The sequence below is a fragment of the Zoogloea sp. genome (assembly GCF_028693495.1).
In the GTDB taxonomy this organism is placed as follows: Bacteria; Pseudomonadota; Gammaproteobacteria; order Burkholderiales; family Rhodocyclaceae; genus Zoogloea.
In genome coordinates, this window is record NZ_JAQUVG010000001.1 from 1 (window position 1) to 57,671 (window position 57,671).

Genomic DNA, 57,671 nt, shown 5'->3' on the forward strand with positions numbered 1-57,671 from the left:
CACCCGGCCGCCGATGTCGCACAGCTCACGCCTCGGCTGTGGAAGCAGCACTTCGAAAAGGCTCCGCTGCGCTCGGATATCTCAAGACGCGTGGCGTAGCAACTACGCCGCGGGCTGAACGCTTACCGATAGCCCAGCTGCTGCAGTCCATCGAGTACTGCTCTACGGCGGGCATCGGCAACGTCTGCGGCGTGTAACTCCGCCAATCTCTGCTCGCCGGCGGTAACCGCTGCCTGGAGTTCGGAGACCGTGCCACGGGTCGCGGCTTGCAGCGTCTGTAGCGCCTCCATGCCCTCTCGGTAACGAGCAAGCTCGGCTCCGAGAAAGGCGGCTTTCCGGCGCAGCTTTTCGAGTCCGACGGCGTCTTCTTTGGCCTTTTTGAGCGAAATCACAAGGGAGTCGAGACGCATCTCCCGAACTGCATCTTCAGGAATCGAAGCCACACTCAACATCTGCTGATGCAGCTCCGCAGCGCGTCCGGCTTGTCCGAGCAACTCCAACGCCAGGATGTGTCCAAAGATAGCTTCCAGCCTCGATGGCGAAATCACCTGCCTCCGGCGCCAAACCTCCAAGTCTTCGGTCTTCTCGCCACCTGCCAGGCGAGCTGCCAAGGCTTGTTGGTTGGCGCCAAGCTGAGCTGCGGCAGGCTGAAACAGTGCCTGCTGCGCACGCGCGAGCACTGCATCCAGATCCTTCAGACCGAGCTCTCCTGCTGCCGCACGCTCCAATTCGCCCCATTCAGCTGTCCCAGGAGCAGCCTGCCGCAGCAGCGTCTTTGCCAGCTCTTTGCCGCTGTGCAGACGGGCACGTTCCTGAGCACGAGCTTGGGAGGCTCTCTCGCGACGGCCACTTGCGTCAGCTTCCAAGAAGTTAATCTCCCTTGCGACCGCCTGGCCGAACTCTCCAAACCGGTCCGCTCGGAGCATCTGCTCCAAGGCGTTTCGTCTTGCTTTCGATACCATCTGGTCGGCAGGGCTCACCCCGAGCGTGGTACACGCCCGCTCCCATTCCGCGAGCGCGGCATCCCGTTTTCGCAGGAGAGACTCGCCCGTTGCGACCAGTTCCTCGCGAGTGATGACTTTTACGACTTTGGGTCCGCTCATGTTGCTTCCTCCGCGCCGAGGGACTTCTTGATGGCATTGAGAAGTCGGAAGCGCTCTTGTTCACCGTTGTGGTACCAATCGTGGCAGGACACCCGATGGAGGACCGGCAGCGAGCGCCCCAGCACTTGCGGGCGCCAGACCTCCCGTGCCCGCGCATGCTGCAGCAATGGATGGCGAGGCGCATCGCACTCGATTCCAATCGCAAGCAAGCCGGTCTGTGGATGCTCTATGGCATAGTCGAGCCCAAATGCGTCGGCATCCTCCGTCGCCTTAACTGGGTGCCCAAGCGAGCGAAGGAAGTCGCCTACGGCTCGGTAGAAGGCATCCCCGCTCGCGCCGCCGGTATGCAACGCCGCTCTTGCGACCTCGCGCCGGGGTGTAATACGCGACATGAGCGATTGGGCCGCAGAGAACTCGCCCGACGAGATCAGGCGGGCGTACTCCATGTAGCCCTGCAGGAAATCACGAGGCGTAGTAGGTGCCCTTCTTGTGCTCAGGAGGTCACTGATTTCAGGAATCGGCATGGAGGTCACCATATAGACCTTCTTCCGCGAACGCGTTATGGCCACGTTCAAGCGACGCTCACCACCCTGCTGTCCCAGAACACCGAAAAATCGGAGGAAGGCGCCCTGGGCATTACGGCCAAAAGTGGATGAGAACACGATGATGTCCCGTTCGTCGCCCTGCACGTTCTCGACGTTCTTGACGAAGACACTCATGTCTTCGCCGTCTTCGTAGCGTTCAGATTCCTGACTAAAGGCAGCTCTGAAGGCGGTGTCCGCTTCGGCACGCTCCTCCAACAAATCCTTGATGAGGTCGGCTTGCTTGCGGTTGAACGTAACGATGCCAACGGAGGGCCGCTGTTCTGCCGGCACGGTCCAGAGCTGTGTAAGGATGTGGACGACTCGCTGTGCTTCTTCTGGATTGGTCTGCTCCCTGTAGACACCATCGACTCGCACCATCTCAATTGGCCTTGCGGTGCGGACAACATCTTCCGGGTGACGAACAGGGATGCTCAAGTCATTGGCGTAGAAAGCGGCGTTCGAGTACCCAATGAGCTCACGGTACGACGAGCGGTAATGGATCTGCAGCCGTGTGTGCGGCAGGCTGGCTCGGGCTAACTGCAGCAGGTCTGGGCAGTCTTTGATTTCCCTCCGGTTCCATGTCTCTTCGAAAGACTCTATCTCCTCAGGTGTTGCCCCCTCGTCCGGAAGCTCGCCGTCAAAGACGTGCCCTTCATCGCTTTCCACCTTACTGGCAAAGAAGGTTGTCGGCGGCATCTGTTTCTCATCGCCACTGACCACCGAGACCTTGCCGCGAAATAACGTCGGTAGCGCAAACTCAACTGGCATCTGCGATGCTTCGTCGTAGATAATCGTGTCGAACAATCCAGGCTTAAGGGGCAGAATACGGCTTGCTACGTCTGGGTTCATCAGCCACACCGGACGCAGCTTCATCAGGCCCAGACCGGCTCCGAGTTCGATGAACTCCCGCAGGCGTCGGGCGCGCTGCCCAGTCAGTCGCGTGATGTCTTCCCACTCGCGCAAGGGTCGCACTGACGCCATGTCGAAGTTGACCTGCAGCAGTTGCCGGTTGAGAAGCCGCATTTCCTTATCAAGGCCATCGAGAGCAGCGATCTTGTTGGTGAGCTCTTGCCGCTCCATTGAGAGTTCCGGCGTGCCCTGTTCCATCAACTGCTTCCAGGCGAGCCGGGCTTCGCGGCCGAGAATGCGCCTCGCAACATCATCAAGATCACCCGCTGGGATAGCAAACAGCTGATTCTCTTTGCTTCTCAGCACGGCGAGCACTTGCGTGGCCTGCTCCGACATCTGAGCCGCGCGTCCACGGAACAGTTGGTAGGCCGCCAAGGAAGGTAACGCTGACACAATGGGCTGAACACGCTGACCGTTGCCATCGTTCTTGCTGACAGCCTGCTGGCATTCCTGCGTCCAGGTGGTCTGCATCCAGGGCCGCAGGGCTGCAAGCGCAACGAGACTCTCGGTACGCGCCTGGTGGCGAGCGAATGCGGCGTCGAATTCGGTATGGAGTTTCAGGAACGCTGCGCGCGTGCCTGTCAGTGCGGCCTTGTCCATGCGGTCCGGCCACGGTGCGGCTTGGAGATGAGTGGCTTGCAGGGCGACAGTCTGCAGCGCAGACAGCGTCTTTGAAACGGTCGGTAGCATCTCCGGCCCGGCATCCGCGGCTACTCCAGGAAGAGACAAGGAAGAGCACAGTTTCCCTGCAGTTTCGCGTAGTGGCCGCCAGCGTTTCTCCAACTGAACAGCGGCAAGAAGCTTTGCCAGCCGGTCACGAGTTACGTTGTCCCCGATGGACTGAAGGAACTTCGTCACTCTCCCCTTGCGGATCCTCCGAAAGGGGTTCAGCCGCGCAAGGAAACCCAGTGGCTCGGTAGCTTCGGCCGCGAAGGCGCCCAATTGCCCCAGTTTGTCTGGCGGAACACAGCACAGCGCTGGCGAAATTTTCTCATCGTAGTCCTGGCTGCGGCAGGCTGAAAGGCCATCGCGCAAGGTGCGAAGGTCGTCAATATGCTGCAAACCCGTCGGTGCGTTACCCGCAGTGCCTCGGAACATGGGTAGCCACTTCGCCAGACAGTCACGCTGCTCGTCCGACATTTGGAGAAACTCGTTGCCATACGACGAGAGCCAGCGCTGGTGAGGCTGTGGGTCCTCCACTTCAAAGCTGGCGGGCTGCGTGCTCAGAACCTGATGGCGAGCCTCTTCAGACTGGGCGAACTTGTCGAACGCTGCGCGAAACTCATTCAGCGTTGCCAGGTCAGCGGCGAAGGGCTGCAGATAGGCCAAGGAGCTGCCCTCGTATTTTGTAGGCAGCCAGTGCCATACCGCAGGAGCAACTTCTTCCTCCAGGGTCGCGAGCTGACCGATGTTCAAGGGCTGAAGTAGGGCTCGCAATGCAGGCACATCCAACGTCGGCCCCATCTGGTCAAACTCGATCAGCTCTCCAAGGAGCACCCGATAGCTCAGGCCTACGGCTTCATCAACCTGATGCAGAGCGGCATGGTGCTTGTCGAGCGTGGCCTCGTTCGATTCGATGCGCGCCGCGACTGCTTCACGTTTCCGTCTAATGTGCGCGGCGGTGTCGGGAGGGTGGTGCAGCAATTCTTCCAGCTGCTCGCGGACGGCTCGAATGATGGGCTGTCGGTCCTTGTTCACGTCATTGACCATTACGATCCGCGCGCCAAGGTTCTCCGCAACCAGGCGCTTGTGCACCACCTCTAGTGCCGCGTGCTTCTGGCACACGATGAGCACACTTCTGCCTTGACCGATGGCGTCACCGACCATGTTGACGATGGTCTGGCTTTTCCCTGTGCCGGGAGGACCTTCCACCAGCAAGCCTGGCGCAGCCCTGGCCTGAAGGACTGCAGCCTCTTGAGAAGGGTCAGAGAACACCGTGAAATAGCGGTCGACTTCCCTGGGCCTGGCCGGTGCCGGAATGGCGGATGCTTCGTCAGTCTGCAGGCGCAGGGCGGTTTCCAGGCTCGTTCCCGCCGGCGACTGCGATCGCAAGCTGCGGATTTCCTCACCGACAGCTTGGCCCATGAAGCTCATGTGGAACAACACGCCTGCGCACTCGAGCTCCATGCCCGTCGCAGGCACTTCCACCTTAGGCCCCGGCAATGTGACCAATTCACGTGAGCGCGGGGTGGCGAGCGTTCCGAATGCATCGATGACGTCGGCACCACGAAGCGCTGAGCGCCCCAGGAGCTCTTCGGCTACCTTGGCCCATTTTTTGACCGTCTCCTGCCCGACCAAGGTCTCTAGCGCGGGATTGAGGCGAACCTCTTCTCGCTCGTTGTCGAATGAGACCTGGACGTTGCTCCGTGCGCCGACCTCATGGCGCACGCGGACTGGCCAGAGGAGCACCGGCGCAATCCGGGTCCTGGCGCTGGACTTGGCTTCCCTGGTTAGCAGGAATGGGAACCCGAGGTACAGGCCGTCGATGCCCGTATCTCTCTTATAAAGCTCGCTTTGACGGTCTAGTGCCTGCAGCCTGTAGCCAGTGGTGCCAAGCTGGTCGAGTGATGCCGGGTCCAGCACCAAAGGTGTGCCGTTGCGCCTGAGCAGGTGTTCCAGAAGGCCGCCTGCATCCATTCGCCTGGTGTGGAGCTCCTTTAGGTCCACTCGCGAGGTGTTTTTGCCAATGGTCATTCGAACCAGAGGCCCACGCATAACCGCGGCCACCACCTTTTTCTCGAAGAACGACAGCAAATCAGATACATACTGCTGGTGTTGCGGCTCCTGCCACTGCTCCTTCGGCACCGAGAGAAGCACCAGGGCCTGAGCCAAGGGTATCCGTCGCTCGAGCCGGAATCGTTCTGCCCAGTCATTCACCGTCGAATGACCGCAGCGGGCGAAGCCTTCGACACGCTCCGCGGTCGCTTCGAGGATCTCTCCCCGTGGCCAGGTGACCATGTCGGCAGCGGCATGGGCGTCGAATGTGGTCACTCCGCCAGCGACAGCAAGCTGCCGGGCTTCTTCCACGATGGCGTCGCAGGAGCGGAACTGACTGGGTGCGGCGCTAAGGACCACGATGAGGTCCTCTTCGCTCAGACTGCGCCGCTCAAGTAGGCTCAGTAACCCCAGGTGCCCGGAATCCGGGAACACGCGCCGACGGCTGTCCCACTCGGCACTCAGTCGTGCCCTCGATGTACTCAGGAGGTAGACCCGCAGCGTGTCTTCGTCCAGCTCAATGGCCAGGTTGTCTGCCCGCTCACGTACCGCGGCGACCCTCCCTTTTAAGCGCAGCAGCCAGTTGTCCTGGTCCAGTTCGTGAAGCACGTCCGGCACTGGACCACATACGAGGTCGTAGCCCTCAAGCGGGTTCTCCAGAAGCCACTTCGGGCTGACGATGGCGCCCTTCATCACAGGCGGCATGTCCGGGTTCAACACCTTGAGAGCAACGAGCAGTCGCCAGTCGTCCGTGACGGACGCGTCTTTCGTGATTCGCCGGAGGCCCGCAACTTGCTGCGCCGATGCGCCCCTGGCGTGCGCCCAATCCGTGATGACCCCTCGCACCAGCTGGTCTCGAGCTTCTTCCCAGGCATCTGCGCCCGCTGCCGCCAAGGCGTAGGACGACACGCTTTGAAAAGACTTCCCGCCCAGGAGCAGCGCCGGCCCCTCAGCGCCACCGGTATTCTCGACGCCGGCCTCAGGCGCCTCGGGTGACTGCCCGTTCAGCCAGGCCTGGACTTCTGTCCACTTCCAGCGCTTGTGACGGTCGCGCGCCAGCAAGCCGCGCAGGAGCAACACCAGATCCTGCGGCACATCCGGAGGAATCGGTACGCCATTGGCAAGCACGTGAATCAAGAATGCCTGCTGTTCGATGCCTTCGAAGCAACGGCCGCCGGTGACCTGCTCCAGCAAGACGATGCCGAGGCTCCACCAATCGGATGCAGCAGCCACCCCACCCGCGACGGCTTCAGGTGCGGTGTACCTGGTGATCTCAAGGGGCGAGACAATATCCAGGTCGTACTCGGACAAGCGTGCAGAGCCGAAGCCTCCGATGACCAAGTCCACCGGGTCGCGGTTGCGTACCAGGAGCGTTCCTGGCCTGATGTCCCGGTGCCGCAGTCCGACCTCGGCAAGCGCATCAAGGGCCTTGCCGAGCTCGTAGGCGATACGCCGCACGCCGGCGGAGTCTGTCGCCACGACGCCCAAGTCGGCTAACGTTCCGCCGGTCAGCTCCTCCGCAACTTCATATGCACGGTCTTCCCAGCGCCCCGTTGCCAGAATCTGCGGCACATGCTCCAGGGAGACGCGGCGAAGAGCGTCGTAGACGGTGGCGTCTGGCTCCCAGCCATGGTGATACAGGGTGAGCATGCCCTTTTGCTCTCCTGCTTCCTCTTCAACCAAGTACCTGTCACGCCGCTCCGCCGTGGAACTGACTTGCCGCAGCACCCGCCACCCATCGATGACTGTCTCTGACGGAGCAGGGGACGCTGGCGTCCCTCCTTCCGTCGCTTCACTTCTGGCAGCAGCTTCCGCCCCACAGACCGGGCAGAGGAAGTCGCCTGCTTCCAACGCGTGTCCGTTCGTGCAAGCAAGCCCCACTTGCGCAGTCCCGGCCGGTGGCGTCTGTGCAGGAACGACCTCCGTCGGGCGCCAACCTGCGGACGTGATTTGAACATCCAGCAATGGCCAATTGCATGGGTGACCGTCGACGATGCCTTCACACGAGATTTCGTAGACGGCACGTTCCGTGTGGCAACTCGGGCAGTAGCGAACAAGGTCAGTCACGAGCGTGCTTCCGTGGTTCTAAGGTATGTGCCCTGATTTTCGAGAATCAACTGCAAGCGAGATATGTCTCCTCTTCTCGGAATCCCTGCGAGCCACACCTCGCCATTTGCATCGAACATGACGTCGAGCCGGCGGTCATCGTCCGTAGCGTATCGGTCCAAAAAGCCAAACACTTCATGCCCAAGGGCGGTCAGGCAGGTCATCCGCTGGTTGTCGCTGCCTCGCAGGTACTTCGTCTGTCCCATATTCACTTCGAATGGGTCGGAAATAAGACAGTCGACCAAGCCTTGCTTCACGACATCAGAGTTCTCAAGCGCTTCGAGGGATTGTCCGCTGTAGGCCAAGATGCTGACCCCCGACAACTGGCGAATCCCACGGAGAAGCTGCTTGAATGCCTCCGGTTGCTCGAAAGGCTCGCCACCGGAAATCGTGATGCCATCACACTCTTGAAGCCAGGGCTGGATGTTCTCGAGCAGTTCAGCGACATCTACATCCGGAGTCCGTGTCGCCCACGTATCTGACGAGATGCATCCAGGGCAGCGGATGGAACACCCCTGCACCCATATCCCTAACCTCCGCCCAGGGCCCAGCGTTGTTACCGGAAAGTGCACGCGCGAGAGAGCAAGCTTCATCACTCAGTGCCTTTGAGTGAAAGCTGGCCAGCCTGGAGAGCACTGACCGAATACGAATTGCCCGGAGTCGCATCCATATCGAAGAGCGCGCGGGCCAGAGGGTTCAAAAGGTGGGCTTCCACCTTGTTTCTGATGCCGCGTCCACCGTTGGATAAGTCCGATAGGCAGAGCGTCCGTAGGCTCCTCATCGCTTCAGGCGCAAGGAACACTCCGAGCTCCTGCGACTTCAAGTCTTCGAGGGTGTTAGCCACCATCTGCTGGAAAATCTGGTCTGCGATGTCCTCGCGGATAAAGTCGAAAATGATGATGTTCTCGCCCATGCGGTTGAGAATCTCCGGGCGATTCAGCACGAACTTGAAGTGCCGTTCGATTTCAGATGCGACCTTCTGTTTGACTGTCTCGTAGGGTTCCTGTGGACGGACATTAAGTTCGCGCTCACCCGAGTCAGTCATCTTGTAGATGCCCAAATTCGACGTGAACACGATGAGAGCCTCTGAGAAGTACACCCGGTCGCCACGTCCCGAAGTGAGCACGCCGTCGTCCAGAATCTGAAGAAACTTGTCCAGAACCCGGGGATGCGCTTTCTCGATTTCATCGAAGAGGACTACGCTGAACGGCTTCTCGCGAATCGCATTAGTGAGCTCTCCTCCAGCGTCATAGCCGACGTACCCGGGAGGCGCGCCCAGCAGCCTTTGGTCAGAGTGCTCAGCGCTGAATTCAGACATGTCAAAACGGATATAAGCGCTCTCATCCCCAAACAGAAGGCTGGTAATGGTCTTGGCTAACTCAGTCTTGCCGACGCCGGTCGGCCCGGCAAGGAACGCGACCCCGCGGGGTCGTCCCCCACGTCTGCCACCGCCAACACCCGTCACGGCTCTCTTGACGATGTCGAGCATGTGCACAACCGCATCGGGCTGCCCTTTGACGCGCTGCCTGATGAAGGATTCGGCGTTCTTAAGCCTCTCCCGACTGATTTGCAGCCATGGGTCTTCGGTGACTCCGACCTTGTAGCGGCGCACTGCGTCAGCAATCTTGTCGAAAGGGACGCCTTCAACGCGCGCCAAGACTGAAATCGCGTTCACGTCGCCCAGGAGCATTCCCTCTGTGCTGTTGACAAACTCGTCCTGAGCCTTCTTCAGGCTTTCCGGCGCAGCCTGTGCGGCACCTCCGAGTGGCTTGAGAAGCGCAGGTGCCAGTGCGCGCCGCGCTCGATTATCTGGTCGGGGCACTGGAATGTGGCGCAAGCGTGGATTCTCCACGATGAACCAGTCCGGAAGGTCGCCCTCCTTTTCTACAATCCACACGACCGTGTTGAAGAATGGCCGCCGGTCGGCACCCGCAGGCCGAGGAGCCGCCTGCAGGGACAGCACCAGAGCCTGCGTGAACAGTTGGTGCTCCGCTGCTGTGGGGTCTGGGGGCCGGGTAAGAAGGCGGGCAGCAAAATCGACAATCAGTGCGACCGGCTCTCCCTGCCGCCTGACGATTCTGTCGAGTGCTCCTGCCAGCAGCTCGGCCCCAGCCCTGCCTTGGCCGCCTTCAGTAATCAGGCCAAGCTCCTGCAACAAGCCAGCATCTGCACTCGTGGCGTCGCTGGGGCTAGGCACGACACTGAAACCGGCGAGTGGCTGAAACAGGATGGTGTTGGCGTATCCAGTGCGCTTGAGTGCGGCGGCGACGCACTGATTCAAAGATTGAGCGGTTACGACCCCTGGCTGCACTTCAACAACCTGGAGATCCCGCACATTGCCCGATAGAACAAACTGGCTCTTGAGCGGCAGGAAGCGCTCGAAATCACGCAGCCAGCGGCTTGCTTGGTTCTTAGGCTCCACTCTGACTCCTTGTGCAAAGATCGTGTCCCGGGACGTGGTGCAAGAAGCGTCAACATAAGCGTTCAGCGGGTCATCCCATCCCCGGTTTGGCAGGAGCGCATGTCAGGCTGCGACCGCAGGCGGGCCGACCTTGGAATTGTCACCAACTTCGGCGAGCGTTTCCAGTGTCATGTAACGACGGTAGATTGAGGCCTCGTTCGGGAAGCGCTCGCGCAATGGGTCGGCACGCGTGTCCCAGCTGCGGTCGCCGTGGTAGCACATGCACGCAGTGAAAGCGCTAGAGGCGGGGGCCGGACGAGGTTAGCCTGTGTCCGCCGTGAATGCATCGGGAGATGTGCCTGCCCGTTCCAAAAGGGCGCCTGGTGGCGCCTTTGGGGCCGGGGAGAGACGAAGGGGGCGTGCTCCGGGCTCCGAGGCTCAAGGCGTCGAACGTTCAGGTGGTCCGGCGGGAGGCTTCAGCCGGGGAGGGCAGGGGCGGTTTGAGCATCCTCGGAGAGTGGCGTCTCATCGTCCACGAAGCGGATGACGCCGCGGCCTGCGTCCTTGGCCCGATACATGGCAGCGTCGGCCTGGTCGAGGAGTTCTCCGGGGCTGCTGGCCGGGTAGGCGAAGAGGTGGATGCCGATGCTGGCCGAGCAGTGATGGGTGACCTGCAGGGGGTGGCCGTCCACCTGGATATCCAGCACGTAGGGGGCGCTGAGGGCCTGAAGTACCTTCTCGGCCACGTTCAGGGCTTGCTGGCGGGCTTCCTGGGGGGACTCGTGCAGATCCCCCAGCAGGACCACGAACTCGTCGCCACCAAAACGTGCCACCGTGTCGCTTTCGCGGACGGCGCCGCGCAGGCGCTGGGCTACTTCGATCAGCAGCAGGTCCCCCACCTGGTGCCCGTGCTGGTCGTTCAGGCTCTTGAAGTTGTCCAGGTCCATGAACATCAGCCCGATATGCCGGCCGTTGCGCTTGTGGTTGACCACCGCCTGCTGGAGCCGGTCCATGAGCAGGCGGCGGTTGGGCAGCTGGGTCAGGGCATCCTGGTGGGCGAGCAGGCGGGCCTGCTCTTCCATCTCCTTGCGTTCGTGGATGTCGGTGAGGAAGGTGAGGGTGGCCGGCTGCCCTTGCCATTCAAACTGGACGCCGCTGATGCGGAACCAGCGGGGGCCCCCGGGGCGGGTGATGAGGCGGATGTCGTAGGCCTGGTTGTCGGCGACACCATCGAGGCGGGTCTGGTAGTGGCTGAGGGCGATGGAGAGGTCGTCCGGGTGGATCACGTCCGGAATGGATTTGCCCAGGAGCTCGGCCTGGCTGTATCCCAGCAGCTCGCAGGCCCGGGGGTTGGCAAACCGGCAGCGCTGCTCGTTGAGGATGCAGATGCCCTCCTGGGCCGCTTCGATCAGGCGGCGGTACTGATCCTCGCTGCTGAGCAGCTCCTGCTCGGTGCGTTCCTGGACCATCAGGATCATGCCCAGGGCCATCAGCAGGACCGACAGCAGGCTGCAGAAGAACAGCAGGCTCTGGACCGGAGCCGACGTGAAGATATGGGTGACCGGGGTGCCCCCACCCAGCACCGCGACCGTGCGGGCCAGCACTGCGGCCAGGATGACCGCGGCCCCGCAGGCCAGTACATACTGGCCGTGACCTACGGTCTTGCGGCGTTCTGCCCACAGGGGGACCAGGGCCAGGGTCAGCTGGACCATGATATGGACGCCGCTGAGTACCAGACGGCCAGCCATGCTGTCCAGGAGGAGGTGAAAGAGCAGTCCGGTGAGGGGCACCGGCAGCCAGAGTCGCCAGCGTGGCGGTGAGCGCCGGTGGAAGCAGTAGATGCCTTCGCCGAACAGGGCCAGGTTGATGCTGATGGCCAGATTGCCGCCGGTGATGGAGAGCAGGTCACTGATTTGCCCCCGCAGGCCGAGCAGGATGTGGGCCAGGCTGAACAGGAGCAGGGCGCCGGCCCAGATCTGTAGCTCCGGGTGGCGTCGGCGCGCGGTGACCAGCAGGGTGGTGCTCAGCAGTGCGCTGACCGTGATGAGGACCAGGAACAGGGTCTGGACGTGCATGGGAGGCCGCAGCGAGGATGCAGTGGGGATGAAGCTCCGGAAGCGACCTTCCCCCACTGGAGGCCCGCACCCTGGCGGAAGCCGCCTGCAGGAAATGCTCCGGGGCTCAGGTCATTTTGTGGATGAGGTCGTCCCGCAGGCGGCGGAGGCCTTCCGGCATGACCAGGGTATCCCGGTCCCAGCCTTCCAGCTCCAGGACCCGGGTGAGGCATTCTTCCATCACCCGGTGGGCTTCGATGCTGGCTTCGGCGATCACGGAGTGCACCTCTGCGACGCCGCCAGGTTCGGCCAGACAGGCGCGCTGGTAGCGGATCAGCTCCCGCAGGCGACCAATTTCGGAAGCTACCTGGCCGGGGCAGGCGCACATGTAGAGCATCGCCTCTTCGGCGATGTGTTCCAATTCTCGATCAGTATAGATTTGTTGCAGGTCCATGGCTGGATTGTCCTTGCGTGGCCCGTGACTGGCAACTATCGGGACGATAGGGTGTATTCCTCAGTCGTGCAACGTTAACAGAAAGCCCGGAAATCTTCGCGAGAATAATGCCCCAAAGTGGGCGCGAACCTGGCGGTGCCCGGGCTGCCCAAGGGCATGAAGTCCGGTATCGTCGCCGGTGGGCATGGGGAGAAGGGTCAGTATGAGCAAGGATGAGGAAGGGCGCCGTTTCGGCTTGCCGGACGCGGCCAAGGAGGCCCACCTGCAGGCGGTTAAGGCGCGCCTGCAGGTGGGGCCGGAGGGCAGTCCGGGGCGTCGGGACGGGGGCAGCCTGTGGCCGTCCATCCTGTTCTGGACCGCGCTGATCGGTCTGGGTACCTGGGGGGCCAGTCACTGGCTGTCGTCCAGCCGGGGTGCGCGGGATTTCCAGGTGCTGGCCGACGGGGCGCTGGAGCTGCGCCTGGGCCGCGGCGGGCACTATGAGGTGGGAGGTAGCGTGGAGGGCTTGCCAGTGCGTTTCCTGGTGGATACCGGTGCCAGCGTCAGCAGCGTCTCCCGTGCCTTGGGAGAGCGGCTGGGGATCCGTGCCTGTCCGGCCGTTGGATTCGACCTGAGTGCCAGCCACGAGCCGGGCTGCTGCCGGCCTCAGGTATTTTCGACGGCCAACGGGCAGGTGGAGGCCTGCGTGGCTCGGGTACCGTCCCTGCGTTTCGGCCCCTTCGAGGTGCGCCATGCCCGGGTTGCGGTGATGCCCGGGATGGATGATCAGGCGCTGCTCGGGATGGATGTACTGCGCCACTTCCGTCTGGTCCAGCAGGACCGGAGGCTGGTGGTGAGCCGGTCCGGGGAGCCGGGTCGATGAGCGCCCCGGCCTATCCCCTGGCCATCATCGGAGCGGGCGCCCTGGGTCTGCATTTTGCGGCCCGGCTGGCGACCCAGGGGCCGGTGGCGCTGTTGGCCCGCAGTGACGCAGCGGCTGCCCGGCTGCGAGCCGGCATTCAGGTGGGGTCCATCCTGTACCGTCCTGATGCCTTTGGACCGGAGGCAGTTATCCGGGCGGAGTGGGTGATCGTGCTGGTCAAGGCGGGAGACACGGCGGCGGCGGCCCGGCGGTCCCGGAGCCTGGCGCCCCAGGGCGTCGTCTCCCTGCAGAATGGCCTCACCGAACCCCTCTTGCGGGCCAGTTGCGGAGACCTGCCAGCGGGGCAGGGGATCACCACCGAAGGGGCCTGGCGGGATGCTAATGGCATCCATCCGTCCGGGGCTGGTGAAACCCTGCTGCCGCCGGGCTTCGAGGCAGTGGCGGAAGCCCTGGAGGCGGCTGGCTTCCAGGCCCGGGTCGAGCCGGAGATTGCCGCAGCCCGGCTCGCCAAGCTGTTGGTGAATGTGGCGATCAATCCCCTTGCTGCGCTGTTCCGGGTGCCCAATGGGGCCTTGCTGGAAGAGCACTACCGGCGCCTGCTGGATGCCCTGGTGGCCGAGGCCTGGCCGGTGCTGCGGGCAGCAGGCTTGGCTCTGGACGAAGCGGATGCCCTGGCCCGGGTTTACGAGGTGGCGCGGGCCACCGGTGCCAACCGGGCCAGCATGCTGCAGGATGTGGAGGCCGGCCGCCCCACCGAGATTGATGCAATCACCGGCGCTCTGCTGGCCCTGGCCAAGGCGCAGGGGCTTGCGCTGCCCACCCATCAAGCGCTGTACACCCTGATCCGGCAGCTTGCTCCACATTTCTGAAAAATGTTTCTGAAACAAGGCATTAACATGACGAATTGATCCGTGTCATCCAGTATTACCTTTTCTCTTGATCGCGACGGGGAGGGCGCCTAGCCTGGAGGGTGCTGCCCCGTTGGAGGGCTTGGCCGCGATGAGGGGGGAGGGGATGATGTGGGGCGTGCAGACTTGGTGGTCCCTGCTGTGTGCGGTGGCCACGATCAACATCGTGGCGTGGCTTGCGGCGGGGGTGCTGCTGCGCCAGCGCCGGGGCAGCCTGTCCCCTGAAGCTTATGCCTTGCGCCGGGCCCAGTTGCTGCTGTCGGCGGGGTATGTGTTCGGTTGCGCCTTCCGCTCTTTCCTGCCGGTGTTCGACGTTCCACGCCTGGTGCTGGTGGATTCCTGGCTCTCCAGCGTGGTGGTGGGACGCTCGGTGGCCACGCTGGCGGAATTGTGCTTCGTGGCCCAGTGGGCGTTGATCCTCCAGGCCACCTCCCGGGCTACCGACAGCGCCGTGGGCCAGCGCACGGCGCGGGTGCTGGTGCCGCTGATCGTGGTGGCTGAAATCTGTTCCTGGCATGCGGTGCTGACCACCTCCAATCTGGGCCACGTGATCGAGGAAACCCTGTGGGGGACCTGCGCGGCCCTGCTGGTCCTGAGTCTGATCGAGATCTGGCCACGCAGCCCGCGGCGCCTGCAGCCCCTCCTTCTGCTGTGGGGCGGCGCCGGCCTGGCCTATGTGTTCTTCATGTTCCTGGTGGATGTCCCCATGTACTGGTCCCGCTGGCTGGCGGACGAGGCAGCGGGGCGTCATTACCTGAGCCTGGCCCATGGACTGCTGGATGCGTCGAGCCGTTGGGTGGTGTCGCACCGCGTCGAGGACTGGGCCAGCGAGATGACCTGGATGGGGCTCTATTTCAGCGTGGCGGTGTGGTTGAGCATTGCTCTGGTTCATGCCCCATTGCCCCGGGGGAGGCGGTAGCATCGGGGGGTGTTCCCCCGAAAGCCCTCCATGTCTGCCGTTCCGTCGTCCTTGCCTTTTGTGCCGCCCCGCCTGGGGGCCAGCCTGTATCCTGCCGCCCGTCTGTTCCTGGCCCGTAGTGCTCCACGCCATGGCGCGGCGCTGGCCTTTTATGCGGTGTTCTCCCTGGCCCCCCTGTTGGTGGTGATCATGGCCGGGGTGGCCCTGCTGATGGGGACCGGCGAGGCCCAGAAGGCCATCCATACCTATCTGCTGCGGGCCCTGGGGGAGAGCGAGGCCCAGGCCATCATGGCGATGACCGCCCATGCCCTGGCCCGGATCCGGTCTCCCGGGCTGGCTGCCTGGATGGCTATCGGTACGACCCTGGTGGGTGCCAGTGCGGTGTTCATGGAGTTGCAGGCAGCGCTGGCGGCCATCTGGGGCGGGCAGGCTGGGGGATCCGCAGCCCGGCGGATGCTCACGGTCCGCCTGGGGGGGCTGGCGATGGCCCTGGGAGTGGGATGCCTCCTGGCCCTGACCCTTCTGGCCGAGGCGGCCATGCATGCGGCCCTGGCCTGGTTCGGACGGGGGATTCCCGGGCTGGGCGTGCTGGTAGGGGCCGTCGATCTGGTGTTGATGAATGGCCTCAGCGCGGGGCTGTTCGCCGTGCTGCTGGCCCGCCTGGTGCCGGCCCGGGTGCGGTGGATCCAGGCGTTCCCCGCTGCGCTGGTGGTTACTTTGCTGTTCAGTGGAGGACGCTACCTGATTGCCTTCTATCTGGCCAATGCCGGAGTGGCCTCGGCGTATGGCGCGGCCGGCTCCCTTGCTGCCATCCTGGTGTGGTTTTACTGGTCGGCACAGATCTTCCTGTACGGCGCCTGTGTGCTGCGGGTTCAGGCCGAGCCTGTGCCGGAGGAGCAGTGAGCTTTGTCCGGCCGAGGTTTCACGTGAAACCTCGGTTGCCGGGGGTCACTGGGCAGGGGCGGCTTCGGCGACGAAGATCTCGATGCGGCGGTTCCTGGCCCGGCCGGCATCGGTGCTGTTGTCGGCAACAGGTTCGCGAGCCCCACGGCCGGCAATGGTGATGCGGGTCTCGGCCACGCCCCGGTCGGTCAGGAAATCCCGGGCGCTGGTGGCCCGCTGGGTGGACAGGGGGTTGTTGATGGCGTCACTGCCGGTGCTGTCCGTATGGCCGACGATTCGCACATGGGTGGCTGGGTTGTCCTTGAGGGTCTGGGCAAAGCGGCTCAGGATCGGGCGCATCTCGGCCTTGATGTTGGCTTTGCCCACATCGAAGGAAATGTCGCTGGGGATTTCCAGCTTCAGCTGGTTGTCGGCGGTGCGGGTCACGTCCACGCCGGTGCCTTCGGTGGCCTGAGCCATGGCCTGGCGTTGAGCTTCCATGCGCTGGGACCAGACGTAGCCCCCCAGGGCACCCAGTCCGGCACCGATGGCGGCGTCCCGGCCCATGGCGTTGCTGCCGGTGGCCTTGCCGATGATGGCGCCGCCCACCGCGCCACCGAGGGCCCCAAGGCCGGCATTGCGCTGGGTTTCGGTCATGTTGGCGCAGGCGGACAGGGTCAGCACCGCGGACAGGGTGAGGGGGAGGGTGGCGTTGCGGATGTTCATGGACCTTGCTCCTCGGTTCGGCCTCGGGAGGCCGTTATGGCAATCATTGCGCCGACGAGTCTAGGCCTTCCCGCTCCGCTCAAGGTGTGGGGCTTTGTGACAGGATGTTGTCGCCAGGGGAGGAGTCATTCCGCTGGCCGGTACTTGGCAAGCCAGTGGGCATAGGGTGCAGGCAACACCCAGGAGGCCTTGTCTTCGCCGAGTTGCAGGGCGGCCTGGTAGGGCCAGTGGGGATTGGCCAGGTGAGCACGCCCTACCATCACCAGATCCATCTGTCCCTCGGCGACCACCCGGTTGGCTGTCGCGGGGACATCGATCCCCCAGGAGGCGGCCACCGGCAGCCCGGCTTCCTGACGGACCCGGGCGGCAATCGGGGCAAGGAAGGCCGGACCCCAGGGGATGCGGGTCTCGGGTATGGTGAAGCTCACGCTCACGTTGAGCAGGTCCAGTCCTCCGTCCCGGAAGTTCCGGGTCAGCTGGATGGATTCAGTCAGGGTTTCCTCGTCCCGGCCGTCGTATTCGATGACGCCAAAACGGGCGGTGAGGGGGAGGTGTTCCGGCCATTCCGCGCGCACGGCGGCCAGGGTTTCCAGCAGGAAGCGGCTGCGCCCTTCCAGGCTGCCTCCGTAGGCATCGCTGCGCTGATTGGTGTGGATCGAAAAGAAGCTCTGGGCCAGGTAGCCGTGGGCGAAGTGGAGCTCCAGCCATTCAAAGCCGGCCTCCCGGGCCCTTCTGGCCGCAGCAGCGAAGTCGTTGCGCACCCGGGCAATGTCGTCCAGGGTCATGGCCCGGGGTGTGCGGGGGAGGTTGCCGCCGAAGGGAATGGCCGAGGGGGCGATGGGCGTCCAGCCCCGCGGGTCGTCCTCGGGGATGTGCTGGTCTCCCTCCCAGGGGCGTTCGGCGCTGGCCTTGCGGCCGGCATGGGCAATCTGGATGCCAGGAACACTGCCGGCCGCCTTGATGGCGGTCGCGATGCGGGCCAGCCCTGCGGCCTGGGTGTCGTTCCACAGCCCCAGGCAGGCAGGTGTGATGCGCCCTTCGGGGGCCACGGCGGTGGCCTCCACGATCACCAGGCCGGCACCACCCCGGGCGAGGCCCGTGTAGTGGGCTTCATGCCAGTCGTTGCTCAACCCGTCCGTGGCGCTGTACTGGCACATGGGCGGAATGGCGATGCGGTTGCGCAGCGTGACGTCCTTGAGTGAGAACGGAGAGAACAGGGCGGACATGGGGGAAGTGCTCCGGGGCAGTGGTTTGCAGTGGTGCGTGGGGATCGCGCTCGGGACGCTCGAGCCAGTTCTGAAGCCATTGTAAAGGACGCCGTCAGCCGCGGTGCACGCGTGGCGCCGCGGTTCTGCGGACGGCAGGGGTAGGCAGGGCTCAGCTGGCTTTCTTGACGAACTCCGACTTCAGCTGCATGGCTCCGAAGCTATCGATCCTGCAGTCGATGTCGTGGTCGCCGTCCACCAGGCGGATGTTCTTGACCTTGGTGCCTACCTTTACGACCGAGGACGAACCCTTCACTTTCAGGTCCTTGACCACGGTCACGCTGTCGCCATCCTGCAGTTCGTTGCCGTTGGCATCACGGACCACCTTTTTTTCCTCGATCGGAGCCGCCTGGGGCCATTCATGGGCACATTCGGGGCAAACGTAGCTGGCGCCGTCCTCATAGGTGTATTCGGATTTGCACTGGGGGCACGGGGGGAGGCTGCTCATGGGGCGTTCCTTGCTGATGATCGATCCGGAAGCGGATCGGCAAGGGCGTGAGAATAACCTTTTCATTGTCAGGGGGAAATCGTGTGTCTCCCGGCCGCCGGTCGCTTGTGCTAGTTTTCGCTCCCTCGAAAGGCCCACACTCATGAATCCGAACACGCCCAACCTGTCCGCTGCCGATGCCCGTGGCACCCGTGCCGCCCTGATCTTTGCGCTGACCGCGGAGCGTCTGTCCCTGTGGTATGAGCGGGGCCTGTGGCCTACCGAGGCCCAGGGGGCTGCCCTGGTGGCCGACTGGCTGGCCCGCACCCGGCGTAGCTTGCCCATGGAGGAGCGCCGGCATCTGTCGGATCTGAGCGACGGCCTGGCTCGGCAGATTGCCGGGGCCCTGTCCCGGGAGGCCGGGCTGTACACCGTTCACGAGATGATGGAGGCTCTCGATCCCCACTACGAATCTGAACTGGCCAAGTCACTGATGACCCAGTGCGAGCTGCTGCTGGACGGCACGCCCGACGCTGCTGGCGGGCCAGGCTGACTCCGCACGCAGCGCAAGGTCCGTCGCATGCCCCAGACGATTGTCGCTCCGGTCAGCAGTGAAATGCTGATCAGGAAGAGCCGTTTCCTCGGCTGCGTCCAGCCTGCGCCTGACCGGGAAACGGCCCAGCAGATCGTGGCCGGGCTGCGCGCGGCCCACCCGGGGGCCGCCCATGTTTGCTGGGCCCTGCTGGCTGGGGGGCAGTCGGCGGCGGTGGATGACGGTGAGCCTTCCGGGACGGCCGGGCGGCCGATGCTGGAGGTGCTGCGCCACCACGACCTGGAGGGGGTGCTGGCGACGGTGGTGCGTTACTACGGTGGTGTCAGGCTGGGGGCTGGCGGCCTGGTGCGGGCCTATACGGACTCGGTTGCCCAGGCACTCCTCAAGGCCGACAAGGTGGCCATCGTGCGCCAGACCCGGCTGGCCTGCCGGGTGCCTTACGCGCTTGAAGGTCTCGTCCGCCGGGCGCTGGAAAAGGCGGCCGTAACCGAGCTGCAGGTCCGCCATGGCAGCGACGTGGCGTTTGTCTTTCAGCTGCCCCTGGGGGACGCAGCTGCGCTGGTCACCCACCTGGACGAGGCCGGCCACGGACGGCTTGTCTGGCATCGGGAAGACTAGAGCACGATCCGCGAGTGGCCCACGCCGCCTCCCTTGGTGACCCGGATCTGCGCGGGGATGCGTTCCTTCAGGCCTTCCACATGGCTGATGATGCCGATCATCTTGCCGCTGGCATTGAGGGTGTCCAGGGCGTCCAGGGCCACGTCCAGGGTTTCGCCGTCCAGGGTGCCGAAGCCTTCGTCCAGGAACAGGGAGTCGATGGAGGTCTTGTGGCTCACCAGGTCTGACAGGGCGAGGGCGAGGGCGAGGCTGACCAGGAAGCTCTCGCCGCCGGACAGGGTGCGGGTGTCCCGGGCGGTGTCGCCCTGCCAGCTGTCCACAATGTCCATTTCCAGTTCGCCGTCTGTCTTGCGGCGCAGCAGGTAGCGTCCGTGGAGGCGGGCCAGATGGCGATTGGCCAGCTGGAGCAGGTGGTCGAGGGTGAGCCCCTGGGCAAAGCGGCGGAACTTGTCTCCCCGGGCTGAGCCGATCAGGCTGTCCAGGCGCTGCCAGTGGTCCGCATCCTCGCTGCGGGTCTCGATTTCGACCAGCAGGGCCTGCTGGCTGGTGCGGCGCAGGGCATCGCTTTCCAGGAGTCCCCTGTCCCGGCCGAGCGTTTCCAGCAGGGTGGCCTGGCCTTGCTCCAGAGCGCTCACTTCGCTATCCAGTTCTTCCCGGCGGCTGGCGGTGCGTGCCTCGGCAGCCAGCACAGCATGGCGCCGGTGGGTTTCCTCGTGCATGGTGCGGGCGCGGGTGAGCTGATGTTCCATCTCGTCCCTGAGGGCCTGCAGACGGGTGCTTTCGGTGTCTGGCAGGAGGGCGGCCAGGAAGGCCGCTTCGCCCTGGAAAGGGCTGTCTGCCAGGGCTGAATGCCATTGGGCTTCCGCCTGGGCCACGCGCTGGCCCTGTTCCGCAAGCGTTGCCTGGAGCTGCTCCTGACGGCCGGCAAGGGTGGTCAGCACATGGGCCAGTCCTTCTATCCGGTGGGTGCAGGTGGCCAGCGTTTCCCCTGAAGGTGTGACCCCGGCGGGAGCGTCCGGGGGGATGCCGAGCGTTTCGCTGCGGCGTACCCACAGGCTGGCTTCGGCCTGGAGGGTCTCCAGCCGGGCAAGGGTGCCAGGACGCTCCAGGGCCAGCTGGCGCAAGCGGGCCTGGTGCTGCTGCCAGTCCTGCCATTCGGTTTCCCGGGCGCGCAGCCAGGAGGAGGGATCATCGGGAAGGGCATGGCCGGTGTCCGCCAGGCTGGCGGCCAGGGCGTGCTCCAGGGTGGCCAGCTCTCCAAGGCGCTGCTCCCGGACGCTCCGGGTTTCCTTCAGGCGGATGAGCAGCCCGGTGATCTCCTGTTCCAGCAAGGCCAGCTGGGTCGAGCTTGCCTGCAGCACGCGGGTGGCCTCGGCGGCCTGCTGCTGGCCTTGCCGGAGGGCCTGCTCGCCCGTGACGGCGGCCTTGATGAGGGCCTCCAGCCCTGCGCAGGCGTCTGCTGCCGCCTGGCATCCGGTGTCCAGCCCGATGGCGTCGTGCCAGGCGTCGGGCGCCAATCCAAGGGGGGCCGTGAGGGTTTTCCACTCCTGGGCCAGCCGGGCCAGCTCTTCCTTCTCCAGGGCGTGCTGCCGCTGGCTGGCCTCCAGCCGGGCCTTGTCCCGTTCCAGGGCTTCACGGGTGCGCTGGCCTTCCTCGACCAGAAGTTCCAGGCGCTCCCGGGCTTCCTTCAGGGCGGATTCCGTGACGGAGACATCCAGGGCCTGATAGCTGGCGATGGCCGGATGCTCCGTGGCGCCGCACAGGGGGCAGGCCTGACCTGGCTGCAGGTCTTGCCGGTGCGCTTCAAGGCTCTGGATGCGGCGCTCCTGATCCAGCAGCTTCTGCCGGTCCGCCACCTGCTCCTTGAGCAGCTGGTGGCGGGCGCGGAGTTCCGCGAGGGCTTGCTCCCGGGGGGCGAGGCTTGCCTGCTCCGCCTGCAGGCGGGTGGCCCCGGCATCGTACTGGGCGGTCTTGCTCCGGCGCTGCTGTCCGAGGGTGCCTACCTGCTGCCAGCGCAGGAGGAGGGCCTGGGCCTGCTGCGCCTGCCTGTGCAGCTCTTCCAGCGTGCGCCCGTCCAGGCGGCTCTCCTGCGCCCGCAGGAGCTCCAGGACCGCCTGATCTGTCTGTTTGCGGGCGGTCTCCGCGGACTGGAGGGAGGCCCGCAGCACCGGCAGGCGCGCCTCGCGTTCCGTGTGTTGCGCCTCCAGGGTTTCCTGCGCCTGCTGCTGGCGGTTCTGCTCCAGCCGCAGGGCATTCCGTTGTTCAAAGCGCAGGCGCCAGGAGGGGAGCCTTTCCCCGAGCCGGGCGGCCTCGGGGCTGCGGGCGCAGCGCTCCTCCAGCTGCCGGCTTTCGGCGTCGAGGGCCTGCAGTTGCAGGGTGGCCTGGTCGGCCTGTTCGCGGGACAGGCGGCGGGCCAGGGCGTGGGCGTCCCCCTGTTCCCGGGTCCGGGCGTCGATTTCGGCCTGCAGGGCCCGGGCTTCAGCGGTGCTGCGCTGCAGCTGTGCAGTGGCCTGCCGGAAGGCCTCGTAGGGCGCCCGCAGGCGCTCTGCGGGGGCATGCCGGGCCAGCCGTTCCAGGTCCGGCGCGAGTCCGTTCCGGCGTGTTTCCATTTCCTTCAGGTGGCGTTCGGCGTTGTCCCGGTCGCCGGCGGTCTGGTCGAGCTGGATCCGCCACTGGCGCAGGGTCTGGACTTCGCTCAGGCGCTCCTGCCACACCTTCTGTTCCGCCGAGAGGCGAAGGACGATGGCCTCCTTCTCGCTCCGGCTCTCCGGGCTGAGGAGCTCCATCCCCTCGACCCGGGCCTTGAGTTCGCCCAGGTGCTGGCGGGCTTCCCGGGCCCGTTCGAAAACCCGGCTGGAAATCAGGCCGTAAATCTCGGTGCCGGTGAGCTCCTCCAGCAGCTCTGCCCGTTCGTTGGCACTGGCGTTGAGAAAGGCGGCGAAACCGCCCTGGGCCAGCAGCATCGATCTGGTGAAGCGGGGGAAGTCCAGGCCGGTGATGCGGGCGACCTCCTTGAGTTTGGTGCTCAGCTGGCTGGTCAGGATGCGGCCTTCGCCCGTGGCGGGATCGACCCGGGACAATTCGGCGGTGGGCGCCTGGAGCGCACCCTCCGGCTTGTTGCGGGCCCGCCGCTGGCTCCAGAAGGCCCGGTAGAGGTCCCCCCTCACCTCGAACTCCACCTCGGCCAGGCAGTCGGCGGTGTGACGGGTCATGATGTCGTTGCTGCCGGCCGTCACGGACCGGAGGCGTGGGGTCTCGTGATAGAGGGCCAGACAGATGGCATCCAGCAGGGTGGACTTGCCGGCTCCGGTGGGGCCGGTGATCGCGAAGAGTCCGTTGTCGGAGAAAGGAGGGGTGGTGAAGTCGATCTTCCACTCGTCCTTCAGGGAGTTCAGGTTCTTGAGGCGCAGGCGGAGGATTTTCATGCCGGATCTTCTTCCAGAGAGGTCAGGATGCGCTGGTAACGGGTGTTCAGGGCGCTCTGCACGGGCTCGTCCAGCTGTTCCTGGGCCAGGCGGCGCTGGAACACCTCCGTCGGGCTGAGTTCATGCAGGGTCTCCTGCGTGCGCGCCTCCAGGTGCGGGGTGGAGGCGCCCCGGGCGCGGCGGATCCTCAGCACCTCCACGGGCAGTCCGCTGGTGAGGGCGTCGATGCGGGCGGGGAGATCGGCCAGGTAGTCGTCTTCCCGGACGGTGATCTCCAGCCAGACAGGGCGCGCCCCGCTTCCCCCGGAGGCACTGGCCTGGAGCTGGGCAGGCAGCGTGGAGAGACTGCCCTCCAGACTGACGAGGGGCTGGAAGCGGGGTATGGCCAGGGGTGTGACCGCCGTCAGCCGGTCTTCCTCGAAGTCCACCCGCAGCACTTCCTTGTCCTGGGAGGCTTCGTCAAAAGAAAGGGGCAGGGGCGAACCGCTGTAGCGGACATGTTCCAGTCCCCCCACGGCCTGGGGGCGATGGATGTGCCCGAGGGCGATATAGGCGACCGGGGGGAAGGCGCTGGTGGGAAACGCTTCCAGGCTACCCACGTAGATTTCCCGGACGGACTCGCTGGCACTGGCACCTACGGTCGTGAGGTGGCCGGTGGCCAGGATCGGCAGGGTCCGCCCCAGCTCTGCGGCGAGTGCCGTCTGGCGGGCGAGGGCGAGCTCATGAACGGCGTCGTAGTGGGCCTGAAGGGCGCTCAGCAGGGCTTGACGCTTGTCTTCCGCGCTCTCGCCCGCCTGGCTGCTGACCACGTCCCGGGGGCGGATGAAGGGGATGGCACAGACCACGCACCCCGGGGTACCGTCCCGCCGGGGCAGGACGCAGACGTGATCGGCCGGCGCGCCGGCGGCCGCGATCACGGTGGCGCCGAGGCGGGCCAGCAGCGCGCGGCTCTCCGCCAGTACGGCCACCGAGTCATGGTTGCCCCCCAGCAGCAGGAGTGCGACCCCGACCTGGTGCAGGCGCAGGACCAGCTGGTTGTAGAGTTCGCGGGCATAGCTGGGGGGACTCCCGGTGTCGAACAGGTCGCCGGCGATCAGCACGGCGTCCACCTGGTGTGTATTCACCTGAACCAGGAGCCAGTCGATCAGGGCCTGGTGCTCAGCCTGACGGCTCTTGCCCATGAAGTGCTGACCCAGGTGCCAGTCGGAGGTGTGAAGGATGCGCATCGGGTAGGGAGGGAGCAGAATGGTCAGGGGTCTCGGGCAGCCCCATTGGCAGGGGCGGGATTGAAGCCGTAAGCGAAGCGGCATGGTACGTGGATCGGTGCGCACCGGTGAACCCGGAGCTGCTCAGGCCGCGCGGCAGCACCGGGATGGTGCATTCGGGATTCTTCGTTCTGGTGCATGCCCCAGAACGGGGCTGAAAGGAGGGGGCTGACCGGCCATTCCCCTGCAGGCCGCAGCCCTGGCGCCGGAAGAGACGGGTGCATCCTCCTGCCATACCCCTTGATCCCGGGGGCATGGGCTCGTTGAATCCGGCCCCGCAGGGGGCGGGTGCCTGTTTTTGGGGGAGGCTGGCGTGAAGCTTGCTCTGTCGTTTGGTCAGTCTGATACCCGCAGTCCAAGAACGGAGCTTTCCCGTGACCATTCACGTTGCCCTCAACCACCTGACCTCCTACAAATACGACCGGCCGGTCAATCTCGGTCCTCAGGTCGTACGTCTGCGTCCGGCACCCTACAGCCGCACCCGGATCCTGTCGTATTCCCTGCGGGTGCTGCCCAAGCCCCACTTCATCAATTGGCAGCAGGATCCCCAGTCCAACTATCTGGCGCGTCTGGTTTTCCCGGAGAAGGTCACCGAATTCAGCGTCGAGGTGGATCTGGTGGCCGAGATGTCGGTGATCAATCCCTTCGACTTCTTCCTGGAGCCGGAGGCCGAGAACTTCCCCTTTGAGTACGCCGGAGCCCTCAGTCATGAGCTTGCCCCTTACCTGCTGAAGGAAGAGGCTACTCCCGGATTCCAGAAATACCTGGACACCATTCCCCGTGACCCGCTGCGCATGGTGGACTTCCTGGTGAAGGTCAATGCCGACCTGCAGCAGCACATCGGTTATGTGATCCGGATGGAGCCGGGGGTGCAGACGCCGGAGGAAACCCTCACCAAGCGCACCGGCTCATGCCGGGACTCCGCCTGGCTGCTGGTCCAGCTGCTGCGTCACCTGGGCCTGGCGGCACGCTTCGTGTCCGGCTACCTGATTCAGCTGAAGGCCGATGTGAAGTCCCTCGACGGTCCCTCCGGCACCGAGGTGGACTTCACCGACCTGCACGCCTGGACCGAGGTCTACCTGCCTGGCGCCGGCTGGGTCGGTCTTGATCCGACCTCGGGCCTGTTTGCCGGCGAGGGCCACATTCCCCTGGCCGCCTCGCCGGACCCGTCGTCGGCCGCACCCATCTCCGGACTCATCGGCGAGTGCGAATGCGAGTTCGAGCACCACATGCAGGTGACCCGGGTGTTCGAATCCCCGCGGGTGACCAAGCCCTACAGCGAGGCGCAGTGGGCTGAGATCGAGGCCCTGGGGCACCGCATCGACGTGGACATCGAGGCCCACGACATGCGTCTCACGATGGGCGGCGAGCCGACCTTCGTGTCCATCGACGACCCGGACGGCGCCGAGTGGAACACCGAGGCCATGGGGCCCACCAAGCGCATCCGTGCCGAGGACCTCTACCATCGTCTGCGCGACAAGTACGCCCCTCAGGGCCTGCCTCACTTCGGGCAGGGCAAGTGGTACCCGGGAGAGCAGCTGCCGCGCTGGTCCCTGACCTGCTTCTGGCGCAAGGACGGCCAGCCCATCTGGACTCACCCGGAGCTGATCGCCGACGCCAGCGTCCCGGGTGACGTGAAGGTGGACAAGGCCCATACCTTCCTGGCGGGCGTCGCATCCCGCCTGGCCGTGGACCAGCGCCGGGTCTTCCCAGCCTACGAGGACGCTTTCTACTACCTGTGGCGGGAGCGCCGCCTGCCGGGCAACGTGGACCCCTTCGACGCCCGTCTGGACGATCCCATGGAGCGGGAGCGCATTCGCCGGGTCTATGAGCACGGCCTGCCCAACCCGGTGGGCTACGTGCTGCCGGTCGGGGTCAATGAGCACTCCGGCGCCTGGGAGTCCGGCCCGTGGTTCCTGCGGGACGAGCGCTGCTACCTGATCCCCGGCGATTCACCCATGGGCTTCCGTCTGCCCCTGGATTCCCAGCCCTGGGTTGAGAAGAGCGATTACCCTCACATCAATCCGCCGGATGTCCACCAGCAGTTTGCCCCGCTGCCACCCTACACCGCCATCCGGCGCCAGATCCCCGTGGCACAGGGCGCAGTGCCCCATGTGCTGGGTCAAAATGTTGCGGGTCCGGCCGCTGCGCCTGGCCGGGCGGGCCTGGAGGCGCGCCGCACTGCTGGCAGGATGAACCCCACGGATCGTCCGCCCGAGCGCTTCCAGTCTGCGGACTGGGTGGTGCGCACTGCCCTGTGCGCCGAGCCGCGCAACGGCACCCTGCACCTCTTCATGCCGCCCCTGGCCAGCCTGGAAAAGTACCTGGCACTGGTGGCGGCGATCGAGATCACTGCCGAGGAGCTGGGCACGCCGGTGGTCATCGAGGGCTATGAGCCCCCCGCCGACCCGCGCCTGACCCATTTCCGGATCACCCCCGACCCGGGCGTGATCGAGGTCAACATCCACCCGGCCAGCAACTGGGAGGAGCTCGTCGAGCGCACCACCCACCTCTACGAGGCAGCCCACTACTCCCGCCTCACCACCGAGAAGTTCATGGTGGACGGCCGCCATACCGGCACCGGCGGCGGCAACCACTTTGTGCTGGGGGGCGCCACCCCGTCCGACTCGCCCTTCCTGCGGCGTCCGGACCTGCTGCGCAGCCTGATCTCCTACTGGCACAACCATCCCAGCTTGTCCTACCTGTTCTCGGGCCTCTTCATCGGCCCCACCAGCCAGGCCCCGCGGATCGACGAGGCACGCAACGACTCGGTGTACGAGATCGAGACCGCCTTCCGGCAGTTCCCGCCCCCGGGCGAGAGCCTGCAGCCCTGGTTGATTGACCGGCTCCTGCGCAACCTGCTGGTGGACGTGAGCGGCAATACCCACCGCTCCGAGTTCTGCATCGACAAGCTCTATTCTCCGGACGGTGCCACCGGCCGTCTCGGCCTGGTCGAAATGCGGGCCTTCGAGATGCCGCCCCATTCGCGCATGTCCCTGGCCCAGCAGCTCCTGCTGCGGGGCCTGCTGGCCCGCTTCTGGGAAACACCCTACGCACCCCAGCGGCTGGTGCGCTGGGGAACCGAGCTGCACGACCGCTTCCTGCTGCCCCATTTCGTGCAGCAGGATTTCGATGACGTCATGGCAGACATGCAGGCCCATGGTTTCGATTTCAAGTCCGAGTGGTTTGCCCCGCACCAGGAGTTCCGTTTCCCGAAGATCGGCGACTTCGCGGTGCGCGGCATCCACGTGGAGCTGCGCGGTGCGCTGGAGCCCTGGCACGTGATGGGGGAGGAGGGTGCGGCCGGCGGCACGGCCCGCTTCGTGGATTCCTCCGTCGAGCGCCTGCAGGTGAAGGTCAGCGGCATGTCCGATGAGCGCTTCCTGCTGGCCGTCAATGGCCGGTCCATTCCTCTCCAGCCCACCGGCACGGTGGGCGAGCATGTGGCCGGCGTGCGCTACCGGGCGTGGCAGCCGCCGTCCTGCCTGCACCCGACCATCCCGTCCCACGCACCGCTGGTCTTCGACCTGGTGGATACCTGGAGCGGGCGTTCCCTGGGCGGCTGCCAGTACCATGTGGCCCATCCGGGTGGTCGCAGCTTCGAGACCTTCCCCGTCAATGCCTTCGAGGCCGAGAGCCGCCGCCTGGCTCGTTTCTTCCGCATGGGGCACACGCCCGGCGAACCCGGGGTGCAGGTCTCGCCGGTGGAGAAGGAGTTTCCCTTCACCCTCGACCTGCGGCGGTAAGCTCAGCGGGCCTGGGCGCCCCCCGGTGTACTGCCAGCCGGGGGGCGTCAGTCTGGCCTCCCGGTTTTGTTCCCCCTCTCCACATGCGTCCTGACCCATTCATGCCGAGCTCCATCCTTTCCCATTACCCCTACCGCTCCGACAGTTACGATGAGCTGTTCGGGGAGGAGGGCGTCCGGCCCCACTGGCAGGAATTCCTCGACCATATCGATGAGTCGAGCAGCGACACCCTCAAGGCCCGGGCAGCCCAGCTGGCCCGGGGCATCCAGCAGAACGGCGTCACCTACAATGTTTATGCGGATCCGCGGGGAACAGACCGGCCCTGGTCCCTGGATCTCCTGCCGTTGATCCTGCAGGCCGATGAATGGCGGGCTATTTCGGCAGCGATCGTCCAGCGGGTCCGTCTGCTCAACGCCTTGCTGGGTGATCTTTACGGCGAGCAGCGCATCCTGTCCGAAGGCCTGCTGCCGCCGGAGCTGGTGTATGGCCACAAGGGCTTCCTGTGGCCGTGCAAGGGTATCGCTCCAGTGGGGGGGCATCACCTGCATCTCTATGCCGCGGACCTGGGCCGCTCGCCGGATGGTCACTGGTGGGTGATTGCGGACCGTACCCAGTCCCCCTCCGGCGCCGGTTATGCGCTGGAAAACCGCCTGCTGGTCTCCCGCGCCTTTCCCGAGCTGTTCCGCGACCTGCAGGTGCAGACGCTGGCGGGTTTCTTCCGCGGCCTGCAGTGCAGCCTGGCCAGTCAGGCACCCACCGAGGGTGAGCCACCCCTGACCGTGCTGCTCACCCCGGGACCTTTCAACGAAACCTACTTCGAACACGTCTATCTGGCCCGCTACCTGGGTTTTCCGTTGGTGGAGGGGCAGGACCTGACGGTGCGTCAGGACACGGTGTTCCTGAAGACCGTTTCGGGCCTGAAGCGGGTGCACGTGATCCTGCGTCGTCTGGACGACGATTTCTGCGATCCGCTGGAGCTGCGCTCCGACTCGGCCCTCGGCGTACCCGGCCTGCTTGGGGTGGTGCGTGCCGGCCGGGTGCTGGTGGCCAATGCGCTGGGCAGCGGCCTCCTCGAGTCAGCGGCGTTGCCAGGCTTCCTGCCGGGGATCTGCCGTCACCTGCTGGGGGAAGAGCTGGCGATGCCGACGGTGGCCACCTGGTGGTGTGGCGAGGCGCCGGCAAAAACCCAGGTGCTGGCCAACCTGCGGGATCTGGTGATCAAGCCCACCTTCCCGGGGACCCGCAGCGAGGTGACCTTCGGCGATCAGCTGGATGAGGCGCAGCTGGCCGCCCTCCGGGCGCGCATCGAAGCCGATCCCTCTGCGTTTGTGGCTCAGGAGCTGGTCAAGCTGTCCCGCGTGCCGGTCTGGTCCGGTGGCAGCCGGCGCCGGCTGATGACCCGCTCGATGGGCCTGCGGGTTTATGCGGCGATCACCCCGGAGGGCTATCAGGTCCTGCCAGGGGGCCTGGCCCGGGTCGCCGGCGCGGACAATGCGCGCATTCTCACCATGCAGAAGGGGGGGAGCAGCAAGGATACCTGGGTCCTTGCCGACGGGCCGGTATCCACCTTCAGCTTGCGCCACCACAGCATACGGGTGAGCGATCTGATCCAGGAGACGGGCACCCTGTCATCCCGCCTGGCCGAGAACCTGTTCTGGTTCGGTCGCTACGCCGAACGCTGCGATGCGGTTTCCCGCCTGTCCCGGCTGGCCCTGTCCCGGCTTTCCGAGGGGCGTCGCGCCGAGCGGGCCGGGGCCCTCCCGATGATGCTGGAGCTGGCCGCCGGCGCTGGCCTGGTGGAGGGAGTGGTGGCCAGCCGCCCGGTAGCCAAGGCGGCACTGGATCTCTTCCGGGCCGTGCTCGACCGGCGTGCCGGGTGTGGTCTGGCTGCCAACCTGCAGCGTCTCACCTGGTGTGCCAGCCAGGCCCGGGAGCACCTCTCCCTGGATCACTGGCATGCCCTCAAGCGCCTCTCTACCGGGCTGGACAAGGCCCGTGCCCAGGTGTCGGATGTGCCCGCCCTGCAGGAGTTCCTCGACGAAGCCCTGACCACCTTTGTGTCCCTGTCCGGGTTTGCGATGGACAACATGACCCGGGACATGGGCTGGTGCCTTCACATCGTCGGGCGGCGCCTCGAGCGTCTCGACAGCCTGACCGGTACCCTGGCCTGCTTCCTGCGCCGTTATGTGGCGATCGAGGGCGCACTGCAGCGGGAACTGGCCGTGGAAGCCCTGCTGGAACTGTGTGACTCCATCATTACCTATCGCACCCGCTATCGGGCCCAGCCCGAGCTGCTGCCGGCCATCCACATGCTGCTGACCGACGATGCCAACCCCCATGCCCTGGCGTTCCAGGTGCGGATGCTGGCCAACTACACCCGGTCCTTCGAAGGCAAAGGGGCCGGGTTGGGGCTGGCCGAACTGGAAGGTGCCTACGCAGCCCTGCAGGGCTTCGAGTGGGGACGCCTCGAAGCAGCGGCGGCCCCCGCGGAGCGCATCGCGGGCACCCTCACTCTGGCCGACCGGCTCGACCAGCTGGGACGAGCCGGACGCAGCCTGTCGGACCGGCTTGCCATGCGTTACTTCAGCCATGTGGGCCGCACTGGCCAGGCCACCTTTGCTGCCTGACTTCCCTGATCCCCATGACCCGTCGCGTTGCCTACACCATCCTTCATGAAACCGAGTATCCCGCCTGCGGGGTACCTGTCTCCCTGTCCCAGCACCTGTTGCACCTGATACCGCGTCCCCTGCCCTGGCAGACGCGGGAGTTCGGTCGCATCGTCGTCGTCCCTGATCAGGGACGGATGGTGGAAGGAGAGGATGCCTTCGGCAATCCGGTGGCCTGGCTGGCCCTCGACACCCCCCATGATGGTTTGCTGGTGCGGGCCGAAAGCCATGTGACGGTGAGCGCCCGCCCGCTCACTGATCCGGCGGGCTCTCCGCCCTGGGAGGCGGTCCGTGACAGCCTGCGCTATCGTCCGGAACCCCGGGAGGCCGGGCTGCTGGATGCCCAGCGCTACCTCTATGCGTCTCCGCGGATTCCCCTGGACGCGGCGCTGGCGGCCTTTGCAGCACAGGTCTTCGAGTCAGGGAAGCCTCTCCTGGCCGCGGCCAGGGCCTTGATGATGCATATCTTCAAGACCTTTACCTTTGATGCCAAGGCCACCGAAGTGAGCACCCCCGTGCAGGAGGTGCTCCGGCGTCGCAGGGGGGTGTGCCAGGACTTCGCGCATCTGATGATCGCAGCCTTGCGTTCCATCGGCCTGCCCGCCCGCTACATGTCCGGCTATCTGCTGACCGACCCGCCGCCGGGCAAGCCACGCCTGATCGGTGCGGATGCCTCCCATGCCTGGGTGGCGGTATGGTGTCCCTGCAACGGGTGGGTCGAGTACGATCCCACCAACGGTATTCAGCCTGACGTCCGTCATGTCACCCTGGGCTGGGGGCGTGATTTCCAGGATGTATCCCCCCTCCGCGGCGTGATCCTGGGTGGCCTGGCCGTTGCCCCCGAGGTCCGGGTCACCGTGACGCCGGATGCGGAGCATCAGGACAGGCCGGCTGCCGTAGTGCGGCGAGTTCCCCCGGACTGACCGGTTGCTGACGGCATTAATTCATATGGCATTTCCATGGAAAATAATCCATAGTGCGTGGCTTGAGCGATCACGTTCCGTGCCGGGAGTTCTTCATGATGAAAATGTCGTTTGCCGGGGGGGCACCAGGTGCTTCCCTGATGCTTGCCTGCATCCTGCTGCTGAGCGGGTGCGCCACCGAACAGTCGCGGACCCTTGAGCTTCCCCGGGTGAGTGCGGTGGGTGCTGTCCCCCAGGGCGCCCGGACCCTCGTTGCGGTGGGCAAGTTCGACAACCGTTCGAGCTTCATGCGGGGCATCTTCAGTGATGGGGTCGATCGCCTGGGCGGTCAGGCCAAAACCATCCTGATCACCCACCTGCAACAGACAGGTCGTTTCAACGTACTCGACCGGGACAACATGGCCGAAATCAGGCAGGAAGCGGCGTTGGCCAGGTCAGCCCAGAACCTGAAGGGTGCCGCCCATGTGCTGACGGGGGACGTGACCGAGTTCGGGCGCAGGGAAACCGGGGACAAGCAGCTCTTCGGCCTGCTTGGGCGAGGGAAGTCCCAGGTGGCGTATGCCAAGGTTAACGTCAATGTGGTGAATGTGCAGACCTCGGAAGTGGTCTTTTCGGTGCAGGGCGCTGGGGAGTACAGCCTGGACAGCCGGGAGATCATCGGCTTCGGTGGTACGTCCAGCTATGACTCGACCCTCAACGGCAAGGTGCTGGATCTGGCCATCCGCGAGGCCGTCAACAACCTGGTCCAGGGTATCCAGTCAGGTGCCTGGCAACTGGTCCACTGAGCCGGAGGCGATGCCAGACATGAAAACCCTGCGTCGTTCGTGGATCGTCGGTCTGCTGCTCTTGTCCGGGTGCGCCAGCCAGCCTCAGTCCCTGTATTACTGGGGAGAGTACCAGCCTCAGGTGTACGGGCACTTCACCCGGGAAAACGGGGCGGAGGAGCAGATCGCCCGCCTGGAGGCCGGTGTCGAACAGGCCCGTGCCCGGGGCCAGTCCGTGCCCCCGGGGTACATGGCCCACCTGGGCATCCTCCATGCAGACAGCGGGCGAGGGGATCAGATGCTCCGGTGCTTTGAGGCTGAAAAGAAGCTGTATCCCGAAAGTGCCGCCTACATGGATTTTCTCCTGCGCAAGCCCAGGCTGCGTCAGGGAGGTGCCCAATGACGCCGTTCCGTTTTCTGCAGCCAAGGGGGGTCTGTTCCGCCCTGCTGGCCCTCTCCGGGGTGATCCTGATGAGTGGCTGTGCCACGCGCGCGAGCCACGATTATTCCGCTTTTCAGGAGAGCCGCCCGGCCTCGATCCTGGTACTTCCCCCCGTCAATCAGTCGCCGGAGGTGGGGGCCAGCTACAGCATGCTGTCCCAGGTGACCCTGCCTCTGGCCGAATCGGGGTACTACGTCTTTCCGGTCACGCTGGTGGATGAGACCTTCCGCCAGAACGGGCTGAGCGAGCCTGGCGAGATGCATCAGGTTCCGCCCCCGAAGCTGCGGGAGATCTTCGGTGCCGACGCGGTCCTCTACATCACCCTTACCCAGTATGGTACGAGCTACGCGGTACTCTCCAGCGAAAGCCGGGTGAGCGCCCAGGCCCGTCTGGTGGACCTGCGCTCGGCCAGAGTGCTGTGGTCAGGCGAAGCCACGGCGTCCAGTGCCGAAGGGCGCAGCTCCAGTGGTGGCCTGGTCGGTCTGTTGATCGAGGCTGTGGTCAATCAGATCGTCGAAAGCGCTTCCAACCGTTCCCACCCGATTGCCGGCATCACCAGCTCCCGTCTTCTTTCGGCGGGCACGCCCAACGGCATCCTCTACGGCCCGCGCTCCCCCCGCTACAAGACCGACGGCCAGTCCGCCCGCTGAGGAAGGGTCCTGTCATGCCGCAGCCCGGGGGGCATGCCCCCGGGGCAGGGTGAATCACGTTAGGCTTCGGGTCTGCTTCCCCTGGATGGAGATGAATGATGACCCAAACCAGCCGATGGCAACGGCTCGGCTTGCTGCTACGGGACGAGTGGCGCCAGCTCACGACCGTCCGGCCCAGCGACCGGCCCTGGCAGATGCCCTTCGCTGCAGCCCTGGCCACGGGTCTGCCCCTGCTGGTGGGGGCCTGGTTCGACCGGATGGATTACGGGCTGGTGTCCTCACTGGGTGGGCTGGTCTTCCTCTATATGCCCGAAACACCCCTGCATCACCGGATGGTGTCCCTGATGGCCTGCGCCTTCGGCATGACCGCCTGCTATGCCCTTGGGGTGATGAGCCATCTGGTTCCGCCCCTGATGATGGGCGTGCTGACCTTCACGGCCATCCTGGTGACGATGGTCTGCCGCTTTTATCGGGTGGGTATCCCGGGCAGCCTGTTCTTCATCATGGCGGCGTCGATCGGTGCGTACTCGCCCGGCAGCCTGATGGAAGTCCCCCTGAAGGTGGGCCTGCTGGCGATGGGATGCCTGCTGGCCTGTGCCATCGCCTTCCTTTACAGCCTCCACATCCTCCGTCTGCGGGCGCCCAGGCCGGTGGAGCCCTTGCCCCGGCCCACCTTCGATTTCGTCGTCTTCGATTCGGTGGTGATCGGCCTGTGTGTCGGGTTGTCCCTGGCCCTGGCTCAGTTGCTGGAACTGGCCAAGGCCTACTGGGTACCGGTGAGCTGCCTCGCGGTGATCCAGGGCATGAGTCTGCGGGCGGTCTGGGACAAGCAGATCCAGAGGCTCCTGGGAACGGCCATCGGCCTGATCGTTGCCTGGGGGTTGTTGATGATGCCTCTGGACAAGTGGAGCATCTCCTTTGTGATGATCGTGCTGGCCTTCGTGATCGAAGTGGCCGTGGTGCGTCACTACGGCTTTGCGACGATCTTCATCACCCCGATGACCATCCTGCTGGCAGAGGCCGCCACCCTTGGTGAGGGTGCCGTGATGCCGCTGATCCAGGCCCGCTTCCTTGATACGGTTCTGGGGTGTGCGACGGGCCTGCTGGGCGGAGTGTGCCTGCACAGTCCGGGTTTCCGGGCCTTGCTCACGCCGCCCCTGCGGCGGGTGTTGTCGGTCAAGTGGAGGTTATAGTCGGGCTCATCGTGTCAGCGCCGATCTGCCTCGAACCCTGTCCGGGCAGGGCATCCGTGTGGATGGGGGATGCGGGTGCAGCATGTGTCCATGCCAGCCGGCTTTCGAATTCAGCGGCCGCCATGGGCCTGCCAAAAAAGTAGCCCTGGTAGTGGTGGCAGCCCTTGGTGGCCAGAAAATCCCGCTGGGCCTCGGTTTCCACCCCTTCGGCGATCACTGCAATGCCCAGGCTGCGGGCCAGCATGATGATCATGTTGGCGATTTCGGCATCGCTGGGGTCCTCCAGGATGTCACGGACGAAGCTCTGATCGATCTTCAACTGGTCCAGGGGAAGGCGCTTGAGGTAGGCAAGGGAGGAATAGCCCGTGCCGAAATCGTCCAGGGAAAACTCCACACCCAGCGCCTTCAGGGCTTCCATCTTGGCGATCACGTCCTCAACTCCGGCGACCAGGGCGCCCTCGGTCAGTTCGAGCTTGAGGCATCGGGGTTGGGCACCAGTACGGGCCAGGATGCCGAGTACGTCATCCACGAAATCGTCCTGCCGGAACTGGCTGGCGCTCACATTCACGGCGAGGGTGAGCTCAGCCGTGCGGGGATCGCCGGCCCAGCGGGCGAGTAGGGTGCAGGCGTGCTCCATCACCCAGCGACCGAGGGGCAGGATCAGCCCGCTCTCCTCCGCCACCGGGATGAAACGCGCCGGTGAAATCATGCCCTGCTGCGGATGCAGCCAGCGCACGAGGGCCTCCGCTCCGGTAATCAGTCCGTCCCTATCCACCTGGGGCTGGAAGTGCAGGACAAATTGCTCCTGTTCGAGGGCCACCCGCAGTCCGGCGTCCAGCTCGGCCCGGGTCTTCACATCGGCCTGCATCTGGGGGTCGAAGAAGCGCAGCACGTTACGCCCCGCTGCCTTGGCCTGGGACATGGCCAGGTCGGCCCGCTTAAGGGGTTCCTCCGTGCCTTCGCCGGGGGTGTCACCAAAAAGGGTGACCCCGATGCTGGCGGAGCCCCGGTATTCGGAATGCCCAAGGGTATAGGCCCGGGCGAGGGTTTGCAGGATGCGGGCGCCCAGGGCCTCTGCCTGCAGGGCGGCTTCGAGGGCATGCTCGCCCAGGTCCTCGACGAGCACCACAAATTCGTCGCCCCCCAGGCGAGCCACGGTGTTGTCACTGCCGACGGCTTCGACGAGGCGAGCGGCCACCTGCTCCAGCAGGCGATCGCCCTGGTGGTGACCGTCGGTGTCGTTGATCGACTTGAAGTGGTCCAGGTCTACGAAGAGCAGGGCACCCCGGGTCCGGTGGCGCTCGCAGGCGCGCAGGGCGTGTTCCAGGCGTTCCATCAGCATCCGGCGGTTGGGCAGACGGGTCAGTGGATCGAAGAAAGCCAGGGTCCGGACCTGCTCTTCCGAGGATTTGCGCGCAGTGATGTCCGTCAGTGTGGCCACATAATGGGTGACCTGGCCCTGGGTGTTCTTGACGGCACCAATGGAGAGGGTCTGGGGGTACACTTCACCGTTCTTGCGCTGGTCCCATATTTCCCCCTGCCACGATCCGGTCGTGCGAATCTCGTCCCACATGGCGGCGTAAAAGGCGGCGTCGTGACGGCCGGAGCTCATCATTCTCGGCGTCCGCCCAAGGACTTCTTCGGCGGTGTAGCCCGTGATCTTCGTGAAGGCCTGATTGACCCGCTGGATCACTTCGTCGGCATCGGTGATGAACATCCCCACCTGGGCGTCGAAGGCGGTGGCGGCGATGCGCAGCCTTTCGGCCGCCTGTTCCCGGCTCTGGATCAGCCGGGCCAGCAGCCAGGCGCTGCCCCCGGTCACCAGCAGGAAGAGGGTGCCCAGGAGGAGGGCCTTGTGCAGGTCCTCGTTCCACTGCGCCAGGTAGTCCTCCTCGCCCAGGCCGGCCACCATGAAGACCGGCATCCCTGACAGCCGGCGGTAGGCGTTGGTCCGGGTGATGCCGTCGGCAGTGCGGTCGCTGTAGAAGGTTCCGCTGCGGACGCCGGATCGTACGAGTTGGGTCAGTTCGGTGGAGCCGCCGACCGAGCCGGTCTGTCCTGCTGCCGCATTGATTGGCGGGTGGCGGGCGATCAGGGCCATGTCCAGGTCGCGCATCAGGGCAATGCCCCGGCCCCCGAGATTGAGTCCGGACAGGAGTTTTGCGAAGTGGCTGGCAGGCACGGAGGCAGCGATGATGCCTGCAAAACTGCCGTCCGGGTGGTTGTAGCGACGGGAAAACACCACATTCCAGTCCTCGCCGACGCGCCCGGGTAAAAGCTTGCTGACCAGCATGCCGCCATCGGCCTGGTTGCGGTGCCCCTGGATGAAAGACGGCTCACCGGAGTGCCCGGGGTGGTGGGGTGAGATGCCATACTCGAGCCAGACCTTGCCGCTGGCATCGCAGATGGAGATCGCCGAGACCTCGGTGATCCAGCTTTTCTGGACCTTGAGGAAGCTTGCCAGGCTGGGTGTGTCCTGCAACTCCGGGTAACGCAGTCCCCATTCCAGGTGAGCCTGAATTTCCCGCAGGGAGATATCGATTTCCCGGGCTGTCCCGCTCACGGTTTGATCCAGCAGCAGGGAGAGGTTCTCGACGGTGGTGCGGACTTCCGCTTCCTTGCGCTGCCGTGAGGCGTGCAGCGTATAGGCGAGCAGTCCGGTCATGAATAGATTCAGGATGACTACCGCCGCGACGAGAGCCTGGAAGACAGACAGTTTGCTTTTCTGCATGTTTGACGTGTTGAGTGTCCCGGGGGGCTGGTGTTCAGCCAGGGACCGCGTGCCTGTCCGGGTGAAAGGTCCTCATCATAGGGGAGTCTCCAGGCAACTGATAGCGCCCTGATGGCATATCGAGGGGTTCAGCCAGCGCCTTTTAGCAAGGCCCTGATCCATGTCCAGCGGCTCATGATCAGGGCCACGAAGATCAGGCTGCAGCCGGCGACCTGCTGCGTGCTCATGGTTTCGCCATACCACAGGGCGGCAGCGATGGCGGTGAGCATCGGCTCCAGCATCAGGATGAGTGCAGCATGGCTGGGGGTGGTGAGGCTCTGGCCATAGAGCTGACACAGGAAGCGAGCGGTCGTCGCGATCAGCGCACTGGCCATCAGCCAGCCCAGGATGGGGGTCGAAATCTCTTCGGGCCACCTTTCGGTGAGTGCCGAAACGGGTAGCAGCACGATGCCCACCATGATGACCTGCAAGGCGCTGAGGGCCAGCACGGGTACCTGGCGGACCACGCGGGAGTTCACGTTGAAGAGCAGGGCAAAGACCAGCGCGGAGGCAAAGAACAGAACCTGGCCGGCCTCCACCTTGAAGCCGTGCTGCAAGGCCAGGAGAGCGAAGCCGGTGAGGGCTACCGGCAGGGCCAGCCAGGTGCTCACGGGAGGCCGGTCACCAAAGAAGATGCGGGCATAGACGGGTACCAGGACGACCCCCAGGCTGGTGATGAAGGCGCCTTCACCCATGTGGCTGGAGTGGGCAAGGCCGAGGATCCACAGGCCGATGGCCAGGGTAAACAGGGCGCCGACCCGAAGGCCGTGCCCGATGCCCTGCCACCCCAGCTGCCGGAGGGGTTTCCGGGCGGCCAGGCATAACAGGCTGCCGGCGGCCAGGAAGCGCAGGCCCATGAAGAGCAGGGGCGGCAGGCCTGCGAGGGCCTCCTTCGAGAACAACCAGCCGGCGGCTGCAAGCAGGGTGGAGAAGGCCAGGAGTAGATCGGCTTTGAGACTGTGGGGCGAGGGGTGCGGCATCGCGACGTCCGGAGGAAAGAAAAAAAGCCAGGCCCGGGGGGCCTGGCTTGGGATGGACTGAAGGCCGGTCAGCTGCCTTTCCAGCCTCCGCCCAGGGCCTTGAAGAGATCCACGGTGGCACCCAGCCGGGCCTGGCGGTTCTGGACCCAGGCCAGGGTGGCTTCGTTGGCGGTGCGCTGTGCCGTGAGGACGTCCAGGTAGGGCGAATAACCGCTGTCATAGCGCGCCCTGGCCAGCTGGAGACCGCGCTGGGCAGCGCTCATGGCCCGGGACAGGGCGTCTTCGGCTTCCCCATTCTGGCGCACGCTGATGAGGGCGTCGTTGACCTCCTTGAAGGCGGTCTGGACCGATTTGCGGTAGCTTTCCAGGGTCTGCTTCTGTTGGGCGGTGACCGCATCCACCTGGGCGCGCAGACGCCCCCCTTCAAAAATCGGCTGGGTCAGTCCGGCGCCGACGGACCACACGGCGGCGTTGCCGCTGAACAGGTCCGACAGCTCGCGGCTTTCCCGGCCAAAGCTGCCGGTGAGGGTCAGGCTCGGGAAGAGGGCCGCCTTGGCGACACCGATCCGGGCGTTGGCTGCAATCAGGTCGGTCTCGGCCTTGCGCAGGTCGGGTCGGCTTTCCAGCAGGCTGGAAGGCAGCCCGGCTGGCGGCACCGGCGGTACTGGAAGCGTCTTCAGGTCGCCCGGGGCCAGCTTCAGGCCGGGTTGCCCGACCAGCAGGCCAAGCAGGTTTTCGGCCAGACCGCGGCTTTTTTCCAGTTGGGCGAGGGCGGCGGTGTAGCTGGCCAGGGCGCCTTCGGCCTGCTCCACGTCGAGCTGGGAGGCGATGCCACCCTTGAAACGGGCCTGGGTCAGGCGGGCGCTTTCGGTCTGGCTGCTCACCGTGTCCCGCGTGGCCAGGAGCTGGGCGTCGATAGCACGCAGATTCAGGTAGGCCTGGCTGACGCTGGCGGCCAGACTCAGGGCCACCGTTTCGCTGGTGTAACGGGTCCCCAGGGCCTGGGCCCGGGCGCCCTCTGAAGCCCGCCGCAGCTTGCCCCACACATCCAGCTCGAAGGACGTGGACAGGCCGATCCGGTTGATGTTGCGGAGCAGGCCGGTCGGTTCGATGCTGGTGGGCAGGATCGTGCGGGCCCGGCTCACGCCGGCGCTGGCATCCACCTGGGGGAGCAGGGCTGCGTCTACCTGGCGCAGTACCGCGTCGGCTTCTTCGATGCGGGCGGCGGCGCTGCGGGCGTCAGGGCTGCTGGTCAGGGCCTGGTCCACCAGCTGGTCCAGCTGGTGGTCTCCGAACAGGGTCCACCAGCGGCTGCTGAGGGCCGGTGCCTCGGCTGGCGTCGCGGTCGTGGCGGCACCGTAGCTGTCCGGAAGGGCCAGTGCGGCGGTTGGCCGGCTATAGTCGGGGCCGAGGGCGCAGCCGGCCAGGGTGAGGGGGATGGCGAGTGCCAGGTGTGTCAGTCGGGAGCGGATCACGGCTTCACCTCCCCGTGGGTGGAATGGTTGTTGGGCAGGTCTCCGGCGGGATGAAGGGCCTTGCCGCGGCTGAGCCACTTGAAGAACAGGGGTACGAAGATGGTGGCGATGAAGGTGGCTGCCAGCATGCCCCCCACCACGCCGGTGCCCATGGACCGGCGGGCGGCGGCGCCAGCGCCACTGGAGATGGCCAGCGGGATCACCCCCAGGATGAAGGCCAGGGAGGTCATCACGATGGGCCGGAAGCGCAGGCGGGCCGCTTCCATTGCGGCGTCCACCACGCTCATGCCTTCGGCCTGCTTCTGGGCGGCAAACTCCACGATGAGGATCGCGTTCTTGGCAGCCAGACCCACCAGCACCACCAGGCCGATCTGGAAGTAGATGTCATTGGGCATGCTGCGCATCAGCACGGCGACCAGGGCACCGAGCATGGCGAAGGGGACGGCCATGATCACCGCCAGGGGCAGGGACCACTTCTCGTACTGGGCCGCCAGGATCAGGAACACCATGATGATGCCGAACACGAAGGCAATCACGGAGGCACTGCCCGTGCGTTTTTCCTGGAAGGCCTGGCCTACCCACTCGATGCGATAGCCTTCGGGCAGGGCGGTGGCCGCCACTTCCTCGACGGCCTTGATGGCGTCGCCGGAACTGTAGCCCGGCGCCGAGTTGCCCAGCACCTTGGCGGCCACGAAGCCGTTGAAGCGCTCCACCATTTCGGCACCGGTGACGGACTTGACGGTGGCAATTGCGGACAGGGGCACCATCTGACCGCTGGCACTGCGTACATAGGGCTTGAGCAGGTCTTCCGGCTTCATCCGGTAGGCCGCATCGGCGGAGATCTGGACCTTGTAGGTCTTGCCGCTGCGGTTGAAGTCATTCACGTACAGGGTGCCGGTGGAGGCCTGCAGGGTGGAATACACCGAATCCAGGGAGATCCCCATCGACATGGCCTTCTGCTCGTCCACCTCCACAAACAGCTGGGGCGCGGTGACACGGAAGAAGCTGTTGATGCCGGTCAGCTCCGGGCGCTGCTTGAGGGCCTCGAGGAACTGGGCATTGACCGCGGCCAGGCTGCGAGGGTCACCGTCAGCCCGGTTCTGCACATAGACTTCGAAGCCGCCGGCGGTGCCCAGGCCCTGGATCGGGGGTGGATTGAACACCAGCCCCATGCCATCGGGCAGGGTCATGCCCGCGCCCATGAACTGGCCAGCCATTTCGCCGGTGTTCACGGTGCGCTGATCCCAGGGCTTGAAGACGATGAAGGTGGTTGCCACGCTGGCCCGGTTGTTGCCAGTGATGAAGTCCACGCCGTTGATGAAGAAGATGTTCTCGATGTCCGGCGTGGTGATGCGCTGGCGCATCTGCTCGGCAGCCTGGCCGGTCCGTTCCGCGGAGGCCCCGTCGGTCAGGGTGACGAAGCCGAACAGGAAGCCCTGGTCTTCGGCGGGCACGAAGCTGCCCGGCACGATGCGCAGCAGGCCGGCAGCGGCGACGATGGTCAGACCGAACACCAGGGCACCAATGATGCCGTGGCGCAGGGTCAGGCCGACCGTGTTGGTGTAGCTGCGGGTGAAGCGCTCGAACAGCCGGTTGAAGGGCTTGAAGAGGGGCTTCTCCTCGTGGGTCGGCTTGAGCAGCAGTGCGCACAGGGCCGGGGTCAGGGTCAGGGCGACGATCCCCGAGATCACCACGGCGACGGCCACGGTGACCGCGAACTGCTTGTACAGCACGCCGGCGATGCCGCCGAGGAAGGCTACCGGGATGAACACCGCGCAGAGCACCAGGACAATGGCCACGACGGCACCGGAGACTTCGCGCATGGCCTCGATGGCGGCCGCCTTGGGGGCCATCTTCTCCTCGTTCATCAGGCGCTCGACGTTCTCCAGCACCACGATGGCATCATCCACCACGATCCCGATCGCCAGCACCATGGCGAACAGGGTCAGGGTGTTGATGGAGAAGCCGAACAGCCACATGCCGGCCAGGGTGCCGATCAGGGAAACCGGTACCGCCACGATGGGGATCAGGGTGGCACGCCAGTTCTGAAGGAACAGGTAGACCACTGCGATCACCAGGATCGCCGCTTCGATGAGGGTTTGGGTTACCTCCTTGGCAGACTCCTGGATGAAGCGGGTGGTGTCGTAGGGCACCAGGTATTCCATGCCCTTGGGGAACTGCTTCGACATCTCGTCCAGGCGGGCCCGTACGTTCTCGGCGGTCTGGAGGGCGTTGGCACCCGACTGAAGATACACCCCCATGCCTGATACCGGTGCTCCATTCACCCGGGCGCTGCGGTCGTAGTTGTCGGCGCCGAGTTCGACACGGGCCACGTCTTTCAGGCGGACCACACCGTTGGGGCCCTCGGCTCGCAGCACGATGTTGCCGAACTCTTCCGGGGTCAGCAGGCGCCCTTTGGCCGTGACGGTGTAGGTCAGCTGCTGACCATTGATCACCGGTTCCGCACCGATCTTGCCTGCCGCGTTCTGGGCGTTCTGGACCCGGATTGCGGTGGCCACGTCGGACGTCGTGATGCCAAGTTTGGCCATCACGTCCGGCTTGAGCCACACACGCATGGCGTACAGGGGATCGAACTGCTGGGCGTCACCGACACCGGGGATACGACGGATCTCCTCGATGATGTTGAGGTTGACGTAGTTCGCCAGGTAGAGCGCGTCGAAGGTCTTGTCCGGCGAGCGGAAGGCCGCCAGCATCAGGATGTTGTTGGAGCGTTTCTGCACCGTCACGCCGGTGCGCCGCACGTCGTCGGGCAGCCGCGGTTCGGCCACCTTGACCCGGTTGTTCACGGCGATGAGCGCCGTATCCGGGTTGGTGCCCACCTGAAAGGTGGCGGTGATGCTGACCGTACCGCTGGAGGTGCTCTGGGAGTTGTAATAGAGCAGGCCTTCAACGCCCGACAGCTGCTCCTCGATGGGTGCAGCCACGGCCCTGGACAGGGTTTCCGCGTTGGCGCCCGGGAAGGATGCGGAGATGATCACCGTAGGGGGGGTGATCTCGGGATATTGGGCCACCGGCAGCGTGAGGGAGGCCATCAGGCCGGCGATCACGATGACGATGGAGATGACCGATGCGAAGATCGGTCGGCTGATGAAGAAGCGTGACATGAGGGGCGGTCTCCTTAACCCTTGGCCGCATCGGTGGCGGGCTTGCCCGCAGGTGCGCCACCGGGGGCTGCGGCCTTGGCACCAGGGCCTTCACCCGGAGCATGGGGGGCGACCGGAGCGCCCGGGCGTGCCTTGATCAGGTTGTCGATGATGACCTTGTCACCCGCCTTCAGTCCGTCCAGGATCACCCAGTCGGATCCCGCCCAGGGGCCGGTCTTGACCGGCCGCGGCTCGACCTTGTTGTCAGCGCTGGCCAGCATCACCATGGCACCCCTGTCCGTCTGCATGACCGCCTGCTGAGGAACCTTGAATACGCCATCCCGCTCGCCGGTGAGCAGGCGTGCCCGCACGAACTGGCCGGGGAGCAGGGCGCCGTCGGGGTTGGCGAATTCGGCGCGCAGTTGCACCGTACCCAGGGTCGGGCTGACCTGGCTGGCGGAGAAGTTGAGCTTGCCGCGAATCGGGTAGGTACTGCCGTCGGGGAGGATCAGTTCGACCCCGCGGACCTTATTCGGCTTGAAGCGGCCGTCAGGGGTGGCAGCGTTGAGTTCTGCATCCGAGAGGCTGAAGCGCACCCACATCGGGTTGAGCTGGACCACGGTGGTCACCAGGCCATTGACACTGACCAGGTTGCCTTCGGAAATGGCTGCACGGCCGGTGGTGCCCGCCACCGGGGCAGTAACGGTGGACCACTGGAGATTCAGTTCCGCCTGACGCAGGGCGGCATCGGCGGCCTGTACCGCCGCCACGGCGGCGGTCTTGTCGGAGGCGGCCGTGTCGTACTCCCGCTGGCTGATGGCCTGCTCGGCAAGCAGGCCCTTGAGGCGTGCGGCTTCCCGCTCGGCTTGTTCGCCCCGTGCCCTGGACTGGGCCAGATTGGCTCGGGCCTGGGCTACGGCCACCTCGAAGGGGGCCCGGTCCAGCTGGAACAGGGGCTGGCCGGCCTTGACGGCCGCGCCTTCGTCATAAAGGCGCTTGATCACGATGCCGCCAACCCGGGCCCGGATCTCTACCTCGCGTGCGCCCTCGGTCTGGGCGACTGCCTCGACGCTGGTGGCCACCCGGGTGGGTTGCATCTCGAGGACGGTGACGGGCATGGCCTGCATGGGGGGGGGGCCGCCTGCCTGCTGATCCTTGCCGGAACAGGCGGAAAGTACGGTGGCGGCAAGCACGAGCGCCGGCAGGGATGCCCGCAGGGAATGGGGTTGAGGGGGGCGATGCACAATCACGGGTGGCCTCCGGGGCTGGATTTTTAGAGGTTGTTGGGGCATAGTTTATACATTCATGAACGTATGTAAAGTTTTTTGCCGGATTTTCTCTGATTGGATTTATGTCAAATGGTTCGCAGGACTAAGGAAGACGCGGAGGTCACGCGGCGTCACATCATTGATGCCGCACGCAGGGTGTTCCTCGAGTGCGGGGTCAGTCACACCACCCTGGAGAAGATCGCGGTGGCTGCCGGGGTGACCCGCGGGGCGGTGTATTGGCACTTTCGCAACAAGACCGAGCTGTTCTTCGCGATGCGCGACCAGGCCATCCTGCCCTTTGTGGACCGGGTGCTGTTCAACGAGGGGGATGAAGACCCGCTGCTGGGCATCGAGACCGCCCTGCGGGAGATCATTCATGTGCTGACCGACCAGGATCACACCCGGGAGACCCTCGAGATCGTCATATTCAAATGCGAATACGTGGGAGAGTTCAGTCCGATGATGCACTGTACCTCCGGGCAGCTGGACTTCCTGGTGAAGCTGGCGGATGCCTACCGGAGGGCCCACGAAAAGGGTCTGGTGCGCTCGGCGCCCGCTCCCGATGAGCTTGCCCGCGATACCTTTCTTTTTGTGGGAGGGCTCGTCAAGCACTGGCTGGCAGCTCGTCCCGATGAATGTTTCCGGACTGATGCGATGAGCTTGATCCGGACCCACATTGCCCTGAGGCGTGCCTGACGGCGGGATCGCCCACTGCATCGTTTTGTGCAGAGCAGCATTTCAGCGGATTCTCTCCGGATCTGAAAATTTGAAAAACAGGTGCTTGGCAGCCTCAAAGTTTCCGAGTAATCTTGCAAAAAAAACGAGCTAGACGGTTTTTTACGTAGGCTGCAAAAAAGAGTGGGAGCCGGGAGGGTGGTGTGACCGGTGACCTCAGACGCAATACACCGGAGGAGTTAAAGAGTGAACAAACAATCAGCACCGGAAGGCCGTGCCCGCCGCTCGGTCGTGGTCGTTGCCGCCGCCCTGGCGGCCCTGGCTGCAGGCAATGCATCTGCGTTCAAGATCGAGACCGGCGATCCGGATATCGAGGTCCGCTGGGACAATACCGTAAAGTACAACGTCGGTATGCGGATGCAGGAGCGGGATTCCGCCCTGCACAACAGTGCCACGTACAGTTCGGGCAACCACAAGTTCAGCAAGGGTGACATCGTCACCAACCGGGTGGACGTGCTCTCCGAGCTGGACGTGGTCATCAAGCAGCGCTTTGGTGCCCGCATCTCCGGCATGGCCTGGTATGACGCTGCCTACAACGACAAGGAAGAGACCAATCCGAACAACATCGTCGGCGGTCACAACTTCTATCCTGGTGGACGTTACTCCGATACGGTCAAGCGCTATTACTCCCGTTCCGGTGAATTGCTCGATGCCTTCATCTTCGGCCGGCTCGACGTGGCGGATGTGCCCATCAACGTGAAGTTCGGTCGGCACACCAACTACTGGGGTGAATCCCTGTTCTCGCCGATTCACGGTGTCTCCTACTCCCAGGGGCCGGTGGATTTCCGCAAAGCGCTGGCGACGCCGGGCATTGAGGCGAAGGAATTGTTCCTCCCCCTCAACCAGCTGTCGGCCCAGGCCCAGCTCAACGACACCGTCTCGGTGGCCGCCCAGTACTTCCTGGAGTGGGCGCCTTACCGTCTGCCTGAAGGCGGTACCTATCTGGCCGGCTTCGACTTCCCCTTCGCCGGCGGCACCGTCCTGCCCGGCAATGTCCCCTACCTGGGGAACCGGCATGACAAGAAGCCGGGCAATCGGGGCAGCTGGGGCATCAATACCAAGATCACTCCGGAATGGGCTCAGGCCACCATTGGCCTTTACTACCGCCAGTTTGACGACAAGATCCCGACCATCCTCGCTGGCTCGTCAGGCTTGTACAACGCCTACGCGGAGGATGTCCGCCTGTGGGGCGTGAGTGTCTCCAAGCAGCTCGCCGGGATTGCCTTCGGTGCCGAAATCGTGCGGCGGGACAATGGCGCGCTGGCCACCCAGTCCGGGGCCAGCCAGATCGCCCGCGGCTCCACTTGGCACGGTCTGCTCAATGCGCTGGCCTATGTGGGCAAGACTCCCCTGTTTGATTCCGCCACCCTGTCGGCGGAGTTCTCCTACAGCCGGCTGGCCAATGCCGACCGCAGCACCCAGAGTGTTTTCAATCACGAAAAACACAATCCTGCTTGTTTGGGTAACAAGATGGATGGCTGTGCCACCGATTCTGCTTACGGCATCTCCGCCACCTTCACCCCGACCTGGTTCCAGGCCCTGCCCAGCGTGGATATCACCCTTCCGATCCACTACGACATTGGCCTGAAGGGCAACTCTCCGGTGCCTTTTGGCGGTAACGAGAACAGCGGCACCTGGAGCATCGGGGTTGGTGCGGATTACAAGGCCAAGTACAAGTTCGATCTGGCCTACACCAACTACTTCGGCAATTACGTGCGGGATCCGCTGACCAACACGGTCGCGGTTGCCAACGGCAACGGTTATACCAATGACCGCAACTGGCTGTCCTTCACGTTCAAGACCACCTTCTAAGCATCCGGCAGGAGATAAGGCATGAAAAACAACGTTCGCACCCTGGTCGCAGTGGCTGTCGCCTCGACCTTTTCCCTTTCCGCCCTCGCTGCCGTAACTGCCGATGAGGCCAAGCAGTTGGGGTCAACCCTGTTGCCCTGGGGCGCCGAAAAGGCCGGCAACAAGGAAGGCACGATCCCGGCCTACACCGGCCCGGCCAAGGTGCCCGCCAGTTACGATCCGAAAAACCCCAAGTACCGTCCTGATCCTTTCGCCAACGAGAAGCCCCTGTTCTCCATCGACGCGAAGAACATGGACAAGTACGCGGACAAGCTCGCCGATGGCACCAAGGCGATGATGAAGAAGTACCCCAACTACCGCATCGACGTTTATCAGACCCACCGCACCGCCCATTATCCCAAGTACTACCTGGATAACAGCCTGAAGAATGCGACCGCCTGCAAGACCATCAACAATGGCCTGCAGCTGGAGGGCTGTTATGCGGGCATCCCGTTCCCGATTCCCAAGACCGGCAACGAGGTGATGTGGAACCGCCTGTTCAAGTTCGACGGTTTTGCGCTCATGTCCGAGGGCATGACCGGCACGGTGGTGGATACCCAGGGTAACCAGACGACCACCGGTATCGGGACCATGTACATTCAGTACCCGATCTTCGATCCCAAGCGCACCACCCCGATCACTGCGGACGAACCCTACGAGAAGATCCGTGTGGACTACCATGACCCGGCCCGCAAGGCGGGTGAGAAGCTGGTCGTGCATGACTCCATCGACATGGTGAATATCGGTCGCCGTGCCTGGTCTTACCTCCCTGGCCAGCGCCGCGTGAAGCTGTCGCCGGACATCGCCTACGATACGCCCAGCCCCACCGGCGGTGGCGCCGGTACGGTGGATGAGGCAGCGGTCTTCTACGGTGCCCTGGACCGCTACAACTTCAAGTTGCTGGGTAAAAAGGAGTTGTACATCCCCTACAACACCTACAAGGCGCGGGATCCCAAGCAGTGCCCCAACTCCGTGTCCTTCAAGACCAAGAACTTCATGAACCCCGATTGCGTGCGTTGGGAATTGCACCGGGTCTGGGTGGTTGAAGCCACCCTCAAGGAAGGCAAGCGTCACGTCTATCCTCGTCGCGTGATGTACTGGGATGAAGACATGCCGGGCATGGGCCTTGGTGAAGGCTACGATTCTGCCGGCCAGATCTATCGGGTAACCCATACCCTGCCCATCGCCTTCTATGAGGCTCCGGGACACAGCACCGACGAATGGGTTACGTCTGACCTGGCCACTGGCAACTATGCCCGTCAGCAGAACGTGACGGACACCGGCGGCTGGGTGATCACCGAACCCAAGCCCAACAATTTCTTCAGCTCTGAAGCCCTGGCGGGCGGCGGCATCCGCTAAGCAGGATGACGTCCTGCGGATACCCGGTTCCGGGTATCCGCCCTGTGCCGGCCTTCGCCGGTGAATCCAATCGGAGGAAGGAGAACAGCATGCCTATAAAAAAAATGGCAGGAGTCGTCACGGCCCTGCTGATGGCAAGTATCACCCCGGCAGGGTCCGCCCTTGCCTTTGAAAATCCCATCCACTCACCGGCGATCCAGACCCGTCTGGGTGCCACCAGTGCCCTGCTGGGCGCTGCCACTGCAGGTTCGCGGCTGGTCGCCGTAGGCCTGCGCGGCCTGATCATCTACTCCGACGATGCGGGTGCCAGCTGGAAGCAGGCTGCCGTGCCCACTCAGGTGGACCTGGTCGCAGTCAGTTTCCCGTCCGACAAGAAGGGCTGGGCGGTGGGGCACGGTGGCGTGGTGCTCAACACGACGGATGGTGGTGCTACCTGGGCCCGTCAGCTCGACGGTGTCCAGGCCGCCGAACTGGCCATCAAGCACTACCAGGCCTCCAGCCACCCGAATGCAGCCGTCCTCGTGGAGCGTGAGCAGAGCCTCAAGGCCGGCGGGGGAACCCAGCCCTTCCTGGATGTGTATTTCGAGAGCGAGAGCACGGGATACGTGGTGGGAACCTTCAACCGGCTGTTCCGCACCGAGGACGGTGGCAAGACCTGGACCCCGTGGATGGAGCGTACCGAGAACCCGGGCGAGCTCCACTTCTACAGCATCCGCGGGCGGGACGGCAGCCTCTACCTGACGGGCGAGCAGGGGGCGGTCTGGCGCTACGACGCTGCCCAGCAACGTTTCGTGCTGGCGGCGACACCCTATAACGGCACCCTCTTCGGGCTGGTCGTTCCGGATGCAAACACCGTCATTGCCTTTGGCATGCGTGGCAGCCTCTATCGCAGCGGTGATCAGGGGCGGACCTGGGAAAAGGCCTCCCTGGGCACGCCGTCCGGAATCACCGGCGGCAGCGTGCTGCCTGGTGGTGAAGTGCTGCTGATCACCCAGGCCGGTGCCGTAACCCTCAGCCGGGACGGCGGCAAAAGCTTCCAGCCCATCAAGACCAGTCGTCCGATGGCGTACTTCGGTGTTGCCCCCACGAAGGACAAGCGGATCGTCCTCGTCGGTGCCGAAGGTGTGCGCCTCGAGTCCATCCAGTGAGCCGGCGTGAGTTGCCTCTCCTGACCAACAGAGTGTGAGTGCCATGGACCTTAGTCAGAACAACCAGCAGATGGCGGTGATCTCGGATCCCAAGGATTTCGATGAACGCTCCGGCAGCCTGCTTGAACGTCTCATTTTCAACAACCGCTTGCTGCTGGTGATCGGTTGTCTTTTCATCACCATCTTCTTCGCTTTCCAGATGCGCGAGATGACCGTGAATGCCAGCTTCGACAAGATGCTGCCCCACGGACATCCCTACATCACCAACTACCTGGAGAACCGGGAGCAGCTCCGCGGTCTGGGCGATTCGGTCCGGGTCGTCGTCGAGAACCCGAAGGGCGACATCTTCAACGCCGACTACCTGGAGACCCTCGCCAAGATCAATGACGAGATCTTCCTGCTGAAGGGCGTCGACCGGGCCTGGATGAAATCCATCTTCACCCCGGTGGTGCGTTGGGTCGAAGTGACCGAGGAGGGCTTCACCGGTGGCCCGGTGCTGCCCAACGACTACGACGGCTCGGCCAAGTCCATCGAGGATCTGCGCATCAACATCGGTCGCGCGGGTGTGGTGGGCAGCCTGGTGGGCAACAACTACCAGTCGAGCATGATCCAGATTCCCCTGCTGGCCGCCGACGGGGATGGCAAGCCGATCAACTACGATGACCTGTCCCGCTCCCTGGAGGAGATCCGCGCCAAGTACGCCAGCGGCCCGGATGCCAAGGTCAACATTTATGTGATTGGTTTTGCCAAGCTGGCCGGTGACCTGATTGACGGTCTCGAGAAGGTCATGGCCTTCTTCCTGGTTGCCGCAGTCATCGCAACGATCATCATCTACTTTTTCACCCGCTGCATGCGCAGCACCCTGCTGGTGCTGTTCTGCTCGCTGGTGGCGGTGATCTGGCAGCTGGGCCTGGTGGTCACCTTTGGGTACGGCATGGACCCGTTCTCGATCCTGGTGCCCTTCCTGGTCTTCGCCATCGGCATCAGCCACGGCGCCCAGAAGATGAACGGCATCATGCAGGACGTGGGCCGTGGCACCCACAAGCTGGTGGCCGCCCGCTATACCTTCCGTCGCCTGTTCCTGGCCGGTCTGACCGCCCTGCTGGCCGATGCGGTCGGTTTTGCGGTGCTGATGGTCATCGACATCCCGGTGATTCGCGAGCTGGCCCTTACTGCCAGCCTGGGTGTGGCGGTGCTGATTTCCACCAACCTGATCCTGCTGCCGGTGCTGCTGTCCTACGTGGGGGTGTCGCCCTCCGCGGCGAAGCGCAGCCTCAAGGAAGAGACGGAGGAGATCAAGGGCCGCGGGATGGGCAAGCTGTGGGCCTGCCTGGACCACTTCACCGAGCGTCGCTGGGCCACCATCGCCATCGTCGCCAGCACCATCATGGGCGTTGCCGGCTTCATCGTCGCCCAGGATCTGAAGATCGGTGACCTGGATGCGGGCGCCCCCGAGCTGCGGCCGGATTCCCGCTACAACCAGGACAACGCCTTCATCACCGCCAACTACGGCATCTCCAGTGATGTGTTCGCGGTGATGGTGAAGACCCCGGCAGACAGCTGCCGCTCCTTTGAGACCCTCACCGAGACCGACCGCCTGAGCTGGCACCTGGCCCAGGTGCCTGGCGTGCAGCGGACCGTGTCCCTGGGTGATACCGTGCGCAACTACACCGCCGGCGGCTTTGAGGGCAACCCGAAGTGGATCACCGTCAGTGACAACCAGGGTCTGATCGACGCTCAGATCGGCAATGCGATGAGCTGGAACTCCGAGTTCCTGAACACCCAGTGCTCCCTGATCCCGGTGCTGGCCTTCCTGTCCGACCACAAGGCCGAGACCCTCGACCGGGTGGTGGCGGCCGCCAGCGAGTTCGCCGAGAAGAACAGCACCGACGATCGCCAGTTCCTGCTCGCCGCCGGCAGCGCCGGGGTGGATGCAGCCACCAACATCGTGGTGCGTGAAGCCAACCGGACCATGCTGCTCTACGTGTATGCCTCGGTCATCGTGCTGTGTGCGATCACCTTCCGCAGCTGGCGTGCCGTCGTCGTGGCCGTGCTGCCCCTGGTGCTCACCTCGGTGCTGGCCGAAGCGCTGATGGTCTGGCTGGGCATTGGCGTCAAGGTGGCGACCCTGCCGGTGGTGGCGCTGGGTGTCGGCATCGGTGTCGATTACGCCCTCTATCTGCTCAGCGTGCAGCTGGCCCAGCAGCGCATGGGCTACTCCCTGGGCGAGGCTTACCAGCGCTCGGTGGCTTTCACCGGCAAGGTGGTGGCCCTGGTGGGTGTGACCCTGGCTGCCGGCGTGATCACCTGGGCCTGGTCACCGATCAAGTTCCAGGCTGACATGGGCATCCTGCTGACCTTCATGTTCCTGTGGAACATGCTTGGCGCCCTGATCCTGATCCCGGCCCTGTCCCACTTCCTGCTGCAGGGTGAGACGGCCAAGGACCATACCCTTACCCCGGCGGAAAAGGCCCTGTTGCCGGAAGAGGCTCTGCAGGACTGAAACGAGCGTTGCGCACGGACGCCGGGGTGAGCTGCGGTCCCCATTTTCCCGGCGTCCGCTTTTTATAAAAAAAAGGACTGATTGTTTTGCTTTCGGGCCTCCCGGCCCGCGGCGAGGCAAGCCAAAGGAGGCTGATAGATGGAACGTGTCAAAGGAAAGGTTGCGCTGGTTACCGGCGGCGCGTCCGGACTGGGGCAGGCGGATGTGCTGGCCCTGGCCCGGGAAGGCGCCCGGGTGGTGGTCACCGATCTCAATGCAGAGGCCGGTCAGGCCCTGGCCCGGGAAGTCGATGGCGTCTTCATCCGCCACGACGTCCGCAGCGAGGACGACTGGCACAAGGCCGTCGGGCTGGCTGTGAGCCGGTTTGGCCGCCTCGACGTGCTGGTGAATAACGCCGGCATCGTCGTTCCTGCCGACATCGAGTCGGCCACCCTGGAGGAGTACCGCCTGCTCGGCGCCATCCACGGGGAGGGAACTTTTCTGGGCTGCAAGTACGGCATCCAGGCCATGAAGGCCAATCCGGGCGGCCCCAGCGGTTCGATCATCAACATCTCTTCCCTGTCTGCCGTACGCGGCTTTCCCGGCGTGATCACCTACGCCGCTGCCAAGGGCGCCGTGCTGGCCATGACGACCACCATCGCTGCCCACATGCGCGAGAAGGGCTACGGGATGCGTTGCAACGCGATCCTGCCCGGGATGATCAACACCCCCCTGCTCAAGGCCGTGGGCGCAGACACCCTCCCCGGACTCGGGCAGCCGGAGGATGTGGCCAACACCGTTCTTTTCCTCGCATCGGACGAGTCGCGCCACATGAGCGGCGCCCACATCGTCCTCGACAACGCGTCATCCATCATCGGCGGAGGAGCCTGACATGGCAGCCAGCAAAAAACTCGAAGGCAAGGTGGCAATCGTTCTCGGTGCCGCCGGCAAGGACAACATGGGGCAGGTCATCGCCCGCCGTTTCACGGAAGAGGGTGCCCGGGTCGTGGTCGCCGGCCGCAAGCTCGACGAACTGGACCGCTTTGCGAAGAGCATCGGCGGGGCCGCTTTCCAGTGCGACATCACCCGCAAGGATCAGGTGAATGCCCTGTTCGCCTTTGCGCGGGACTGGGGCGGCCATGTGGACATTGCGGTCAATGCCACTGGCTGGGGGCTGTTGAAGGGCTTCACCGAAACCACCCTGGAAGAGCTGGATCAGATTACCGACCTGCAGTTCAAGGGTCCGTTCTACTTCTGTCAGGCGGCCGTGGAAACCCTGGCCAAGGGCGGTTCGATCATCCAGATCAGCTCGGCCACCGCCACCATCATGCTCAATGACCATGCCGCCTACATGGGCACCAAGGCGGGCACCGATCACGTGATCCGTTGTGTCGCCCATGAATTCGGTGAGCGCGGCATCCGCGCCAACTCGATCTCCCCGGGCCTCACCGAAACCCCGATGACGGCCGGCGCCAAGGACGTGCCGGGCCTGTTCGACAGCTTCCTGTCCGGTTATCCCCTGGGGCGCATCGGCACCAAGGACGACATCGCCGCCGCCGCCGTGTGGCTGGCCAGCGACGAATGTTTCATGACCGGGGAAAACCTGCAGATCAATGGCGGCCTCACCCTGCGCCGCAACCCGACCCGCGAAGAGATCCAGGCAGCCATCGTGGCGGCCTCCGCCAGCAACGCCTAAGGAGCACGACCATGAGCCAACACGCCCTGATTTCCCGCCTCGGTACCCTGATGCAGCTGGCCTTCGTGCCCGCCGATGTGGAGGCAACCCTGCGCTACTGGACCGAGACCATGGGAGTCGGTCCGTTCTTCAAGCTGTCCAATATCGTCGTCGATGCGGCCAAGTACAAGGGTGAGCCGGCCAGCATCGATTTCTCGGTGTACATCGCCTATTGGGGCGACATGCAGATCGAGATCATCGAGCAGCACAACGATGCCCCGTCCATCTACAAGAGCTGGCGTGCCGAGGGCCGCGAGGGCCTGCATCACGTCTGCATCGTGGTGGACAACATGGCCGAGGCCCGTGCCGTATGTGCCGAAGCGGGTGCCACGGTGATGCAGGAGGTGTGGCTGCCGGGGGGCGGCGAAGCCATCTATGTGGATGCGGGTGGTGGTTCGGGCAGCCTGATCGAAATGATCTGCTTCCCGAAGGAAAACTACGCCTTCTTCGATCTGATGCGCGATGCTGCCCGTCAGTGGGACGGCAGTGATCCCATTCGTCCGGTGGGTTGAGGAGGGGCCATGAGCGACAAGGCAACCCTCCCCAAGGCCGGCCGCATCGACTGCGTGCTGGTGGCCTCCGGCAAGTATCACGACATCGACTTTGCCCGTCTGGAGCTGCTCAAGCTGCTGGCCGAGGACGAGCGGATCCGGGTGCGGGTGTTTGAGGACTATTCCAACCTGGAAGCCCTCCGCACTGCGGACTTCCTCGTCACCTACACCTGCGACGTGGTGCCCAGCCTGGAGGAGCAGGAAGCCCTGCGCGCCTGGGTAGCCGGAGGAGGGCGCTGGTATGCCCTGCATGGCACGGCCTCGATCCTGCGCTTTCTGGACAACGGGCTGGTGGATTCGCCAGCCCTGGCACCCCACTTCATGGAAACCCTGGGCAGCCAGTTCATTGCCCACCCTCCCATCGGCCCCTACCGGGTCGAGGTGGCGAATCCGAAACACCCGCTGGTGGAAGGAATCGAGCCCTTCGAGGTCGTGGATGAACTCTATCTGTCCGACATCCACGCCCAGCTCGAAGTGCTGCTGGACACGGAGTTCGAAGGGGAAGGCACGGGCTTTGCCCGCAGCACCTGGCGCCGGGCCCGCCATCCGGTGCTTTACCTGCGGCCGATCGGCCAGGGTTCAGTGCTTTATCTGACCCTCGGTCACTGCCGTGGCCACTACGACATGCAGCCCCTGGTGGACTACTGGCCCGAGAAACAGACCTGCGCCTGGGATCTGCCCGTGTTTTACGAACTGCTGCGCCGGGGCATTGCCTGGGGCAAGGCTCGCAGCGCTGCGTAAGCGGCTGGACATGAAGGAATCCGTCCCTGCGGAACAGTCATCTCGCTCCGTTCGGCGGTTCCCGCAGGAATGCACCACCCCACTCACACACAAGGAAGAGACAAAATGGAACTCGGACTCAAAGGCAAGAAGGTCATCATCAACGGCGGCAGCCGCGGTATCGGCAAGGCTGCCCTGGAAATCTACGCGGCAGAAGGCTGTGACATTGCCTTCTTCTCCCGTGACAAGGCCCGTGTCGAGCAGACCGTGGCCGAGCTGCAGAAGCATGGCGTCAAGGTCTTCGGCGACGCTTTCGACATGAACGACGCCGCCGCCTACGAGGCCTGGCTCACCAGCGCTGCCGAGCGTCTGGGCGGCTGCGACATCTTCATTCACAACGCCAGCTCCTCCGGTGCGCAGGGTACGACCGACTGGGACATGACCTTCCGCCTCGACATGATGGGCGCCGTTACCGGCTGCCAGACCCTGGAGCCCTTCCTGGAGAAGTCCGGCACCGGTTCGGTGATCCTGATGTCCAGCACTGCGGCGGTGGAAACCTTCATCTATCCCCAGGCCTTCAATGCCATCAAGGCGGCCATCATCACCTATGGCAAGCAGCTCTCCCAGCTGTGGGCGGCGAAGCAGATCCGCGTGAACATGGTGTGTCCCGGCCCCATCGCCTATCCCGGCGGCAACTGGTCGATGATCAAGGAGGCCATGCCCGAGCTTTACGACAAGACCCTCGCCGACATGCCCCTCGGCCGCTTTGGCGCTCCGGAAGACGTGGCTCGCTCCATGGTCTTCCTGTCCAGCCCGGCTGCCTCCTACATCACCGGCACCAACCTGGTGATCGATGGCGGCTATACCAAGCGCGTCCAGTTCTGAACAGGGATCGCCGGTCATGAAGCTGTACACCTCCATCGGGCCCAACCCGCGCCTCGTGAAGATGTTCGCCGCCGAGAAGGGTATCCCCCTCGAGCTGGTCAACGTGGACATCATCGCCGGCGAGAACCGTCAGCCGGCCTGGCAGGCCATCAACCCCACCGGCACCACGCCGGTACTGGAAACGGACGACGGGCTGCGCATTGCCGAGACGGTGGCGATCTGCGAGTACCTGGAAGAACGTTTCGCGGCCTCGCCGCTGATCGGCGCCACGCCGGAGGCCCGGGCCATCACCCGGATGTGGTGGCGACGGGTGGACCTGCTGGTGGTGCAGCCGATGACCGCGGGTTTTCGGGGGGCCGAAGGACTGCCCCTGTTTCAGGATCGGGTACGCTGCCTGCCCCAGGCCGCCGACGACCTCAAGCAGACGGCCCGGGACGGGCTGGCCTGGCTGGAGGCGCAGTTGGGTGATCGGCCCTACCTCACTGGCGAGGCCCTGAGCGTGGCCGACCTCCTGCTATTCTGCTTCGTGGAGTTTGGCGCTCAGGTGGGGCAAGGGCTCGATCCTGCCGGGTTCCGTCTGGCTGCCTGGCGGGAGAGAATCGCATCCCGGCCGTCTGCCCACCTGCCCTGGCTGGGTTGAACCGGCCCTTCGACAACGACAAGGAAACACCATGCACCAGATTACCGTACACCACGATTTCGATGCCCCGGCCGAGCAGCTGTGGGACATCCTCGCCGACTTTGCCCACATCGAGCGCTGGTGGCCGCAGGACATTCCTGCTGTGCAGATCGAGCGGGTGGAGCTGGAAGGGGAGGGCATCGGCCTGATCCGCCACATCTATAACAAGGGTTTTGCCGCGCCGGTCAGCGAGCGCCTGGATTTTCAGGATCCCGCCAGCAAGACCTACAAGCTGTCGATTGTCGGCCAGCGCCCGGCCGGTCTCGCTTCCTACCAGGCCACCGGTCATATCGAGGCGCTGCCCGATGGGCGCAGCCGCCTCAATTACCGGGGTGAATTCACCACCGAATCCGGTCAGCCGGATGAGGCGGAAGCCTTCCTGAGAATGGCCTACGGGCTGATGTTCCAGGGGCTGAGCGCATCAGTGACCCGTTGATCTGACAACCCTGGGGGTCGGATTCATCCGGGCCCGCAACCATGTTTGGGCGGGCGTGACCCTGCCGAGGATGAATTCATGACCATGAAGGCTGTGCGTTTTACCGTTCCGGGGGCTCCGCCCGTCGTTGAGGAAGTCGCCATTCCCGAGCCCGGTCCAGGGCAGGTGCTGGTCCGCATCGGTGGGGCCGGCGTATGCCACTCGGACCTCCATGTGCTGGATCACGGGGCAATGCATTTCCAGGGTCCGTTCACCCTCGGCCACGAAAATGCCGGATGGGTGGCCCGGCTGGGGGCCGGGGTGACCGGCCTCAAGGAGGGCGATCCGGTGGCGGTCTTCGGGTTCTGGGGCTGTGGCCATTGTCATGCCTGCCTGCAGTCCATGGAAGCGTATTGTGAGAACTGGGAGAGCCTGCCCAATAACGGTGGTGGTATCGGTACCGATGGCGGCATGGCCGAATACATGCTGGTGCCGTCCCCGCGCCTGCTGATTCCCCTGGGTTCCCTCGCCCCACGGGAAGCCGCTCCCCTGACCGATGCCGCCTTGACACCCTACCACGCCATCAAGCGGGGCCTGCACCTCCTCACGCCGGATGCGACCGCGGTGGTGATCGGAGTGGGTGGCCTGGGGCACATGGCGGTACAACTGCTGCGGGTACTCTGCGGCGCCCGCATCGTGGCGGTGGATGTGGACGACCGCAAACTCGAGCATGCCCGCCAGCTGGGGGCGGACCTGGTGGTCAACTCCCGCAATGCGCCTGAGGCCATCGAAACCATCACCGGATTTACCGGACGGCGCAAGGCCGCCCTGGTGCTGGATTTCGTCGGCATTCAGCCGACCCTTGATCTGGCGGTGCATCTGGTCGGGCGCAACAGCCAGCTGACGGTGGTCGGCGTCGGCGGCGGTACCATTCCCCTGACCCAGTGGACCCTG

Annotated in this window: 42 protein-coding genes (1 of these 42 running past the window's edge); 26 read left to right on the plus strand and 16 right to left on the minus strand. The window is 64.7% G+C overall.

The genetic code is table 11. The features are described 5' to 3' along the window. Window positions 1-122: 122 nt before the first annotated feature. The 6 genes from PHD22_RS00005 to PHD22_RS00030 all read right to left on the minus strand — a co-directional run bounded on the left by PHD22_RS00005 (window position 123) and on the right by PHD22_RS00030 (window position 12,326). Window positions 123-1,103, minus strand: coding sequence for a hypothetical protein (locus tag PHD22_RS00005; protein WP_299860398.1), 981 nt, complete (start codon window positions 1,101-1,103; stop codon window positions 123-125). Next, window positions 1,100-6,961, minus strand: a complete 5,862-nt coding sequence (locus tag PHD22_RS00010; protein WP_299860401.1) for an AAA domain-containing protein — start codon at window positions 6,959-6,961, stop codon at window positions 1,100-1,102. The genes PHD22_RS00005 and PHD22_RS00010 overlap by 4 nt, the downstream gene beginning before the upstream one ends. A 413-nt stretch (window positions 6,962-7,374) precedes the next feature. After that, the gene (locus tag PHD22_RS00015) at window positions 7,375-8,010 is read right to left on the minus strand and encodes a 4Fe-4S single cluster domain-containing protein (protein ID WP_299860404.1); all 636 of its coding nucleotides are present in this window, start codon (window positions 8,008-8,010) and stop codon (window positions 7,375-7,377) included. Continuing rightward, window positions 8,010-9,839: an AAA family ATPase gene (locus PHD22_RS00020; RefSeq protein ID WP_299860407.1), complete on the minus strand. Its 1,830-nt coding sequence runs from the start codon at window positions 9,837-9,839 to the stop codon at window positions 8,010-8,012. Before PHD22_RS00020 ends, PHD22_RS00015 begins: the two co-directional genes overlap by 1 nt. Window positions 9,840-10,294: 455 nt before the next feature. Then, complete coding sequence (locus PHD22_RS00025; protein WP_299860410.1) at window positions 10,295-11,893, minus strand: diguanylate cyclase; 1,599 nt, start codon at window positions 11,891-11,893, stop codon at window positions 10,295-10,297. A gap of 106 nt (window positions 11,894-11,999) precedes the next feature. Beyond that, window positions 12,000-12,326 carry a hypothetical protein gene (locus PHD22_RS00030; protein ID WP_299860414.1) on the minus strand — a complete coding sequence of 109 codons (327 nt, stop codon included), beginning with the start codon at window positions 12,324-12,326 and terminating at the stop codon, window positions 12,000-12,002. A 202-nt stretch (window positions 12,327-12,528) separates the two neighbouring features. Here PHD22_RS00030 and PHD22_RS00035 point away from each other — a divergent pair, with 202 nt between their 5' ends. The 4 genes from PHD22_RS00035 (at window position 12,529) to PHD22_RS00050 (ending at window position 15,918) form a co-directional block, all read left to right on the plus strand. Beyond that, the gene (locus tag PHD22_RS00035; protein WP_299860418.1) at window positions 12,529-13,188 is read left to right on the plus strand and encodes a retropepsin-like aspartic protease; all 660 of its coding nucleotides are present in this window, start codon (window positions 12,529-12,531) and stop codon (window positions 13,186-13,188) included. Continuing rightward, entirely contained in the window at window positions 13,185-14,057 is an 873-nt protein-coding gene (locus PHD22_RS00040) for a 2-dehydropantoate 2-reductase (protein ID WP_299860421.1), read from the plus strand. The genes PHD22_RS00035 and PHD22_RS00040 overlap by 4 nt, the downstream gene beginning before the upstream one ends. A 157-nt stretch (window positions 14,058-14,214) precedes the next feature. Further along, window positions 14,215-15,015, plus strand: a complete 801-nt coding sequence (locus tag PHD22_RS00045) for a hypothetical protein (RefSeq protein WP_299860424.1) — start codon at window positions 14,215-14,217, stop codon at window positions 15,013-15,015. 30 nt (window positions 15,016-15,045) lie between these two features. Further along, a complete protein-coding gene (locus tag PHD22_RS00050; protein WP_299860427.1) occupies window positions 15,046-15,918 on the plus strand; it encodes a YihY/virulence factor BrkB family protein in 873 nt (290 codons plus the stop codon). A 45-nt stretch (window positions 15,919-15,963) separates the two neighbouring features. On the opposite strand, the gene PHD22_RS00055 is transcribed toward PHD22_RS00050, so the two are convergent. The 3 genes from PHD22_RS00055 to PHD22_RS00065 form a co-directional block, all read right to left on the minus strand. Next, window positions 15,964-16,623 carry an OmpA family protein gene (locus tag PHD22_RS00055; protein ID WP_299860430.1) on the minus strand — a complete coding sequence of 220 codons (660 nt, stop codon included), beginning with the start codon at window positions 16,621-16,623 and terminating at the stop codon, window positions 15,964-15,966. 125 nt (window positions 16,624-16,748) lie between these two features. Further along, a complete protein-coding gene (locus PHD22_RS00060) occupies window positions 16,749-17,849 on the minus strand; it encodes an NADH:flavin oxidoreductase/NADH oxidase (RefSeq protein ID WP_299860433.1) in 1,101 nt (366 codons plus the stop codon). Window positions 17,850-18,000: 151 nt separating this feature from the next. Then, window positions 18,001-18,336 carry a zinc ribbon domain-containing protein YjdM gene (locus tag PHD22_RS00065; protein ID WP_299860435.1) on the minus strand — a complete coding sequence of 112 codons (336 nt, stop codon included), beginning with the start codon at window positions 18,334-18,336 and terminating at the stop codon, window positions 18,001-18,003. A 142-nt stretch (window positions 18,337-18,478) separates the two neighbouring features. Here PHD22_RS00065 and PHD22_RS00070 point away from each other — a divergent pair, with 142 nt between their 5' ends. Beyond that, the gene (locus PHD22_RS00070; protein WP_299860438.1) at window positions 18,479-18,868 is read left to right on the plus strand and encodes a hypothetical protein; all 390 of its coding nucleotides are present in this window, start codon (window positions 18,479-18,481) and stop codon (window positions 18,866-18,868) included. A gap of 27 nt (window positions 18,869-18,895) precedes the next feature. Then, entirely contained in the window at window positions 18,896-19,486 is a 591-nt protein-coding gene (locus PHD22_RS00075) for a YigZ family protein (RefSeq protein ID WP_299860440.1), read from the plus strand. On the opposite strand, the gene PHD22_RS00080 is transcribed toward PHD22_RS00075, so the two are convergent. Next, the gene (locus PHD22_RS00080; RefSeq protein WP_299860442.1) at window positions 19,483-22,911 is read right to left on the minus strand and encodes an AAA family ATPase; all 3,429 of its coding nucleotides are present in this window, start codon (window positions 22,909-22,911) and stop codon (window positions 19,483-19,485) included. The genes PHD22_RS00075 and PHD22_RS00080 overlap by 4 nt on opposite strands. Further along, the gene (gene sbcD / locus PHD22_RS00085) at window positions 22,908-24,137 is read right to left on the minus strand and encodes an exonuclease subunit SbcD (RefSeq protein ID WP_299860445.1); all 1,230 of its coding nucleotides are present in this window, start codon (window positions 24,135-24,137) and stop codon (window positions 22,908-22,910) included. The genes PHD22_RS00080 and sbcD overlap by 4 nt, the downstream gene beginning before the upstream one ends. A 413-nt stretch (window positions 24,138-24,550) precedes the next feature. Here sbcD and PHD22_RS00090 point away from each other — a divergent pair, with 413 nt between their 5' ends. The 7 genes from PHD22_RS00090 to PHD22_RS00120 all read left to right on the plus strand — a co-directional run bounded on the left by PHD22_RS00090 (window position 24,551) and on the right by PHD22_RS00120 (window position 34,560). Continuing rightward, entirely contained in the window at window positions 24,551-27,922 is a 3,372-nt protein-coding gene (locus PHD22_RS00090) for a transglutaminase family protein (RefSeq protein ID WP_299860449.1), read from the plus strand. A 101-nt stretch (window positions 27,923-28,023) separates the two neighbouring features. Further along, on the plus strand, window positions 28,024-30,549 hold the full coding sequence (locus PHD22_RS00095) for a circularly permuted type 2 ATP-grasp protein (RefSeq protein WP_299860452.1): 2,526 nt from the start codon (window positions 28,024-28,026) through the stop codon (window positions 30,547-30,549). Window positions 30,550-30,563: 14 nt separating this feature from the next. Then, window positions 30,564-31,511 (plus strand): transglutaminase family protein, encoded by a 948-nt coding sequence (locus PHD22_RS00100; RefSeq protein ID WP_299860455.1) that lies wholly within the window; start codon window positions 30,564-30,566, stop codon window positions 31,509-31,511. 95 nt (window positions 31,512-31,606) lie between these two features. Then, the gene (locus PHD22_RS00105; RefSeq protein ID WP_299860458.1) at window positions 31,607-32,296 is read left to right on the plus strand and encodes a CsgG/HfaB family protein; all 690 of its coding nucleotides are present in this window, start codon (window positions 31,607-31,609) and stop codon (window positions 32,294-32,296) included. Between the two features lie 19 nt (window positions 32,297-32,315). Next, a complete protein-coding gene (locus tag PHD22_RS00110; protein WP_299860460.1) occupies window positions 32,316-32,678 on the plus strand; it encodes a DUF4810 domain-containing protein in 363 nt (120 codons plus the stop codon). Further along, window positions 32,675-33,367, plus strand: coding sequence for a DUF799 domain-containing protein (locus PHD22_RS00115; protein WP_299860462.1), 693 nt, complete (start codon window positions 32,675-32,677; stop codon window positions 33,365-33,367). Before PHD22_RS00110 ends, PHD22_RS00115 begins: the two co-directional genes overlap by 4 nt. A gap of 95 nt (window positions 33,368-33,462) precedes the next feature. Further along, window positions 33,463-34,560: an FUSC family protein gene (locus PHD22_RS00120; protein WP_366520654.1), complete on the plus strand. Its 1,098-nt coding sequence runs from the start codon at window positions 33,463-33,465 to the stop codon at window positions 34,558-34,560. On the opposite strand, the gene PHD22_RS00125 is transcribed toward PHD22_RS00120, so the two are convergent. The 5 genes from PHD22_RS00125 to PHD22_RS00145 all read right to left on the minus strand — a co-directional run bounded on the left by PHD22_RS00125 (window position 34,544) and on the right by PHD22_RS00145 (window position 44,139). Beyond that, on the minus strand, window positions 34,544-37,291 hold the full coding sequence (locus tag PHD22_RS00125) for an EAL domain-containing protein (protein WP_299860464.1): 2,748 nt from the start codon (window positions 37,289-37,291) through the stop codon (window positions 34,544-34,546). The genes PHD22_RS00120 and PHD22_RS00125 overlap by 17 nt on opposite strands. 128 nt (window positions 37,292-37,419) lie before the next feature. Then, entirely contained in the window at window positions 37,420-38,310 is an 891-nt protein-coding gene (locus tag PHD22_RS00130; RefSeq protein ID WP_299860467.1) for a DMT family transporter, read from the minus strand. A gap of 68 nt (window positions 38,311-38,378) precedes the next feature. Further along, window positions 38,379-39,785, minus strand: a complete 1,407-nt coding sequence (locus tag PHD22_RS00135; protein WP_299860469.1) for an efflux transporter outer membrane subunit — start codon at window positions 39,783-39,785, stop codon at window positions 38,379-38,381. Continuing rightward, window positions 39,782-42,910: a multidrug efflux RND transporter permease subunit gene (locus tag PHD22_RS00140; RefSeq protein ID WP_299860472.1), complete on the minus strand. Its 3,129-nt coding sequence runs from the start codon at window positions 42,908-42,910 to the stop codon at window positions 39,782-39,784. Before PHD22_RS00140 ends, PHD22_RS00135 begins: the two co-directional genes overlap by 4 nt. Window positions 42,911-42,924: 14 nt before the next feature. After that, a complete protein-coding gene (locus tag PHD22_RS00145) occupies window positions 42,925-44,139 on the minus strand; it encodes an efflux RND transporter periplasmic adaptor subunit (protein WP_299860475.1) in 1,215 nt (404 codons plus the stop codon). A 108-nt stretch (window positions 44,140-44,247) separates the two neighbouring features. Between PHD22_RS00145 and PHD22_RS00150 the strand changes: the two genes are divergently transcribed. The 13 genes from PHD22_RS00150 to PHD22_RS00210 form a co-directional block, all read left to right on the plus strand. Then, window positions 44,248-44,853: a TetR family transcriptional regulator gene (locus tag PHD22_RS00150; RefSeq protein ID WP_299860478.1), complete on the plus strand. Its 606-nt coding sequence runs from the start codon at window positions 44,248-44,250 to the stop codon at window positions 44,851-44,853. Window positions 44,854-45,078: 225 nt separating this feature from the next. Next, window positions 45,079-46,704 carry a DUF1302 domain-containing protein gene (locus PHD22_RS00155; protein ID WP_299860480.1) on the plus strand — a complete coding sequence of 542 codons (1,626 nt, stop codon included), beginning with the start codon at window positions 45,079-45,081 and terminating at the stop codon, window positions 46,702-46,704. Window positions 46,705-46,725: 21 nt separating this feature from the next. Continuing rightward, a complete protein-coding gene (locus tag PHD22_RS00160) occupies window positions 46,726-48,102 on the plus strand; it encodes a DUF1329 domain-containing protein (RefSeq protein ID WP_299860482.1) in 1,377 nt (458 codons plus the stop codon). 89 nt (window positions 48,103-48,191) lie between these two features. Beyond that, window positions 48,192-49,250 carry a YCF48-related protein gene (locus tag PHD22_RS00165; RefSeq protein WP_299860486.1) on the plus strand — a complete coding sequence of 353 codons (1,059 nt, stop codon included), beginning with the start codon at window positions 48,192-48,194 and terminating at the stop codon, window positions 49,248-49,250. A gap of 43 nt (window positions 49,251-49,293) precedes the next feature. Then, window positions 49,294-51,753 carry an MMPL family transporter gene (locus PHD22_RS00170; RefSeq protein ID WP_299860489.1) on the plus strand — a complete coding sequence of 820 codons (2,460 nt, stop codon included), beginning with the start codon at window positions 49,294-49,296 and terminating at the stop codon, window positions 51,751-51,753. A gap of 138 nt (window positions 51,754-51,891) precedes the next feature. Then, window positions 51,892-52,623, plus strand: a complete 732-nt coding sequence (locus tag PHD22_RS00175; RefSeq protein ID WP_299860492.1) for an SDR family oxidoreductase — start codon at window positions 51,892-51,894, stop codon at window positions 52,621-52,623. A gap of 1 nt (window position 52,624) precedes the next feature. Next, the gene (locus tag PHD22_RS00180) at window positions 52,625-53,428 is read left to right on the plus strand and encodes an SDR family oxidoreductase (protein ID WP_299860495.1); all 804 of its coding nucleotides are present in this window, start codon (window positions 52,625-52,627) and stop codon (window positions 53,426-53,428) included. Between the two features lie 11 nt (window positions 53,429-53,439). Further along, complete coding sequence (locus tag PHD22_RS00185) at window positions 53,440-53,979, plus strand: VOC family protein (RefSeq protein ID WP_299860498.1); 540 nt, start codon at window positions 53,440-53,442, stop codon at window positions 53,977-53,979. Window positions 53,980-53,988: 9 nt separating this feature from the next. Further along, window positions 53,989-54,759 (plus strand): ThuA domain-containing protein, encoded by a 771-nt coding sequence (locus tag PHD22_RS00190; RefSeq protein WP_299860500.1) that lies wholly within the window; start codon window positions 53,989-53,991, stop codon window positions 54,757-54,759. 105 nt (window positions 54,760-54,864) lie between these two features. Then, entirely contained in the window at window positions 54,865-55,623 is a 759-nt protein-coding gene (locus tag PHD22_RS00195) for an SDR family oxidoreductase (protein WP_299860503.1), read from the plus strand. 16 nt (window positions 55,624-55,639) lie between these two features. Next, entirely contained in the window at window positions 55,640-56,263 is a 624-nt protein-coding gene (locus tag PHD22_RS00200) for a glutathione S-transferase family protein (RefSeq protein ID WP_299860506.1), read from the plus strand. Window positions 56,264-56,294: 31 nt separating this feature from the next. Continuing rightward, window positions 56,295-56,738, plus strand: a complete 444-nt coding sequence (locus PHD22_RS00205) for an SRPBCC family protein (protein ID WP_299860509.1) — start codon at window positions 56,295-56,297, stop codon at window positions 56,736-56,738. A 78-nt stretch (window positions 56,739-56,816) separates the two neighbouring features. Then, on the plus strand, window positions 56,817-57,671 hold the 5' portion of the coding sequence (locus PHD22_RS00210) for an NAD(P)-dependent alcohol dehydrogenase (RefSeq protein WP_299860511.1). 195 nt of this gene lie beyond the right edge of the window; only the first 855 of its 1,050 coding nucleotides appear in the window; the start codon lies at window positions 56,817-56,819; the stop codon falls past the right edge of the window.

What these genes read in the sequence shown, in the direction of transcription:
- PHD22_RS00005 (WP_299860398.1), bottom strand. Translation starts at nt 1,103, where the DNA reads ATGAGCGGACCCAAAGTCGTAAAAGTCATCACTCGCGAGGAACTGGTC.
- PHD22_RS00010 (WP_299860401.1), bottom strand. Translation starts at nt 6,961, where the DNA reads ATGCTCACCCTGTATCACCATGGCTGGGAGCCAGACGCCACCGTCTAC.
- PHD22_RS00015 (WP_299860404.1), bottom strand. Translation starts at nt 8,010, where the DNA reads ATGAAGCTTGCTCTCTCGCGCGTGCACTTTCCGGTAACAACGCTGGGC.
- PHD22_RS00025 (WP_299860410.1), bottom strand. Translation starts at nt 11,893, where the DNA reads ATGCACGTCCAGACCCTGTTCCTGGTCCTCATCACGGTCAGCGCACTG.
- PHD22_RS00030 (WP_299860414.1), bottom strand. Translation starts at nt 12,326, where the DNA reads ATGGACCTGCAACAAATCTATACTGATCGAGAATTGGAACACATCGCC.
- PHD22_RS00035 (WP_299860418.1), top strand. Translation starts at nt 12,529, where the DNA reads ATGAGCAAGGATGAGGAAGGGCGCCGTTTCGGCTTGCCGGACGCGGCC.
- PHD22_RS00040 (WP_299860421.1), top strand. Translation starts at nt 13,185, where the DNA reads ATGAGCGCCCCGGCCTATCCCCTGGCCATCATCGGAGCGGGCGCCCTG.
- PHD22_RS00050 (WP_299860427.1), top strand. Translation starts at nt 15,046, where the DNA reads ATGTCTGCCGTTCCGTCGTCCTTGCCTTTTGTGCCGCCCCGCCTGGGG.
- PHD22_RS00055 (WP_299860430.1), bottom strand. Translation starts at nt 16,623, where the DNA reads ATGAACATCCGCAACGCCACCCTCCCCCTCACCCTGTCCGCGGTGCTG.
- PHD22_RS00060 (WP_299860433.1), bottom strand. Translation starts at nt 17,849, where the DNA reads ATGTCCGCCCTGTTCTCTCCGTTCTCACTCAAGGACGTCACGCTGCGC.
- PHD22_RS00065 (WP_299860435.1), bottom strand. Translation starts at nt 18,336, where the DNA reads ATGAGCAGCCTCCCCCCGTGCCCCCAGTGCAAATCCGAATACACCTAT.
- PHD22_RS00070 (WP_299860438.1), top strand. Translation starts at nt 18,479, where the DNA reads ATGAATCCGAACACGCCCAACCTGTCCGCTGCCGATGCCCGTGGCACC.
- PHD22_RS00075 (WP_299860440.1), top strand. Translation starts at nt 18,896, where the DNA reads ATGCCCCAGACGATTGTCGCTCCGGTCAGCAGTGAAATGCTGATCAGG.
- PHD22_RS00080 (WP_299860442.1), bottom strand. Translation starts at nt 22,911, where the DNA reads ATGAAAATCCTCCGCCTGCGCCTCAAGAACCTGAACTCCCTGAAGGAC.
- sbcD (WP_299860445.1), bottom strand. Translation starts at nt 24,137, where the DNA reads ATGCGCATCCTTCACACCTCCGACTGGCACCTGGGTCAGCACTTCATG.
- PHD22_RS00095 (WP_299860452.1), top strand. Translation starts at nt 28,024, where the DNA reads ATGCCGAGCTCCATCCTTTCCCATTACCCCTACCGCTCCGACAGTTAC.
- PHD22_RS00100 (WP_299860455.1), top strand. Translation starts at nt 30,564, where the DNA reads ATGACCCGTCGCGTTGCCTACACCATCCTTCATGAAACCGAGTATCCC.
- PHD22_RS00105 (WP_299860458.1), top strand. Translation starts at nt 31,607, where the DNA reads ATGATGAAAATGTCGTTTGCCGGGGGGGCACCAGGTGCTTCCCTGATG.
- PHD22_RS00110 (WP_299860460.1), top strand. Translation starts at nt 32,316, where the DNA reads ATGAAAACCCTGCGTCGTTCGTGGATCGTCGGTCTGCTGCTCTTGTCC.
- PHD22_RS00115 (WP_299860462.1), top strand. Translation starts at nt 32,675, where the DNA reads ATGACGCCGTTCCGTTTTCTGCAGCCAAGGGGGGTCTGTTCCGCCCTG.
- PHD22_RS00120 (WP_366520654.1), top strand. Translation starts at nt 33,463, where the DNA reads ATGATGACCCAAACCAGCCGATGGCAACGGCTCGGCTTGCTGCTACGG.
- PHD22_RS00125 (WP_299860464.1), bottom strand. Translation starts at nt 37,291, where the DNA reads ATGCAGAAAAGCAAACTGTCTGTCTTCCAGGCTCTCGTCGCGGCGGTA.
- PHD22_RS00130 (WP_299860467.1), bottom strand. Translation starts at nt 38,310, where the DNA reads ATGCCGCACCCCTCGCCCCACAGTCTCAAAGCCGATCTACTCCTGGCC.
- PHD22_RS00140 (WP_299860472.1), bottom strand. Translation starts at nt 42,910, where the DNA reads ATGTCACGCTTCTTCATCAGCCGACCGATCTTCGCATCGGTCATCTCC.
- PHD22_RS00150 (WP_299860478.1), top strand. Translation starts at nt 44,248, where the DNA reads ATGGTTCGCAGGACTAAGGAAGACGCGGAGGTCACGCGGCGTCACATC.
- PHD22_RS00160 (WP_299860482.1), top strand. Translation starts at nt 46,726, where the DNA reads ATGAAAAACAACGTTCGCACCCTGGTCGCAGTGGCTGTCGCCTCGACC.
- PHD22_RS00165 (WP_299860486.1), top strand. Translation starts at nt 48,192, where the DNA reads ATGCCTATAAAAAAAATGGCAGGAGTCGTCACGGCCCTGCTGATGGCA.
- PHD22_RS00170 (WP_299860489.1), top strand. Translation starts at nt 49,294, where the DNA reads ATGGACCTTAGTCAGAACAACCAGCAGATGGCGGTGATCTCGGATCCC.
- PHD22_RS00175 (WP_299860492.1), top strand. Translation starts at nt 51,892, where the DNA reads ATGGAACGTGTCAAAGGAAAGGTTGCGCTGGTTACCGGCGGCGCGTCC.
- PHD22_RS00180 (WP_299860495.1), top strand. Translation starts at nt 52,625, where the DNA reads ATGGCAGCCAGCAAAAAACTCGAAGGCAAGGTGGCAATCGTTCTCGGT.
- PHD22_RS00185 (WP_299860498.1), top strand. Translation starts at nt 53,440, where the DNA reads ATGAGCCAACACGCCCTGATTTCCCGCCTCGGTACCCTGATGCAGCTG.
- PHD22_RS00190 (WP_299860500.1), top strand. Translation starts at nt 53,989, where the DNA reads ATGAGCGACAAGGCAACCCTCCCCAAGGCCGGCCGCATCGACTGCGTG.
- PHD22_RS00195 (WP_299860503.1), top strand. Translation starts at nt 54,865, where the DNA reads ATGGAACTCGGACTCAAAGGCAAGAAGGTCATCATCAACGGCGGCAGC.
- PHD22_RS00200 (WP_299860506.1), top strand. Translation starts at nt 55,640, where the DNA reads ATGAAGCTGTACACCTCCATCGGGCCCAACCCGCGCCTCGTGAAGATG.
- PHD22_RS00205 (WP_299860509.1), top strand. Translation starts at nt 56,295, where the DNA reads ATGCACCAGATTACCGTACACCACGATTTCGATGCCCCGGCCGAGCAG.